Genomic DNA, 57,671 nt, shown 5'->3' with positions numbered 1-57,671 from the left:
TCCGGCACTGGCACCGATAACCGCCGGCACGATGATCAGCAGTAAAACGAGCGCCAATAACAGATAGGGAATGAACGGGTAGCGTTTCAGTAAATCCAGCAGCCAGGACGGCACATTCTTCGGTTGCGCATCTTGTGACAAATTATCCAGCGACGGCAGCGCATCGGGGATCACATGCGGCGGCGCGGCGGTGACGACACCGTCGTTGACGCGCGTGATCAAATTGTTGGGGTGAATACGCTCGTCAAAGGCCGAAAGCTTTTGCAAGCGGCCATTCGGGCGCAACATGCGCCGCAGCGGCGCGGAGGTCAGCGCGGGCGTGACCGGGCTTTGCTTGATTCGATGAGAAACCGTCACGCCTTGACTGATGACGCGCTTTTGCACCGGTGCCGTCATGAATAGCACCTTGTCATGGCTGATTTGCTGCAGCGGCAGCACTTGCTTTTGATACCAGCTATTGGCGGTGATCTTGGCGAGCTGCGCCAGGCGGATTTGGCGGTTGGCTTCGAGCACCTCGCCGACCTGATCCCACGCCGCATCCATGTACTCTTCCTGGTTGGCGATGATGACGTCGGTGCCGAAACCGGCGGCGCTGCGCCAGCGCGGGTCGAGGTTGAGCTGGTGCAGCCAATTTTGATTATTGGGTGCATCGCTGCCGTCGGCTTCTTTCAGCACGCGATTCCGGAGCGCATGCCAGCGGCCGTAAATCGGCGGCGTGATCAGCGGGTCGGGGTCGGCCTGAATTTCTGACGGCAAATCGGTATTCTGGTGAGCCGCATCAGCGGCGAGGCGGGCGTAGTCATCGGCGAGATTCAGGAATGCCGCCAATTCCTGCTGAAAAACGTGCGGATACGGCTGATCCCAATTTTCCCACTTGGCGATTTCCTGCTCGGCTTCCTTGCTCAGCGGTGCGAGCAGCGCGCCGCCGAGTTTCAGCACGCCTTCGAGATCCGGATTCTGAATGCCGCTGATGTTGGAACCGGGGTTTTGCACGTCGATATCGCGACGGCCCACGCGGCTGTCCGCCGGTTTCGGTTCGAGCAGGCGCACCAGGTATTCAAAATCGCCTTGCGAACCGGTGCGGAAAAACCAACGGTAATAAACCGGGAATTGTGTCGGCGCCGGACGGCCTTCGCCCCATGCCGAGAATGTCGCATGCGGCGCATCGTCGGGGTTCATCCCCAGCCCGGCCAACCGGCCGGTTTCAAAAGTCGGAATCAGAAACGCATGGTAGCGCTCGTTCGGGGTCAGTTTGCGCGGACAGACGATACGCGAATAGGCCTCGTCGGCATTTTGCGCCAGCACGCTCTGAAGTTGCGACAGCGCATTGTTGATGTCCGGCGCTTGCGGCGCATCCTGGCTGCCGGCGATGTTTTTGTTGACGTGCACATGCGCCCACGCCCACAGTTCCTCGGCTTTGGGGAATACCGTTTCCAGCGGATTGGCCTTGATGTCGATGAAGGGCAGCGGTTTGCCAGACATATTGCCGCCTTCGGCAAACTCGGCTTCGGTCAATACGATCAGCGTAACCCACGGCCGTAATCGTGCTCCCGCCGGTGCAGCCGGTGTGTAACGCCAGGGAAAATCTTCGTCGTAAAACTCGATGTGGCAGAGATAATTGGGTTCGAAGTTGGTGATCCAGTTGAGCGGCTCGGTTTTGATCACTGCGCGCGATTCAATGCCGATAATGTCGCCGGGACCATACAGGGCGACGTTCTTGTTGACCGGAGCGGTCACATCGCCGCCTTCGCCGCCGCTACCTTTGATATTCAGACTGACGGCGACACTGGCGCGCGTTTTGACCGAAGCATCCAGATCCGCCGATTGGATATTATTGGCGACGCCTTGCCGTAACCACGGTAGAAAAGTATACGTGCCGATCGCCATTATGCTGCCTCCTGCAAGGGTGTCGCTTCCGTACTGGGGATCACGTGCAGACTGTCTTGCAGCCCGGGCGATTGGCTCACTTGCGCGCGCAGGAAATCCTGCGCTTGCGCATGCGATGCAAAATAAGCCTCTTGGCTGTGCGGACTGTTGTTCATGGTCGAAGCGACGACGTAACCGGCTTCTTTCACGATGACTTTCTGTTCGACCGGCGCTTTTTGCGCCTTGTAACTGGCCGAGAGTGCCGATTTCGATGCGGCGTTGCGACCTAAAAAGTGATTGAAGAATTCGGCGCCGATGGCGACAAAACGGATCAGCAACGAAACAAAATTGTTGTCGATGATATTTTGCTCGTAGCGCACCACGCGCTTTACTGCTGCGGATGATTTGAGCTGCTGGTTGCTGACCGACAATTCGATGCCGGCATTTTGTTTTTCGTAGGAGGGCGCACTCAGTTTGTTGGCGTCGCTCAAATTTTTATATTGCGCCGTGGCAAACGATTCCTTGGTATCCGCGACCTTGGCCAGACCGGTATCGATGACTTCGACGGTCAGGCGTTTGGCATCCTTCGGTTTCTGATTGCCGACTTTGTCGAGATCCAGATCGAGCGGGATGGCGCGCTGGTTGACGCGCAACACGCCGACCGGATGCAGAATCAAATCGCTCGTGCTTTCAATGGCGCGCAACGACACCAGCAATTGATTGGAGGTCGGTAATTCGGCCGTCCAGTTATCCAATTTCTCGAATTCCGCTGTGATCAGCGGCATGATGTCGATGGATGGCAAGGTGGTGTTTTCGTCTTCACCCCAGGTGTGGCTGAAGGGTACGTCGATATCCCAGAATAATAGCGAGATGGAGCCTTCACCCTCGATGTGCCACGGCGATGTGCCTTCGAGTTCGCCGCGCATATGCACGCCGAACAGACCGACGCCGAACACTTTGACATCGAACGACGCGGAAATGGTGATGATGAAATAAAACGGCGAGAACTGGAATAGCGCATCGAAGCCGACCTGGCCGGAAATATTGAACGCGCTGAGACCGAAATAAACTTCCGCTTTGGCGCCAAACTGCACGGTGTTGGAAGTGACGGCGAAATAACCTTCCACGCGGATGCGTGCAAAAGATTCGTTCAGGATGTTGATCGCGATCCGGTTGGGATTGGGAAAAGGTAGCGGAGGCGGCTTAAAGGAGGGATGAAAGCCGCCCACACTGATGACAAAATTGGCGTTGTCGCCCCAGGCGATCAATAGCCCCATATCGCCGTCGATGGTGAGAAAAATGACCCGGGAATCGTACAGACTGGCATAAAACCACAGCCGTTGCTTGTCGACCTCCAACGCGCCGATGAAACTGACCTGAATGATGATCAACGCGGCATCTTCATCGGGCAGCGCGACTTTCAGCACACCCAGAATGGCGATGTTACCCGGCGGTATTTCGACGATGATGCCCAATGAAGCGCTGACCAGTGTCGGTGTGCCCCAGCCCAGCTTGGCCATCGGGCCGATCAGAAACACATCCTGTGCGGGCGGAAAGAATTGGCGCAAATCACTGATGATGCGCGGCGCGTTCTCGATGATATTGTCCGGGAACATCACGCTGTTGATCGAACCGGTGCGTACACCGGCGGCGATCACTTCCAGTTCCATGGTGCGATTCAACCCTAGCAACCCGCCGACGGCGTTCAGCGTAAAACCGAAACCCAGTTGGAATGGTGTGCCGAATTCGGCGCTGATGATGATCAACAACGAGAAACCTTCGGAACCATCTGGCATGCGTGTCGTGATCAGACCGATCGCTTTCACCGTGACGATGCCGCTGAACATCAGCTCCAATGCACCGGCGTATTCTTCCTTGTCGAAATCAAAGTAGAGATAGCCGCCGCCTTTGACGATACCGACATCCAGCGACAAGCCGACGCCATTCGGCGGTTTGAATCCTAGTTTGATATCGACCGGTCCGGCATTGCCGCTGCGGTTATCGACCAAGGCGAAATCGATGGCCAAGCCGATATTTTCGACGACAGCGGCGAGCGGACCCAGCGCAGCTTTGATATCCGTTGAAATAGCGGTTGGGAATTTGTTGTTGTCGATACCGACTGAAAAGGTCAACGCGCTGACTTCAACCGGCCCGAGATTCAGGTGCAGCGGCAATTGAATTTCCAGTGCGCTGCTGCCGACGAAAAACAGCCCGTCGCTACTGTTGTAACCGAACGCCATGCCGAAATCGGAATTGAGCTGGACGCCGCTCAGGATATCGGTAAGGAATCCATCGCCGTCGGCAAACGAAATCGCCAGTTTACCGGCACCGATTTCACCGCCGACGGTAAAATCCGCTGCCGATTGTCCGCCGCTGCCTTGAATCCGGCCGCCGAAGCTAACGCCGAATTTACCCACTTCCAACCGGCTGCCATCCGGGTCGCCGATCAATAGATACGGCGTTGCGGCTTGTGTGCGGTCGGCGCTGACGCTGAGGTTCAGCGAACCGGAAATTGTGTCGGCTGCGGAGGTATGAAAAGTGAATGTGGCCGGCGGCTGGATCACTAATTCTGCGCCGAACGGCAGCGTGGCCTGCAAATCCAGTACGACTTTTAAATCGTCGGCGGCGAATTCGATTTTTCCGGGACTGAGATTCTGCCGGATCGATAGGCTCAATCCGTTGGGATTGAGATCGGTGCGTGGCCGCAGTTGAAAGATGACGGCTTCGAGAATCGGCGTGGGCGATGTATCGTCAAAAAAAGCCGGCGCTTTAAGATGAAGCAGCAAGCGTTCGAGCCGCTGCAGCAAATTGGCGGCATCGAGACTGCTGCTGCCCCAGTTATAGTGCGACTGTAATGCCGACACCGGCGATTCCAGCCACTTGCCCAGTTCGTTGAAATGGAAAGTGGAAATGGTGAATTCGGGATTGGCGGGATCGGTAGAACCGGCATTATTGCGTTGCCGCTCGAGTATGCCCAGCAGTTCGAGCAACTCGTTGATGCCGTTGGCGGCATCCAGCGTACGCACCAGCAAGTAGTTGAACAAGCGTTCGGCGAAATGACTGGAAACGCTTGCTGGAATACCGCCAATGCTTTGCACGGCGGTTTGTAATTGATCGATTTTCTGGATGGCGGTGATGACCTGGCTGATCAGCTCCGTGCTGATGGAAACGATTTGCCCGATGTTTTCGTCTTCGATTGCCTGCGCTAGGTCTCCGGCTTTTTGCAGCACGGTTTTACTGCTGGCCACCAGCGCTTGCATCGGCGAAGCCAGCGACGACACCTGGCCGCTGTTGAGCGTGATGCCGAGTTCGGCAAACGTCTGGACGGCGCGCGTGCTATTGAGCTCGCGCTCCAGCGGCTCCAGCACATTGGAGATTTGCAGCAAAACGCGCTGTAACGTGTCCACTTCACTTGACATTGGCGGTTTCCTCAATGAGAGCGGAACGGTTGGTTAATTCACCTGTGCGAGGGTCGGTTTCAAACTGCGTAACAAATTCGTGCAGATTGTCGAAACTATTGATGAATCCCATCACTTCGTCAAAATAGTGCTGAATCGTTTGCTGCAACGCCTCACTGCCATGCTGCGTCAGCATCTCGGCCATGCGCCGGATCATTTGATCGCGCGTGATGCCTTCCACTTCAAACGGAATGACATGTGCCGGGTCGCGCGCATTGTTGACGAAGTGCGCCAGAAACGTCGGGCCTTTGCTGCGGTGCCACGCCACGGTAACCGGCCGCCGGTGATTGACGAGCGCAATCACTTCCTGGCGATGATCGAGAATCTGCTGGTAAATCTCAGCGCCTTTGCGCGTATTTAAAAAGCGTTCGCGCACTTCGGTGGTATGGTTGATGCCGATGAATATACCTTCGACATCGTTTAACGTCTGCCCGGCGGGACCGACCGGCGGGTTGGCGGTGGTGATAGGGGTGATGCTGAGAAAATCGATGACTGGGTGAATATGACAGGCTGCCGATCTGGCCGGATTGCTTGTGTCATTTCCGTACAGAAGCGCTACGATTTTGTTTTGCGCATTGACTACGGCAGACCCTGAGTCGCCTTTTGCGGAGAATTGTAATATCCCATTGCAATCGGGCTGTGTGGCTTCGATGAGTAAAAAACGCCCCCCCGCGGCTTCAATGGCAATGGGATCGATTACTTTGCCCGTGGTTTTGCTGGTGGTGCGGCCAACTTTATAAACGACATAATCGCCACCGCTCAGATCGCCTTGCGCGACACGCGCGACATCTTCCAATTTACTATTTCCACCGATATTCAGTCCGCGGATTTCGTTTTTATACGATACACCGCAATTGGTGTTGCACCAACTGGAAATGCAGATATCCAATTTGGCGATCGCGCAGTCCAGGTAATAGTCCTGCGCGCCTTCGCTGGGGTAAGTGTAAGAGTAAGGCGCTCTTTGTCCGACACTGTGTATTTTTCCAATCGGATTACGCCGTTCTTGCGTCGCATCAACGGTAATGGTTCCTGCGTTATCGATGGAACGGGGCTGATAAATCGTATCGCCATTGACTGCGTTGTTGGCAGCAAGGACATGATTATTCGATAGCAACACTACATTTTCCGGTCCGCTGACACCATTTAATGTTGCAAAGCATCCCAATGTGCCAATTTCGACATTGTTCGATGCATCGGTTTTGAAATTAGTGATCGATATGCCGCCGATCAACGGCGAATGCTGATCCAGATCTATACAATGCAACGGTTTGGTTTGAATGACCAGCACCACATCGGTTGGAATGCCCTTGTATTCTTTCGGGATGACATCGGCGGGATTCAAATCTTCCGGCTTGATTTTTTCTTTGACGTACACGCGAAACGAGACTTGATCGGTGATTTTACCGCCGATTTCTTTCAAGCCGTAGCCGACACCGACAACGCCCGGGATTTTTTTCAGTTCTGCTTCGGCTTCTGCATGTAATGCAGCCAATTCTTTTTGATCCATCACTTCACCTCCATCCGGCGGAGCAACCGTTCGTGGATTGAATGAAATATTTTCGTTGCATCGTTTTAATCCTTTTGGCTTGATTGAGGCGCGCAGAAATCAAAACACCAGGGAATGATCTGCAGGAAACTGAGCACCGGGTGAATATGGCATGCGTAAGACACATAAGGATCGAGCATGTGATTGCCCCACAACAAACCGACGGCGCGTTGATATTGATCGACAAGCAATGCGCCGGAATCGCCTTTGCGCGAAAATGGCCGCAGCACGCCCCGGTTGTCGGGCGTGGCGCGGATCACCATCGTGTTATGGCATCGCTCGCCGGTCACCGTTTCAACCGTGGCTTGGCTGTCGATGACTTTTCCCCACACAGCATATTCCCGGCCTGACAGGCGTACTTTGAGTTCTCTCCCCTCGAAAGTATCGTGCGGATGCACTCTGGCAACTTTGTTGAAGTGCTGGGTTTTGGCGTGAAGCCGTTGCGGATTTTCACTTTGCTTTAAGAGCAGCGTAGCGGTTGCGCAGTCGATGTAATAGGGTTTCTCGGCTTCTCCGGGGTAGGCATAGGAAAAATGTCCGCACAGTCCGGTATGTTCGATTCTGGCGATGGCATTCAAACGTGGCGTGTCAAACACGGCTTGATCGCCTTGTTGTTCGTGATCAGGCTGGAAAATCATGTCGCCGCGCTCGGCATCGTGGGCGAGCAGAACATGCCGGTTGGATACCAGTACCAATGACTGCCAGTCCGGTGCTCCTCGTCGGGCGGCAAAAAGACCCAGCGTTCCCAACCCGATATGGGTGTGGTGCGATCGGGTTATGCCTTTTAGGTTGCTGATAATTGCTCCGGCCCGCGGCAATGATGTTGCAGCGGAGTACTGGGCGATGCTGTCCGGATAACCGGCTAGTTTGAACGAGACATTTGCAGTCATAGTAACCACCTATTAATAAAACCCGATACATGGAGCGATGTGCTCAGTTTCGCTTGTCTTAATAATTCAGCTGAACGATTCGCATCATCAAGGATGGCTGGAAACGATCAGATGCAGTGACTCTGGTACGATATTCACCGTTACCCGGTGAATCCTGACTACTTCGTTTTAAATTTGACTGAACTTGCTTATCAGCGAAAAAGCCGCTGATTTGTTACGTGTTCCGGTGAAGGGCCTTTGGGTGGGTTCGTGTGTGACTAATAATGAGGTAACCCTTTATTATTATTTGATTCTTCTACTGATGCAGAAAAATATTAACCCTGATCTGAAATGGACTATACTGAAAAGCGAAAAAGCTGTCAAACACGATCATCCAATTTTGAACGGGCATTTACATTAAAAATAATGACACATCGTAGCTAACGAAACGGAGAAAATATGCTGAATTCCTCGATCCTGGATATCGCCTTGGGCATGGTGTTCCTGTTTGTGCTGATCAGTTTGCTGTGTTCCGCAATCAACGAGATGCTTGCGCAAGTTTTGCGCCTGCGCGCGAAAAATCTCGATGCGGGGCTGGGGAATCTGCTGCAATCGGGCGAGGGAAACCAGCTGGTGGACGACCTATACAAGCATCCGCTGATCAACGGGTTATCAAAAACAGGGCAGAGACCTTCGTATATTCCGCCGAAGAATTTTACCTTGGCGTTGATGGACATCATGACCGGCAACACCGGCAAGCTGCCGGCCGACAATAAGTTGTTGATCGAAACGATCGAGAAACAAGGCTTGTTTGCGAAAACCGAGGCCGGCAGGTCGATTATTCTGTTGCTGCATGAAGCCGGGGATGATGCCGAGAAAGCGCGCAGGAATGTGGAAGGTTGGTACAACGATGCAATGGATAGGGTGGGCGGCTGGTACAAACAAAAAACACAAGGGATTATTTTTGCCATTGCCTTTGTTGTATGCACCACCTTGAATATCGATGCCATCAAAATTTCCCAAACGTTGTGGACTGATATCGCGCTGCGGCAAGCACTGGTTGAAGCGGCTTCTTCGACGGATGTCGCAAGCCTGATGCCGCAGCAGTCATCGGAACCAGCTGCGGCGGCAGCGGGAAACGATGAATCTCCGCTACCAGCGGGTGAACAATCGCCGGCGGATAACACTCTGCAAAAGGCCGGGCAGTCTGCTAAGACTGCTGTGACATTGGCTAAACAAATCAGGGAGTTGCATTTGCCGATTGGCTGGAAGCAACCGGATGGTCAATGGGTTTTCGAGGGATTCGGTTTCATGGAGGGGTTCATTAAATTCATGGGCATTCTGATCACGACTTTCGCCGGATCTCTTGGCGCACCGTTCTGGTTTCAGTTATTGAACAAGATTGTCGATTTGCGGGCTGCCGGTAAACAACCGATGAAATCCGCCCCCACAGGGCAGGAGTGATGATTAATTGGAGAAACCCTGCCTTCCTTTGGTAAATTTAGAGTGAGCAATACATATTGACGATGTTCGCTGGGCTTGTTGCAGGACTAGGGCCTGTTAACACTACCTAAGTGCTTCGACGATGAGAGCGAAATGGATGAATGAGAGAAAAATGACATCCAGTTTGTCGAATCTGGAGAATATTCGACGGAATCCCTTGAGTCTGCGGAATAATCTTTCGATCTCATTGCGTTTTTTGTACATGGCGCGGTCATATTCCCAGAGCTCCAGCCGATTAGTTTTGGGTGGGACAACCGGGATATAACCGAGCTCCAATGCAAGCTGTCTGGTTTGATCACCCTCATAAGCGCGATCCATCAGCAGATGAGTAGGAGAAGAGACGGGGCCGAGTGCTAACAGGAGTTGTCGTCCTTCCGGTGCGTCATGTGTATGCCCCGGAGATAAGGAAAAAGTTATGGCTGTTCTGGTATCTGCGGCAACCAGATGAATTTTAGTGGTCCAGCCACCTCGGGATTTGCCGATGGATTGCGGGCCGTTTTTTAATGCACCAGTACCATCAGGGTGCACTTTGACGCTGGTGCTATCCATCGAAACGGCTTCAATCTTGATGCGAATGATTTGTTGATGCTGCAGCTGCTCAAAAACTTTTTGAAGCACGCCGCTTTTCGCCCATCGATTCATTCGAGTGTAGATGGTATGCCAATTACCGAAACGCTTGGGTAGTCCGCGCCACTTGCAACCATGCTCGGTAACATACAGAATAGCATTGAGAATTTGTAGATTGGAATGACTGACATTGCCACGCTGGCGCGGCATGCAGTGTTCGATCTGTTGATATTGAGTTTCGGTGATTTCCATCACCATATTATATCAAATAGTGTTAACAGGCCCTAGTTCGATGCTACTTCAATATGGTAAACAACAGATTGACCCAAAGTGAAATATTTCAATCGAGCTTATTAGTCATCCCTGCAAAACACTTAGAGCCTGCATGAACTGCAGGAATCATCAAATTTTAGACGGCATTGATCCCTGAGAATTTATACTATTCGCATCAAAACACTGAGAGAATCAAGAGGAACTGAAATGCCGACCGATGATTTTTTCCGAGCGCGTCTCGATCAGATAATTGATCTGCGTCATCCCCTGGCAGTGCTGTCGAATCGACTGCCGTGGGCTGATATTGAAGCAGCACTTGTCCCTGCTTTTGAGCGTAAAAACCGTCAGGGTGAAGTGTTGGAGATCAACGATCTTTTTGGCACAACATTGGCGATTGCCAGTGGGGGCGTGAGCACTGCGGGTCGCCCCGCTTGCCGATCCGGTTGATGGCATCGTTGCTGTATCTGAAGCATGCGTTCAACCTCAGTGACGAAGAGCTGGTGGTTCGCTGGTCGGAGAATGTGGTGTGGCAGTATTTCAGCGGCGAGGAATATTACACATCGAAGTTGCCGTGTGATGCCACCCAGATTGGCCGTTTCCGCACCGCCATTGGTGAAGCTGGTGTTGAGAAGCTGCTGAAGGCAACGATTGACACTGCGGTGCACACCAAGGCGGTCAAACCGGCTGAATTCAAACGAGTGATTGTTGACACGACAATTCAGGAAAAGGCAATTGCGCATCCGGTGGATAGCCGGTTACTGGAAATTGCTCGCGGCAAGATTGTGCAAGCAGCCAGACGGGCTGGCATCACCTTGAAGCAAACCTACGCCAAAAAGAAGGCAAGGCGCTGCGCCGAAGGGCAGGCGGCTATGCCCACGCCAGGCAATTGCGGCGTCTGCACAAAACCGTTAAACGCCAACGCACGATCCTTGGTATCGTGCTGCGGGAGATCCAGCGCAAACTGGCAACCGTGACGACGGTCTGTGCCGCATCGCTGCAGCAATTGACCACGCTATTGGAACGGGCAGGACGGATTCATAAGCAGCAACCCAAGGACAACAACAAACTCTATGCATTGCACGCACCGGAAGCCGAATGCATCGGCAAGGGCAAAGCACGCAAACCTTACGAGTTCGGAGTTAAAGCCGGCATTGCTGTTACGCACAAAAGCGGCCTGATAGTCGGTGCCAGAACCTTTCCTGGCAATCCCTACGATGGTCATATTCTCCACCAACAGCTCGAACAAACGCACAGGCTACTCGAAGATACCGGATCAATACCGAAGCAGGTTATTGCCGATCTCGGGTTCCGGGGAGTGGATGCTGACAATCCGGCAGTGGAAATCATCCATCGCGGCAAGTACAAGTCGCTGACGAAACCGCAGCGGCGCTGGCTCAAGCGCCGGCAGGCCGTGGAACCTGCAATCGGGCATCTGAAGTCGGATCACCGAATGGATCGCTGCTGGTTACCAGGTCAGTTGGGTGATGCACTGCACGCTGTGTTATGTGCGGCTGGCTACAATCTGCGCTGGCTGATGAGAGCTATACACCGTTTGGGCATCAAGAATTCTTTATTGCGACTTGCGCTGCTGCAACTGATCAACACCTTTTACACAAAACGTTCGTTTGTCGGCATGACTGTGTGAATTTTGCAGGGGCGACTAATTATGCAAGAATTTGTGAAATGCTCTGTGTAACCTTGTCCGGATGAAAAGGTTTGATAATGTACCCTTTTGCTCCGGTGCTTGCAGCGCGGCTGAATGTTTCACGGCTGGCTGCAGCGGTAATCATGACCGCCTTGGTTAATGGGTTTTGATCACGTATGATTTTCAGTGCTTCTAAGCCATTCATGACCGGCATTTCATAGTCCAAACAAACAATACTGGGATTATGTGCAGCTACCAGTTCGGTGGCTTGTTTGCCGTTATGCGCTTCACCGACAACCTGAACACCCATATGAGCCAATATAGCCATTAATAGCCGACGCAGAGTTTGGCTGTCATCGGCGACTACTGCTGTTGCATGGCTGGGTTTGTCTGCAAATGGATTGTGTTTTCTGACGGCGATCATCAATAGCCGTTGTGCATGCGCCACTTTTTGCAGTACCCCTAGAATCTGTTCCTGGGAGAATGGCTTGTTTATGAAACCTGCAGTGCCTGCTTCTGCTGCCGCATATTCGAGTTCTTGATTGTTGTTGCCTGTGATCATGATGACTGCCACCTGCGGATATGTCGCATGGATCTCTTTGAGCAGCAGCAGGCCATCGGTACCGGGAAGGTTGTAATCAAGGCAAACAATATGCGGCTTGAGTTTGGCAATGGTGGCTACTAATTTGCTTCCGCTGGCAAGTTCCCCGACAACTTCGGTTTCGTCATTATTGAGTAATGCTCGCAGGACGCTACGTATGGAAATGGAATCGTCGACGATTAATATGCGTAGTTTATTTTGCGGAAGTATCATAATTTCTGATCTCCATTCGGAATGTCTTTTGATGATGTATCTTTCGTGTATGGGGAAAACGGCAGCGTGATTGGAGGGAGAGTTTCAAGGGTTTTTCATGTCTTTTTCTCTTGTTGTAACGATAAGTGAAATTAGATTTCGGCATGAAATGGTATTTATTTCGTAAACTTATTCCTTTTTAATTGTAAGAATATTCCTATTATCCAATCTTTTCTTCAACCAATCTTCCCGCATACCGCGTGCTTGCGAGAAAGCTCGCTCCAGTGCTTCACCATCATGCTTCTTCAATAAATCCCGCAAACTGTTCAATTCGGTTTGGTATGCTTCGATCTGTTCCAGCAGTGCCTCGCGATTGGCCAGACAAATGTCGCGCCACATTTCCGGGGAGCTGCTGGCGATGCGGGTGAAGTCGCGGAAGCCGCTGCCGGCGAAGCGCAGCAGGTTTTCCGGAGAGTCGGTGCTGTGCTGGAGATGATTCATTAATGTGAATGCCAACAGGTGCGGCAGATGACTGGTCGCTGCAAGCACATGGTCGTGTTCATCGGCGGGCATCAGCGATACGTTGGCGCCGCAGGCTTGCCATAAATGTTGCACGCGTTCGACGGCTTCCGTGCCGGTTTCCGGCAATGGTGTCAGAATCACATGTTTGTTGGTGTACAAATCCGCTTGTGCCGCTTGCACACCGCTGTGTTCAGCACCGGCGATCGGGTGACCGGGGACGAAGTGGTGGCGGTTCTGCAGCGGCAGATAGTGACGCGCGGCGGCGACGACATCCTGCTTGGTACTGCCGGCGTCGGTGATAAGCGTGTGGGCGTGCAGGTAAGGTGCAATGCGTTCCATGGTCGCAGCGGTCTGGCCGACCGGCATCGCCAGGAATACCAGATCGGCGTTGTGTAGTGCTGATGCGGTATCGCTGGCGATTTCATCGATTACGCCCAGCTCGACGGCACGTTGCATATTGGCCTGGCTGCGGCCGATGCCGGTAATGTGTTTTGCTAAGCCGGCTTTGCGCAGCGCCAGCGCAAACGATCCGCCGATCAGACCGACGCCGACGATGACCAGTTTATTCAGAGCGATGTGAGTTGTCATGACCGTTGCCCGGTTAGTAACGGATTAATCCAGTTCGCTCAAGGCGTGCTCGAGCGATTCGAGGAAGCGTTGATTTTGTCTTTCGAGTCCGATGGTGACGCGCAAGTGATGCGGCATTTCGTAAATGCCCAACGGACGCACGATGACACCCTGGCGCAGCAGGCTTTGATAGACTTTCGGCGTGTTGGCGGCCTCGCCTTTGACACGGAAGCTGATGAAATTGCCATACGACGGAATGTACTCGATGCCCAGTTTGCGGAAGCTGTCGGTCAATTGCAGCATGCCGGCGCGGTTGAGCGCGTACGATCGTTGCACAAACTCGGCGTCGTGCAGTGCCGCCAGCGCGCCGGTCAGGCTGATGCTGCTGACGTTGAACGGTTGCCGCACGCGGTTCATCAGGTTGGCGACATCGGGGTGCGTCAGCCCAAAGCCGACGCGCACACCCGCCAGACCATACACTTTGGAGAAGGTGCGTGTGATCAGCAAATTGGGGAACTGCTGCAACCACTGGATACTGTCGGGTTTATTGGCCTCCGGCAGGTATTCGTAATACGCTTCGTCCATGACCACCAGTACATCGCGCGATACCCGCTCCATAAAGCGCAGCAAGTCTTCTTCGCCGGATAAGGTACCGGTCGGATTATTGGGGCTGGCGATAAAGACGATGCGCGTTTCCGGTGTGATAGCATCGAGCATCGCGGGCAGATCGTGACCGTAATCGCGTGCGGGAACCGGAATGCCGTTGGCGCCGATCATCTGCACCACCAGCGGATACACGGCAAAGGCATGTTGCGAGTACACCGCGGTGGCGCCCGGCTTGAGGAACACGCGTGCGGCCAAATCCAGCACATCGTTGGAGCCGTTACCCAAAATGATTTGCTCCGGATCGACGCCGTAACGTTTCGACAATGCGGCTTTCAATTCGTAACCGCTGCCGTCCGGATACAGCGCGACGTCATGCAGTGTGTTGATCATTGCATCCAATGCGAGCGGGCTGGTACCGAGCGGATTTTCGTTGGACGCCAGTTTGATGATGTAGGATTCGTCCAGACTGAATTCCCGCGCCAATTCCGAAATTGGCTTGCCGGGTTGATAAGGATGGATCGAGCGGATATATTCCGGAGCAAAATCACAAAGATTCATAGGATTAGATGTGTTATTGATGAAAAAATAATGATGAAAAACTGAGTGGGTTCAACGATATCAGAATACAGAGACCACTGATGGCTACGACGCCGGGTACGACCCGAGGATTTTCAGGAAAGCCGCTTTCTCGCGCAGCGCCATCAGAGCGGCGTCAACGTGAGGATCGTCCTGGTGTCCTTCCAGATCGATAAAAAACACATATTGCCATAGTCCGGTGCGCGACGGACGCGATTCCAGGCGGCTCATGCTGACGCCGTGCTGCGCCAGCGGTTCGAGCAATTGATAGACCGCACCGGAACGGTTACCGGTTGATACGATCAGCGAGGTTTTGTCTTTTCCCGAAGGTGCTACCATCTGATTGCTAATCACCAGAAAGCGCGTGGTATTTTTCGGATCGTCCTCAATATTTTCGGCGCAAATCGTCAATCCGAATAATTCCGCGGCTCTTTGACCCGCCACTGCTGCCGCTTGCTTATCGGCGGCTGCTTGGCGCGCGGCTTCGGCGTTGCTGGCGGCGTGGATCAGCGCCGAGCTGGGCAAGTGCGGCAAGTTGGTTGTCAGCCAATGATGGCACTGCGCCAGCGATTGCGGATGCGAATAGATTTTGCGGATGTGTGTCAGGTCGGTTTGCTGTGCCATTAAAAACTGATGTACCGGCAACTGAATTTCACCGCAAATGGAGAGCGGGGTTTGCAGCAGCAAATCCATGGTTCTGCCGACCGCGCCTTCGGTGGAATTTTCCACCGGCACCACACCGTAATGAGCGGTATCCGATTCCACGGTACGGAATACATCATCGATCGAGTCGCACGGCACCGCGGTGATGGCGCTGCCGAAACGTTTCAGCGCCGCTTCTTCGGAGAAAGTGCCGTTCGGGCCGAGGAAAGCCACGCTCATCGGTTTTTCCAGCGCGCGGCACAGCGACATGATTTCGGTGAATAATTGTTTAATATGCTCGTTGCTGACCGGCCCGGGATTCTGTGCCTGCATGCGCGCTAATATTTGCGCTTCGCGTTCCGGGCGGTAGATGATGCCGCTTTTCTTGATTTTCCCGACCTGCTGTGCCAGCGCCGCGCGTTGGCTGATCAGTTGCAGTACCTGGTCGTCGATGGCATCGATCCGGTCGCGGAGTTGTTTGAGTTCTTCGGACATGGCTAACTAATTAATCATTAGGCGATTCGGCATTACTCGGAATTTATTCGGGAAGTTGCAGATAACGCGCCATCAACACGCCGCCGATCGATGCAATCTCATGCAGAACATGCGGCGGCACCGGACTGTCGGTATCGACCAGCGTATAAGCCATGCCGCCGCGCGATTTGTTGATCATGGTGTGGATATTCAGTCCGGCCTGCGCCATGCTGGTCGAAATCTGCCCCAAAATATTCGGCACGTTGGCATTGGCGACGGCGACGCGGTAGGGCACTTCGCGTTCCATCTGCGTATCCGGAAAGTTGACGGTGTTGGTGATATTGCCGTTTTGCAGGTAATCGATCAACTGATCCACTACCATCATGGCGCAATTGTCCTCCGCCTCAGAGGTCGATGCGCCAAGGTGCGGCAAGGTGATCACGCCTTTCTGGTGCTGCAGTTTTTCGCTGGGAAAATCGCTGACGTAGGTTTTGATTTTGTTGGCGGCGATGGCTTGCAGCACTGCGTCTTCGTCGACGATCGCGCCGCGCGAGAAATTCAGCAGAATCGCGTGGTGCTTCATCAACTGTATCGTGTTGCTATTGATCAAATGCCGCGTCGAATCGAGCAACGGTACGTGTACGCTGACGAATTCGCTGTGGCGCAGCAGATCCTCCATGCTGTTGGCTTTCTTGACTTCCGCTGACAAGCTCCAGGCCGATTCGACGGTGATTTTCGGGTCGAAACCGATGACTTTCATGCCGAGCCGGATGGCCGAATTGGCAACCAAGCGGCCGATTTCGCCCAAACCGATCACGCCCAGCGTGCGTCCCGGCAATTCGATGCCGGAGAAACGTTTTTTGCCGTCTTCGGCTTGCTTGTTGAGGGCCGCGTCGTCACCCTGCAGGCTATCGGCGAATTGTAATGCCGGGACTAGATTGCGTGCCGCCAGAAATAAGCTGGCCAGCACTAATTCCTTGACGGCGTTAGCGTTGGCGCCGGGCGTATTGAAGACCGGCACGCCGCGTGCGTTCATCGCATCGACCGGGATATTGTTGGTGCCTGCACCGGCGCGGCCGATCGCTTTGACATTCGCCGGAATGATGCTATTCAGCATGTTGTGCGAGCGCACCAGAATCGCATCCGGTTCCGCGATATCATGACCGACCTGATAATGTTCTGCAGGAAAACGGTTGAGTCCGTGCGCAGAAATCGAATTGAGTGTCAGAATTTTAAAGGGTTGTTGTTCAGGCATGGCGGCTGGCAAACTCCTTCATGTATGCGACAAGTTTGGCGACACCTTCGACCGGCATGGCATTGTAGATCGATGCCCGCATACCGCCGACCGAACGATGACCTTTCAGTTGCAATAAACCGTGGTGTTGCGCTTGTTTGAGAAATTCACCGTCCAACGCGGAATCTTTCAGTGTGAACGGCACATTCATGCGCGAGCGGTCGGTTTTCGCCACCGGGCAATGGTAGAAATCGGTGCTGTCGAGATAGTCATACATCAGATTCGCCTTGGTCATATTGATTTTTTCCATCGCTGCCAGTCCGCCCTGTTTCTTCAGCCAGGCGAACACCAAGCCGGTGATGTACATGGCATAAGTGGGCGGTGTGTTGTACATCGAATCGTTTTGGGCGTGAATTTGATAATCGTACAAGGTCGGCGTGCCGGGCAGAGGTTTTCCTAATAAATCTTCGCGCACGATGACCAGTGTCAATCCGGCGGGTCCGAGGTTTTTCTGCGCGCCGGCATAAATCAAACCGAAGCGGCTGACATCCAACGGCCGCGACAGGATGTCGGAAGACATATCGGCAACCAATGGAACCTCGACTTCAGGTACCCAATGAAATTCGACACCACCGATGGTTTCGTTGCTGGTGTAATGCACATACGCTGCTTGCGTATTGAGGCGCCAGCCGTGTTGCGGCGGCACATAAGAGAAGTTCGCGTCTTTGGACGAAGCGGCGACATTGACGCTGCAATAGCGGCTGGCTTCTTCGATCGCTTTGGCTGACCATTGGCCGGTGTTGATGTAATCTGCCATGGTTTTGCCGCGCAGTAAATTCATCGGTACCATGGCAAATTGACTGGAAGCGCCGCCTTGCAGGAACAGCACCTTATAATTTTGCGGAATGCCGGCCAATTCGCGTAAATCGTTTTCTGTTTGTTCCGCGATCGACATGAATTCCTTGCCGCGATGGCTCATTTCCATCACCGACATGCCGCTGCCGTGCCAATCCAGCATTTCGTCGCGTGCTTGCTGCAATACTTCCTTTGGAAGAACCGCAGGTCCGGCACTGAAATTGTAGATCTGTTCCATTGCGTATTCCCCGGTTGATTGCCGGCGGCTAACCGTCACCTTCGCTGTCTTCGCTTTCTTCACTTTCGATGACGCGTTCCAATCCGGCCAGTTTCTCGCCCGGATCGAGATTGATCAAGGTGACGCCTTGCGTGGCACGGCTCATTTCGCGCACTTCGTTGACACGCGTGCGGATCATGACGCCGCCAGAGGTGATCAGCATGATTTCGTCATCCTGCTTGACCAGTTTTGCCGCGACCACTTTGCCGTTGCGCGCGCTGGTGATGATCGCGATCATACCTTGCGTGCCGCGATTGTGGCGGGTGTATTCGCTGATCGGCGTGCGTTTACCGAAGCCGTTTTCCGTGGCGGTGAGCACCGCCAGCTCTTCACTCTCGGCGACCAGCATTGAAATGACTTGCTGTCCGGAGCCGAGTTTCATGCCGCGTACCCCGCGAGCGGCGCGTCCCATCGGACGCACATCGTTCTCATCGAAACGCATGGCTTTGCCATTATCCGAAAACAGCATGACGTCGTGTTTGCCGTCGGTCAACTCGACACCGATCAAATAATCGCCTTCGTCCAAGCCGATGGCGATGATGCCGTTATTGCGCGGACGGGAGAATTCCGACAGCGGTGTTTTCTTGACCGTGCCGAAAGCCGTCGCCATAAAGACAAAGTGATCGTCGTCAAAGGTTTTGACCGGCAGTACGGCGTTGATTTTTTCACCTTCTTCCAGCTGTACCCAATTAATGATCGGCTTGCCGCGTGACTGCCGCCCACCTTGCGGTACTTCGTAGACCTTGATCCAATATACACGTCCCAGACTGGAGAAGCACAAAATATAGTCATGCGTGTTGGCGATGAACAGCTTGTCGATAAAGTCGTCTTCTTTGGTGCTGGTTGCCAGCTTACCGCGTCCGCCGCGTTTTTGCGCGTGGTAATCGTCGAGCAATTGCGACTTGATATAGCCGCTATGCGATAGTGTCACAACGACATCGGCCGGTGTAATCAGGTCTTCGACACTTAAATCCCGCGTGTCGAGAATGATTTCGCTGCGGCGTTTATCGCCGAATTGCTGACGAATGGCATCGAGTTCTTCCGTGATGATGCGGGTAATGCGCTCCGGATTGGCGAGAATATCCAGAAAGTCGATGATTTTATCGATGATTTCCTTGTATTCGTTGACGATCTTTTCCTGTTCCAAGCCGGTCAGACGTTGCAGACGCAAATCCAGGATCGCTTGCGCTTGCTCATCGGACAAATAGTAGCCCTGCGATTGCAGGCCGAAAGCGGCATCCAGCCCTTCGGGGCGCAGTGCATTGGCATCGGCAATGGCGCGCTCAAGCATTTCCTTGACCAATGCCGAGCGCCAAGCCTTGGCCATTAAGGCGGTTTTGGCATCGGCCGGGGTCGCTGCGGCTTTGATCAATGCGATAATTTCGTCGACATTCGATAGCGCAACCGCCAAGCCTTCCAGGATATGGCCGCGTTCGCGTGCTTTCTTCAGTTCGAAAACCGTGCGCCGGGTGACGACTTCACGGCGGTGACGCAAGAAGGCATCGAGGATTTGTTTCAAGTTCAGCAGGCGCGGCTGGCCATCGAGCAACGCCACCATGTTCATGCCGAACGTATCCTGCATCTGTGTTTCTTTGTACAGATTGTTCAGAATGACTTCGGGCATCTCGCCGCGCTTCAGTTCGATGACGACGCGCATGCCGGATTTGTCGGATTCGTCGCGCAGATCGGAAATGCCTTCGACTTTCTTGTCGCGCACCAATTCGCCGATACGTATCAATAGATTGGCTTTGTTGACCTGGTACGGCAGCTCGTCGATGACGATACATTGGCGGCTGCCTTTTTCCATGTCTTCAAAATGCGTGCGTGCGCGCATCACCACGCGCCCCCGGCCGGTGCGGTAGCCGTCTTTGACGCCTTCGACGCCGTAAATGATGCCGGCGGTCGGAAAGTCGGGTGCCGGGATGAGTTCGATCAGTTCATCGATGCTGATTTCCGGGTTTCCAAGCAGCGCCAGGCAGGCATCGATGACTTCGCCCAAATTATGCGGCGGGATATTGGTCGCCATACCGACAGCGATACCGGAAGAGCCGTTGATCAGCAGATTCGGGATTTTGGCGGGTAGAATCAGCGGTTCTTGTTCCGAGCCATCGTAGTTCGGACCAAAGTCGACTGTTTCTTTATCCAAATCGACCAGCAGCTCATGCGCGATGCGAGACATGCGGATCTCGGTATACCGCATGGCTGCGGCATTGTCGCCATCGACAGAACCGAAGTTGCCCTGCCCGTCGACCAACATGTAACGCAATGAGAAATCTTGCGCCATACGGACGATGGTGTCATAGACGGCGGTATCGCCATGCGGATGGTATTTACCGATGACGTCACCGACGATACGCGCGGATTTTTTGTAGGGTCTGTTCCAGTCGTTGGAGAGCTCGTGCATGGCAAACAGCACGCGCCGGTGCACCGGTTTCAAGCCATCGCGAACATCGGGCAGGGCGCGTCCGACAATGACGCTCATTGCATAATCAAGATAGGAACGCCGCATCTCCTCTTCAAGGCTGATGGGCAGGGTTTCCTTGGCAAACTGATTCATAGCTTATGATTTTGTGAGAAACAACAGGTTATGACGCAGAAATGTATCTTCTTGCAACTGGGTACCGGAAATTTGCATATGCGGCATTCTAACATGATGCTATCGTTTCCCGATTAACTTTGGGTTATGGTTATGGGAAATTGCCATGAATAAGTATAAAGTCAAACAAAAAAGCTTGAAAAAGCAGATTAAATAGGTAAACATAACAACTTTTTCAAATTTTCCTTAGCTTGCCGGGTGAGGCGCTGAATTGAATTTTTCATCTAAAAATGTGAGTGTGATGCTGTGTCTAATTTAATGAATACCTACGCACGGTTACCTGTTACCTTCGTCAAAGGCGAAGGAGTGTGGTTATGGGATGACCGGGGTGAGCGTTATCTGGATGCATTGTCCGGTGTTGCTGTGTGCGGATTGGGGCATTGCCATCCGAGATTGACCAAAGCGATTTGTGAGCAAGCCGGAACGTTGATTCACACATCCAATCTTTTCCATATCGAGAAGCAGGAACGTTTGGCCGACCGCTTGACGGAATTGTCAGGAATGGATAACGCATTTTTCTGCAATTCCGGCGCCGAGGCAAACGAAGCGGCCATCAAGCTGGCCCGGCTGCATGGACATAACAAAGGCATATCGCTGCCTACCATCATTGTCATGGAGCGGTCATTTCACGGCCGTACTATGGCGACGCTCACGGCTAGCGGAAACCGCAAGGTGCAAGCCGGGTTCGAGCCGTTATTATCCGGTTTTGTGCGTGTTCCCTATAACAATATGGATGCGATTACACAAGTTGCCGCCAACAATAAGGATGTTGTGGCCGTATTGGTAGAACCCTTTCAGGGCGAAGGCGGGGTCAATATACCCGAGGTGCATTATCTGCAGGAATTGCGCCATTTGTGCAATCAGAATGACTGGCTGTTGATGCTGGATGAGGTGCAATCCGGTATCGGGCGCAGCGGCAAATGGTTTGCGTTCCAGCATAGTCAGATCATGCCGGATGTCGTCACCTTGGCCAAAGGCCTGGGAGGCGGAGTGGCGATCGGTGGTTGTCTGGCCAAAGGGATAGCGGCGGAAGTCTTTAAGCCGGGCAACCATGCTTCCACGTTTGGCGGCAATCCGTTAGCCTGTGCTGCGGCGATCGAGACGCTGAGCGTGATCGTCGATGAGGGGTTGCTCGATCATGCAACCCGCTTGGGTGATTTCATGCGCAACCGGCTGCGGGATCAACTGGCCGATGTCGCGGGTGTCGTGCAAGTCAGAGGCCAGGGCTTGATTATTGGCGTCGAACTTGCAGTACCTTGCGGTGAGCTGGTGAAAAAGGCCTTGGAGAGGAAATTACTGATTAATGTGACATCGGATAAAGTGATTCGTTTGTTGCCCGCGTTTGTAATGCGGCAGGATGAAGCTGAGCAAGTGGTGAGTATTACATGCTCGTTGATAAAGGAATTCTTGAATAACTAAGCAGACATCATCGGATCATGTATGGCTGATTAGCTATTTACCCTGTTATGCAATTAAAGCATTTTCTGCAATTCAAAGATTTTAGTCGTGACGAATATGAGCATCTGTTCGCGCGCGCCCGCTGGATAAAGCAAGAGTTCAAGCAATACCGGCAATACTGGCCGTTGACGGATCGTACGCTGGCGATGATATTCGACAAGAGTTCGACACGCACGCGCTTATCGTTCGAAGCCGGTATGCATCAATTGGGCGGTGCAGCCATTTATTTGTCGACGCGCGATACTCAGCTGGGACGCGGGGAACCGGTGGAAGATGCGGCGCGTGTGATTTCCCGCATGGTCGATCTGGTGATGATCCGGACGTATCAGCATGACATTGTCAGCCGCTTTGCGGAATACTCCAGAGTGCCGGTTATCAATGGTTTAACCGATGAGTATCATCCCTGTCAGATCATGAGTGATATTTTTACTTATATTGAATACCGCGGCGCTATTGAAGGCAAAACCGTAGCATGGATCGGCGATTCCAATAATATGTGCAGCACTTGGCTGCAAGCGGCCGAAATTTTCAATTTCAAAGTGCATGTCTCGACACCACCTGGTTACGATATCGATCCAGATCGGATAGGACTGAAAAGCAGCGCACACTTTGAGAAATTTACCAGCCCCCATCAGGCAGTAACGGGAGTTGATCTGGTCACCACCGATGTGTGGACCAGTATGGGATTCGAAGCGGAAGCGGAACAAAGAAAAAATGACTTTGCCGAGTTCTGTGTCGATCAGGAAATGATGGCACTGGCAAAACCGGATGCATTGTTTATGCACTGCCTGCCGGCTCATCGGGGTGAAGAGGTCAGCGCCGAAGTGCTGGATGGACCGCAATCGGTGGTATGGGACGAAGCCGAGAACCGGCTGCATACGCAAAAAGCATTGATGGAGTATTTGCTGTTGGGCAGAGTCAATACAGGAAGTTAAGTCGGGAATTTGAAATCAACTAAGCGCGCAATATCGTATCTTTATGGCGCTGAATAAACGAATCTATTGGGAATAATGAAAAAAATTAATAAAGTGGTGTTGGCATTTTCCGGAGGATTGGATACTTCTGTGATTCTGAAATGGTTGCAGGATACCTATCAATGTGAAGTTGTTACCTTTACCGCGGATATCGGGCAAGGCGAGGAGGTCGAACCGGCGCGTGCGAAAGCAAAACAGTTCGGTGTGAAGGAAATTTATATTGATGATTTGCGCGAAGAATTTGTGCGCGATTTTGTGTTTCCTATGTTCCGGGCCAATACGATCTACGAGGGTGAGTATTTGCTGGGTACCAGTATTGCGCGTCCGCTGATTGCCAAAAGGCAAATTGAGATTGCCAAGGAGACCGGCGCGGATGCGGTTTCTCATGGTGCAACCGGTAAAGGTAACGATCAAGTGCGTTTCGAGTTGGGTTATTATGCATTGCAGCCGGATATTCATGTGATCGCGCCGTGGCGTGAATGGGATTTAACCTCCCGGGAGAAGTTGTTGCAGTACGCCGAGCGGCACGGTATCCCGGTCGAAATGAAGAAGAAAGCAGGATCACCTTACAGTATGGATGCCAACCTGTTGCATATTTCTTATGAGGGCAGAATTCTGGAAGATCCGGCGGTGGAACCGGAAGAATCCATGTGGCGCTGGAGTGTGTCGCCGGAAACAGCGCCGGACCAACCTGAATATCTGGACATAGAGTTTAAACGAGGGGATGTAGTGGCATTGAACGGCACTGCATTATCACCGGCGAGTGTGCTGGAAAAGCTTAACCAATTAGGCGGAAAACACGGCATTGGCCGACTGGATTTGGTGGAGAATCGCTACGTCGGCATGAAGTCGCGCGGGTGTTATGAAACGCCGGGTGGAACAATTTTGTTGCGAGCGCATCGCGCCATAGAGTCGATTACGCTGGACCGCGAAGTGGCGCATTTAAAAGACGACTTGATGCCACGCTATGCAGCTCTGATTTACAACGGTTATTGGTGGAGTCCGGAACGCAAAATGTTGCAAACGATGATCGATGCGAGTCAGGAAAAAGTAAATGGCTGGGTGAGATTGAAGCTATATAAAGGAAATGTCATTGTGGCCGGCCGGGATTCGCAAACCGATTCCTTGTTTGATCCAACCATTGCGACGTTCGAAGACGACGCCGGTGCTTACAATCAAGGGGATGCGGCGGGATTCATCAAATTGAATGCTTTGAGAATGCGTATTGCGGCTAATGCTGAAAAGAAAAAAATCAAAAAATAACTTCTTCAAACTCGTCAGCAGAAACAGAGTAATCGGTTTTTTTGTATGGCAGGTTTGGAAAAATAAGATCAATTGCTGCGGCGAAGAGAGAAATAATGCCTACGTTTGATATCGTTTCGGAAGTGGATAAACAAGAAGTCAGAAATGCTGTCGATCAGGTGAACAAAGAGGTAGGTACCCGGTTTGATTTTAAGGGCTCCGATGCCGGAGTCGAGCAAACGGATTTTCAGTTGACAGTGTTTGCCGATGACGAGTTTAAGCTGGAACAGATACTGGATATTCTCAGAACCAGATTAACAAAGCGTAACGTCGACGTGCGTTGTCTGGAAAAAGGTCAAGTGGAGAAAATCAGCGGAAACAAAGTAAAGCAGACAGTGACCGTTAAGACGGGATTGGAAACGGAATTAGCGAAAAAAATTATCAAGCATATAAAGGACAGCAAACTTAAAGTGCAAGCCAGCATTCAAGGGGATGTGGTACGTGTAACAGGAGCAAAGAAGGATGTGCTGCAAGAAACAATTCAGTTGATAAGAAAAATGATTGATGATTTTCCGCTGCAATTTCAAAATTTCAGGGATTAATCGGCAGTGAAAAAATATATTGTCAGGAATTTAAAGGTAGCCTATCTTTATGTTGACATACATTGATAAACACAATAGAATCCGCTCTCTTTTTTGCCGCATCTTAGAGAAAGTGAGAAGCGGGTAAATAAATGATCAATGAACTGCGTTGGAAAGTTTAAATAAACCAACAAATAAGCAGATCAAACAAATCAAATGAAGGGTGGTTATAAGCCATCACAGTTTTTTAGGATACAGAAATGCCGACAATCAGTCAGTTAGTTCGAAAACCGCGCGTTGCTAAACGAGTAAAAAGTAATGTTCCAGCGCTAGAGAACAGCCCGCAAAAAAGAGGAGTATGCACAAGGGTGTATACGACAACGCCCAAAAAGCCGAATTCGGCACTGCGTAAGGTGGCAAGGGTTAGATTGACGAATGGTTTTGAGGTAACGAGTTATATCGGTGGCGAAGGACATAACCTTCAGGAACACTCGGTTGTGCTGATACGCGGTGGTCGTGTAAAGGATTTGCCGGGTGTGCGCTATCACACCGTTAGGGGTAGTCTGGATACGGCAGGAGTTAAAGATCGCAAGCAGGGGCGGTCAAAATATGGCTCTAAGAAACCAAAAACTGCTTAAGGGTTGTTGTTAAATTTGTTAGATGCAGAATTTTAGAGAAATTGCAAAAAATTTGCGTAATGTGTGAGGTTGTGTAATGCCAAGACGTAGAGAAGTGCCAAAGCGGGAAATATTGCCGGATCCAAAATACCATAATGTCGAATTGGCAAAGTTTGTAAATGTGCTTATGACGCGTGGTAAAAAGTCCGTGGCCGAGAGAATTATTTATGGTGCGTTGGAGCATATAAGCAAAAAAACCGGAAGTGATCCATTAGAAGTTTTTACGCAAGCACTGACTAATGTTCGTCCAATTGTGGAAGTAAAAAGTCGCCGTGTGGGTGGAGCCAACTATCAAGTGCCGGTTGAGGTGCGGTCAGTGCGTCGTAATGCGTTGGCCATGCGTTGGTTAAGGGATGCAGCCAGAAAGAGAAGCGAAAAATCGATGGATGCGAGATTGGCGGGTGAATTGGCCGAAGCGGCAGAAGGGCGTGGTGGTGCGGTAAAGAAACGGGAAGAAGTTCATAGAATGGCAGAATCCAATAAGGCATTCTCGCACTTTAGATTTTAATGCAGCCGAACATCCGGCGTTTAGCGAATATAAGTTGAATTAATCGTAAGGCATTTAACTGTGGCAAGAAAAACTCCAATAGAGCGTTATAGAAACATAGGTATTATGGCGCATATCGACGCGGGAAAAACGACGACTACCGAGCGTGTGCTTTTTTATACTGGTGTGTCACATAAACTGGGTGAAGTTCATGATGGCGCGGCAACTATGGACTGGATGGAGCAGGAGCAGGAAAGAGGTATTACGATTACGTCAGCAGCGACGACTTGTTTCTGGAGAGGGATGGGCGGAAATTATCCCGAGCATCGGATTAACATCATAGACACTCCTGGGCACGTCGATTTCACTATTGAGGTAGAACGTTCGCTACGTGTGCTGGATGGGGCGTGTACGGTTTTTTGCGCGGTAGGTGGCGTGCAACCGCAGACAGAAACGGTTTGGAGGCAAGCAAATAAGTATCAAGTGCCCCGTTTAGCGTTTGTGAATAAGATGGATCGTTCGGGTGCAAATTTTATGCGTGTTTATGAGCAGATTAAAACGCGATTAAAAGCAGTGCCAGTGCCGATACAGTTGCCAATTGGTGCTGAAGATAAGTTTGAGGGTATTGTCGATCTGGTAAAGATGAAGGCTATTTACTGGGATGATGAAAGTCGTGGAATGAAATTTGAAGAACGAGACATACCTGCAAATTTAAAAGAGGATGCTAAGGTATGGCGTGAAAAAATGGTTGAATCCGCGGCGGAAGCAAATGAAGAGTTAATGAATAAGTATCTTGAAAACGGGGATTTGGAAATTCCCGAGATCAAGAGTGGTTTGCGCACGCGAACAATAAATAATGAAATAGTGCCTATGATGTGTGGCACGGCCTTTAAAAATAAAGGTGTGCAAGCGATGCTGGATGCGGTTATAGATTATATGCCATCGCCTACGGATATATTGGCAATACAGGGTGAGAGTGAAAATGGTGAGGCAGATAAACGTAGTGCAGACGATAACGAACCATTTTCGGCATTGGCATTCAAGATTGCAACAGATCCTTATGTAGGGCAGCTAATTTTCTTCCGGGTTTATTCGGGTGTCGTTGTGTCTGGTGATACGGTTTATAATCCGGTTAAGGGCAAAAAAGAAAGAATTGGTCGGATTCTGCAAATGCACGCTAATCAGCGTGAAGAAATTAAAGAAGTGCGTGCGGGTGATATAGCGGCTGCCGTCGGTTTGAAGGATGTCGTCACGGGGGATACTCTATGTGATCCGCAAAAAGTGATTACATTGGAAAGAATGGATTTTCCTGAACCAGTAATTCATGTCGCTGTTGAGCCAAAAACAAAAATAGATCAGGAAAAAATGGGAATTGCGCTTAACAGATTAGCGCAAGAGGACCCTTCATTTAGGGTGCGGACTGATGAAGAATCGGGCCAAACAATTATTTCTGGAATGGGAGAGTTACATTTAGAAATTATTGTGGATCGCATGAAACGGGAATTCGGTGTGGAAGCGAATGTTGGTGCGCCACAAGTTGCCTATCGCGAAGCAATAAGAAAATCTGTGGAAATAGAAGGGAAATTTGTTAAACAATCAGGCGGGCGTGGTCAATACGGTCATGTATGGCTAAAAATGGAACCGAATGAAGCAGGTAAGGGCTTTGAGTTTGTCGATGAGATAAAAGGTGGAGCAGTGCCTCGCGAATATATACCGGCAGTCGAAAAAGGATTGTTGGAGACACTGCCAAGTGGGGTGCTGGCGGGCTATCCGGTTGTTGATGTTAAAGTTACTCTTTTTGATGGTTCATATCACGACGTTGATTCTAATGAAAACGCATTCAAAATGGCAGCATCGATAGCATTTAAAGATGGTATGCGTAAAGCCAGTCCGGTGTTATTAGAGCCAATGATGGCGGTAGAGGTTGAATCTCCCGAAGATTTTATGGGTAATGTGGTAGGAGATTTATCATCAAGGCGCGGCATGATACAAGGAATGGAAGATGTGCCTGGATTTAAAGTAATTCGCGCTGAAGTTCCGTTGGCGGAGATGTTTGGTTATTCAACGGCGCTGAGGTCCGCTACACAAGGAAGGGCAACTTATTCAATGGAGTTTAAACATTATTCTGAAGCTCCAAAGAATGTGGCAGATGCGATAATTAACAAAAAATAATTGAATTGTTAAGAGTGTAAAAGGAACAGACATGGCAAAGAGTAAATTTGAGCGATCGAAGCCACACGTAAATGTTGGAACGATAGGACACGTGGATCATGGTAAGACGACGCTAACGGCGGCGATTACGACGATATTGACGAAGAAATTTGGCGGAGAAGCGAAGAGCTACGATCAGATTGACTCGGCGCCGGAAGAGCGTGCGCGTGGAATTACCATTAATACAGCGCATGTGGAATACGAAACAGCGAATCGTCATTACGCGCATGTGGACTGTCCTGGACACGCGGATTATGTGAAGAACATGATCACGGGCGCAGCACAAATGGATGGAGCGATTCTGGTTGTATCGGCCGCTGACGGCCCGATGCCGCAAACGCGTGAACATATACTGCTGGCGCGCCAAGTGGGTGTTCCCTACATCATTGTATATATGAACAAAGCGGACATGGTTGACGATGCTGAATTGATCGAGCTAGTCGAAATGGAAATACGCGAACTATTATCCAAATATGATTTCCCGGGCGACGATACCCCGATTATTGTCGGTTCGGCACTGAAAGCACTGGAAGGTGATCAAAGCGATATCGGCGAACCCTCCATTTTGAAATTGGCGGAAGCGTTGGATAGTTATATACCGCAACCGGAGCGCGCAATTGACGGTGCTTTCATCATGCCTGTGGAAGATGTATTCTCGATTTCAGGTCGTGGAACGGTTGTAACGGGTCGCGTGGAAAGAGGGATCATTAAAGTAGGTGACGAGATAGAGATTGTTGGTCTCAAGCCTACACTGAAAACGGTATGTACTGGTGTAGAAATGTTCCGTAAACTGCTGGATCAGGGGCAAGCGGGAGACAATGTTGGAATATTGCTGCGAGGCACGAAGCGGGAAGAAGTGGAACGTGGTCAGGTATTGGCAAAACCGGGCAGTATATCGCCGCATACCAAATTCACAGCAGAGATTTATGTGTTAAGTAAAGATGAAGGTGGAAGACATACACCTTTCTTCCCTGGCTATCGTCCGCAATTTTATTTTAGGACGACGGACGTGACGGGAGCGATCGAACTGCCGGCTGGCACGGAAATGGTGATGCCTGGGGATAACGTATCGGTAACAGTGAATTTGATAGCGCCGATTGCGATGGAAGATGGATTGAGGTTTGCGATACGTGAGGGTGGAAGAACGGTAGGTGCCGGCGTGGTCGCAAAAATCATCGAGTGATTTTAAGGATCTTGAAAAATTGAGTTTAATCAGATTGTAGTGTTTAATTTTTAAACTCAGGATTAAAAATATGCAAAATCAAAAAATTAGAATTCGCCTTAAGGCTTTTGATTATCGATTGATAGATAAATCAGCACTTGAGATTGTTGAAACGGCTAAGAGGACAGGGGCTGTAGTCAAAGGTCCCGTACCATTGCCTACTCGCATAGAACGTTTTGATGTGCTTCGATCTCCTCATGTAAATAAAACATCTCGCGATCAATTTGAGATCAGAACACATTTGAGATTGATGGATATTATTGATCCAACAGATAAAACAGTCGATGCATTGATGAAATTGGATTTGCCGGCTGGTGTTGATGTCGAAATTAAACTATAAAAAATTTTCATGGTAAGTTTGAAAGACAAGAAAATTCGATATTGTTTGAGTAAATACTTTTTATAAAGTAATGATACATGTGGATTAAAAGAGGCTAGGTATGAGTATAGGGTTGATTGGTCGTAAAATCGGGATGACGCGAATTTTTACTGACAATGGGGATAGTTTACCTGTAACGGTAATTGATGCTTCCAATAATCGTATAACTCAGATAAAAAAGACTAAAACCGACGGTTATTCTGGTATTCAATTAACTTTTGGAAGAAGAAGAGCGAGTAGAGTTAATAAATCAGCTGCAGGGCACTTTGCAAAGGCAGGTGTGGAAGCTGGAAGCATTATGAAAGAATTTCGTGTGCATACAGACGATGCGCTTAATCAAATTCAAAATGGAGAAAATGTTAAATGTGACATTTTCAAAGTAGGTCAAAAGGTAGATATATCTGGGATAACTATTGGTAAAGGGTACGCCGGTACCATAAAGTTACATAATTTTTCGTCAAATAGAGCCAGTCACGGTAATTCAAAAGCACATAACAAACCGGGATCGATCGGAATGGCTCAAGATCCAGGACGAGTATTTCCAGGAAAGAGAATGTCCGGTCATATGGGGAACGTACAAAGAACTGTGCAAAATATAGAGATTTTAAGAATTGATAATGAGAGAAATTTACTGCTAGTCAAAGGCGCGATACCCGGATCTAAGGGAGGGAACGTTATTGTGCGCCCAAGCATTAAAGTGAAGAAATAAATAAATTAGTAAAACAAAGAATAAGGTGAACAGGTAATGGAGCTAAAGCTTATTGGTGAAAAAAATCAGACATCAGGAAATATTACTGTTTCTGATGAGCTTTTTAATAGAAATTACAATGAAGCACTTGTTCATCAAATTGTAACATCTTATTTGTCGAATGCGAGAAGTGCTACTCGAGCGCAGAAAGGGCGTTCAGATGTTGCGAAATCAACCAAAAAGCCATGGCGACAGAAGGGAACAGGGCGTGCACGTGCCGGAATGGCGTCAAGTCCGATCTGGAGAGGGGGTGGAAAAATTTTTCCAAATAGCCCAGATGAAAATTTCAGAAAAAAATTAAACAAAAAGATGTATCGTGCTGGTATGAGTGTCATCTTATCGCAATTAATACGTGATGAGCGATTGCTAGTTACAGATAAATTTAACATTGACACTCATAAGACCAGAATTTTTAAAGAAAAACTAGCAGTTTTTGGATTAAATGAAGTAATGTTAATAACAAATCAGGTGGACGATAATTTATATTTATCATCAAGAAATATCCCGCGAGTTTCTGTTGTGGAAGTAAGGAATATAGATCCGATTAGTCTTTTAAAGTTTGAAAAAATTTTACTAACATTTGCAGGATTGAAGGAGCTTGAGGAGCTTTTGTCATGAAAGGATTGAATATTGATCAGGAACGCTTATTAAAAATAATATTAGCACCTCATATATCAGAAAAAGCAACATTTATTGGGGAAAAAAATAATCAAACGATATTTCGGGTTGCAATCGATGCAACCAAAAAAGAAATAAAGGATGCTATAGAATTATTATGGAAAGAGCAGAAAATAGAAGTAAAAAATGTTCAGACCATTAATGTAAAAGGGAAAAAGAAAAGAATTGGTCGTTTTATGGGGCGAAGAAGTGACTGGAAAAAAGCCATCATAAGTATTAAATCTGGACAAGAATTGAGCTTCACCAATTTTTCAAGTGCAGAGGTTAAATGATGGCACTCGTTAAACAGAAACCAACATCGCCTGGAAGAAGAACAGTTGTAAAATTAATCAATAAGGATTTATATAAGGGTAAGCCTTATAAAAATCTAATTGAGAAACAAGTAAAAACTGCAGGCAGAAATCATCATGGCCATATAACGGTTAGGCATCGCGGTGGTGGGCACAAGCATCATTATAGACTAATCGATTTCAAGCGTAATAAGGATAATATAGCTGCAATAGTAGAGCGTATTGAATATGATCCAAATAGAACTGCTAATATAGCTCTGGTTTGCTACCAAGATGGAGAAAGAAGATATATCATTGCACCGAAAGGCTTAACTGTCGGAGCAAAAATTGGCAGCGGTAAGAGTGCACAAATAAAACCTGGAGATGCATTGCCATTGCGCAATATACCGATGGGAACAATCATTCACTGCGTAGAGTTGTTGCCGGGGAAAGGAGCGCAGCTGGGAAGATCAGCGGGTGCGTCTATTCAGCTACAAGCACGAGAAGGAAATTATGCACAATTGAAACTCCGTTCTGGAGAAATGCGAAAAGTTCATATTGATTGTCGTGCGACAATCGGAGAAGTTGGTAATGCTGAGCATAGCTTGAGATCAATCGGTAAAGCTGGAGCTGTGAGATGGCGTGGAATTAGGCCTACTGTTAGAGGAGTTGCGATGAATCCTATCGATCATCCGCATGGAGGTGGTGAAGGAAGAACGTCAGCCGGTAGGCATCCTGTAAGTCCTTGGGGAGTACCGGCTAAAGGTTATAGAACTCGAAAAAACAAACGAACAGAAGTGATGATAATTCGTCATCGTTATTCGAAAAAAGGATGATTTATTAAATGGCACGATCAATAAAGAAAGGACCATTTGTCGATATTCATTTGATGCAAAAAATTTTGAAAGCACGGGAAACAAATGACAAAAGACCAATAAAAACATGGTCAAGGCGCTCAACAATATTACCAGATTTTATAGGAATGATCGTAGCCGTACATAATGGAAAGCAACATATTCCTGTTTTAGTTACGGAGAATATGATCGGTCACAAGTTTGGCGAGTTTTCGCTAACTCGTACCTTCAAAGGTCATGCTGGTGATAAAAAAGCAGTTACTAAACGATAGGAAATATGATAATGGAAACAACTGCTAAATTGCGTAGTATTAGATTATCAGCACAAAAAGGACGTTTAGTAGCTAATCAAATTAGAGGTTTGCCTGTTGATAAAGCTCTCAATATTTTAACTTTTAGCCCTAAAAAAGGAGCTGAGATAATACGCAAGATTTTGGAATCCGCCATTGCGAATGCAGAGCACAATGAAGGAGCAGATATTGATGAACTCAGAGTTTCGTCAATATTTATTGATCGCGGGACATTGATGAAGCGCACAAGCGCGCGCGCGAAAGGCCGTGGAAATAGAATTGTAAAACCAACATGTCACATATCACTGACTGTGAGTGACAGTAAAAGTTTGATCAAATAAAAGTAAAGGCGTTAGTTGATATGGGTCAAAAAATACATCCAACCGGATTCCGGCTTTCAGTTCAAAAAAATTGGCAATCTAAATGGTATGCAACTAGCAATAGTTTTGCGATTATGCTCAATGAAGACATAAAAGTACGGGCTTTTCTTAATGAAAAACTAAAAAATGCGTCGGTTGGCAGAATTTTAATAGAGAGACCGTCAAAGAATGCCAGAATTACAATATATAGCTCACGTCCTGGAGTTGTTATTGGAAAGAAAGGTGAGGATATAGAGATATTGCGTACTGAACTCCAAAAACGAATGGGAGTTCCAGTACATGTAAATATTGAAGAAATTAGAAAACCAGAATTAGATGCACAACTAATCGCTGATAATATTGCGCAACAGCTAGAAAAAAGAATTATGTTTCGGAGAGCAATGAAAAGAGCGATGCAGAATGCAATGAGACTGGGGGCACAAGGTATTAAAATAATGAGCTCTGGAAGATTGAATGGAATTGAGATAGCTCGCACTGAATGGTATCGTGAAGGCCGAGTACCACTTCACACGTTAAGAGCTGATCTTGACTATGGTACATCCGAAGCTAAAACTACGTATGGGATTATCGGTATCAAGGTTTGGATTTTTAAGGGCGAAATATTGGGAAAGAGCGATTTAAATAATCTTGGCATTTCAAGTGCAAATTTAAGTAATGAAAAGAAAAAAATTAGCAAAAAAACTGCAACTTCATTTGCAAAAGAATTTGATACAAATACTGACTAAGCATTAAATTATGATAATCGTATAAATATGTTTTTTAGAACATTTAATTATCAAATTAAATAGCACTGAGGAAAGAAATGCTTCAACCAGCCAGAACAAAATATAGAAAGCAGCAAAAAGGAAGAAATACGGGAATCGCAACGCGCGGATCGAAAGTCAGTTTTGGAGAATTTGGCTTAAAAGCGATTGATCGAGGTCGATTAACGGCGCGTCAAATTGAAGCGGCACGTAGAGCGATGACTAGGCATATTAAAAGAGGTGGACGTATCTGGATACGAATTTTTCCTGATAAGCCAATTTCACATAAACCAGCAGAAGTTAGAATGGGAAATGGAAAGGGAAGTCCCGAGTATTTCGTAGCAGAAATACAACCCGGAAAAGTATTATATGAAATGGATGGTGTTACAGAAGAATTGGCAAAAGAAGCATTTAGATTAGCTGCAGCAAAGTTACCGATTAAAACAGTATTTACAATTAGACAGATTGGTGGATAACAATGAAAGCTAGTGAGCTAAGAGAAAAATCTTTAACTGAGTTAAATAAGGAATTGATCACATTATTAAAAGTCCAATTTGGTTTAAGAATGCAATTAGCAACGCAACAGCTTTCAAACACAAGTCAGCTGAAAGCGGTTAGAAAAGATATAGCAAGAATCAAAACTGTCATAAAACAAAAAGTGAATTAATTATGAATAATGAAAAATTAAAACGCACTCTGACAGGAAAAATTACGAGTAATAAAATGGAGAGAACTGTCACAGTTTTAGTAGAACGTAGAATAAAACATCCACTTTATGGGAAATATATAACTCGATCTAAGAAGTATCATGCACATGATGCTGACAATAAGTTCTCTATTGGCGATATTGTACTAATTGAGGAATGTCGACCTATATCCAAGACTAAAAGTTGGAATGTTGTAAAGCAAATAAATAAAGTTTAGTGAATAGAAGTTACAATTATTTGCCATATTTTTTAGTAAAAGAGAATAATAAATGATACAAATGCAATCGATATTACGAGTCGCAGATAATACTGGTGCAAGGTCGCTGATGTGTATCAAAGTCCTTGGTGGTTCTAAAAGGCAATATGCTGGCATTGGGGATATAATTAAGGTTAGTGTGAAAGATGCTGCGCCCAGAAGTAGAGTAAAAAAAGGTGAAGTTTACAATGCGGTAGTGGTTCGAACTGCAAAAGGTATAAGGCGTATAGATGGCTCTTTATTAAAATTCGATGAAAATGCAGCTGTACTTTTAAATAATAAACTAGAGCCAATAGGTACGCGTATATTTGGGCCCGTTACCAGAGAATTGCGTAATGCTCGTTTTATGAAAATTGTATCGCTTGCTCCAGAAGTTTTGTAGAAGTAAAAAGGAATAGGTATGCGAAAAATTCGGAAAGGTGACGATGTCATTGTAATCGCTGGTAAAGATAAAGGAAAAAGAGGTACGGTACTTCGCGCTATCAAATCAGATTACTTAGTAATTCAAGGTGTGAATTTAGTTAAGAAACATCAAAAACCAAACCCGGCAACAGGTGTAACAGGCGGGATAATGAGCATGGAAGCTGCTATACATATATCTAATGTAGCAATTTATAATTTTACTTCTAAAAAAGCGGACAGAGTCGGTTTTAAATTATTAACAGAAAATAAAGTGCGTATTTTTAAATCCACTAATGAGCAGATTGAAAAATAAAAGGAGATAAGATTGTATGGCTCGCTTGCAAGATTATTATCGAAACACAATAACAAAAGAATTGACGGAGCAGTTTGGATATAAATCAAAAATGGAAGTCCCTTGCATTAGTAAGATAACACTCAATATCGGACTTGGTGAAGCAACGACAGATAAGAAATTAATTGAAAATGCAATTTCTGACATAAAAAAGATTTGTGGTCAACAACCTGTAGTGACAAAAGCAAAAAAATCAATTGCAACGTTCAAAGTAAGAAAAGATTATCCTATTGGATGCATGGTAACTTTGCGAAAAATTAGAATGTATGAGTTTCTCGATAGACTAATTACGATTGCAATTCCTAGAATACGTGATTTTAGAGGTATATCGGGAAAAGCTTTTGATGGTAGAGGCAATTATAATATGGGCATTAAAGAGCAGATTATTTTTCCAGAGATTGATTATGATAAGATAGATGCCTTACGTGGCATGAATATTTCTATCACTACAACAGCAAAAAATGATACAGAAGCAAGAGCTTTGTTAGCGGCATTTAACTTTCCTTTTAAGAACTGAGATCAAAAATGGCAAAGCTTGCAGTCATCAACCGAAATGATAAGCGACAGAAAATAATTAATAAATTTGCAGCTAAAAGAAAAAATTTATATGAACAAATAAATAATTTTTCTTTAAGTGATGATGATCGCTATATTGCGCGTCAAGAATTACAAAAACTTCCAAGAAATTCAAGTCCTGTTCGATACAGAAAACGTTGTGCTCTAACTGGAAGGGCAAGAGGAGTTTATTCAAAATTTGGACTTGGAAGAAACAAATTAAGAGATATGGCTATGAGTGGTAAAATTCCTGGTCTCATAAAAGCAAGTTGGTAGTAATAAAAAAATGTAGTAAAACGTTTTCAATATTTTGAATATTTAATTTATTATTAGTTGAGTATATTGACATGAGTATGAGTGATCCTGTTGCTGATATGTTAACTAGAATTCGAAATGCGCAGTTAGCTAAAAAACAGATTGTTAGCATGGGAAATTCACATTTAAAATCTGCGATAGCGAATGTATTGAAAGAAGAAGGATACGTTAATGATTTTAATGTTATTCGTGTAAATAATAAAAATATACTAGAAATAGCTCTTAAGTATCATGCTGGTGAAGCAGTGATTGAGAATATTAAAAGAGTGAGTAGGCCTGGTTTGAGAATATATAAATCCAGTAAGAGCTTGCCAAATGTAATGAATGGATTGGGAATTGCGATAGTGTCAACATCGAAGGGTGTAATGACGCAAAATAAAGCCAGAGTGATGGGTATTGGCGGCGAGCTTTTATGTACTGTTGTGTAAAGGATTTAATATAAAATGTCACGAGTTAGTAGCAATCCAATAAATATTCCCTCAAATGTGGAAGTGTATATAACAAAGGATAATATTCACGTAAAAGGACCGTTAGGTGCTTTGCAGCATTCAGTAACTGACGATCTTATATTCAATATGCAGGATGGTTTCTTGAAAATAAAAAAAATATCTGAATCGCAACAGACAAATGCAATTTCAGGAACCATTAGAGCGATAATAGCTAATATGGTGTGTGGAGTTTCGATAGGATTTGAAAAGAAACTGCAATTAGTAGGCGTAGGATACAAAGCACAAGCATCTGCTAATAAATTAAATCTTACATTGGGATTCTCACACCCTATTGATTTTGAAATTCCAGATGGAATTAGAATTGAAACACCATCACAGACAGAAATAATTGTTAAAGGAATCGATAAACAAAAAGTAGGGCAAATCGCTGCGAATATTAGAGCTTATCGAAAACCAGAGCCATATAAAGGTAAAGGTGTTCGTTATTCAGATGAAGTTATAGTACTTAAAGAAACGAAGAAAAAATAAGTGAAATAATATGTTGAACTCAAAAAATAAACGTATTAAGAGATCAAAAAAAGCTAGAGCAATAATTGCTAAATTAGGTTTAATAAGATTATCTGTTCATAGAAGTAATTCGCATATATATGCACAATTAATTGATGATAAAAATAATAAAGTGATAACCAGTGCTTCAACTTTAGAGCCTGAGGTTAGAAGTGCGCTTAATTCAGGTGGAAATATTAAAGCTGCAGTTCTTGTGGGAAAACGGATAGCTGATAAAGGTATAAAATTCGGAATAGCAAACATTGCATTTGATAGATCTGGGTATAAATATCATGGACGAGTAAAGGCTTTAGCTAATGCAGCCCGGGAAAGTGGGTTAAAATTTTAATAAGATTAAATAATGTCCGAAGGCTGGTGGATATATGAGCGTTAAAATGATAGGAACAGAAGAAAGTAGCGACGATTTACGTGAAAAGATGGTTGCTATTAATAGAGTAACTAAAGTCGTTAAAGGTGGACGCATATTGGGATTTGCTGCTCTAACAGTTGTTGGTGATGGAGATGGCGGTGTGGGTATGGGGAAGGGCAAGTCGCGCGAAGTGCCTGTTGCGGTTCAAAAAGCAATGGATGAAGCTCGCCGAAAAATGATAAAAATTAAATTAAAAAACGGGACAATTTACCATCCGATTACCGCGTCGCATGGCGCAGCTAAAATATATATGCAGCCTGCACCGGAAGGTACTGGCATAATAGCAGGTGGTCCAATGCGGGCTATATTTGAAGTGATGGGTATGACTAATATATTAGCAAAATGTATTGGCTCAACAAATCCGTATAATGTTGTAAGAGCAACACTCAAAGGCCTTACTAAAATGAATACACCAGCCAATATTGCTGCAAAGCGCAATAAATCTATAAAAGAAATAATGGGGCATGGTAATGATTGATTCTAATAAAAAAGAAGCAATAAAAATTACTCTTATAAAAAGTGTAATAGGAACAAAAAAATCGCATAAGGCCACTATTATTGGCTTAGGATTAAAAAGACTAAATAGTTCGCGTATACTTGCAAATACACCTGAAACTCGAGGAATGATTAATAAGATAAATTATTTAATTAAGTGTGATTGATTATGTATCTTAATTCAATTAAACCAGCTAATGGTTCAAAGAAAAGTAAATTGAGATTAGGGCGCGGAATAGGTTCTGGATTAGGAAAAACCTGTGGAAGGGGACATAAAGGGCAGAAATCTAGAGCAGGCGGGTTTCATAAAGTTGGATTTGAAGGTGGACAAATGCCAATTCAAAGACGCTTACCAAAAAGAGGATTTTCAAGTTTAAAGAGTCGACAATCTTATAGCTTAAGATTAAGTGATTTGAGTATCATTCCTGAAACAGAAATTAACTTAGATACATTGATAAAGTATAATATTGTTTCAAAGAAAATTAACAAAATAAAAATATTTAAAGCAGGGCAGAGTAATCAAAAATATCATTTTAAAGATATTACAGTTAGTAAAGGTGTGCATAATATAATGCAAGCATTAGATCGATCTACTTCATAAATTTTAATTAAAGTAAATATAAAGTATGTCGAATTTTCCGATCGATAAATTTGCTGATCTTAAAAGACGTTTATGGTTTTTATTATTTGCACTAATAGTATATAGGATTGGTGCACATGTTCCGGTGCCAGGTATTGATCCAATTGTTTTAAAAGATTTATTTGAATCTCAAGAAAATAGTGTACTGGGAATGTTTAATATGTTCTCCGGAGGCGCTCTTTCTAGATTTTCGATATTTGCACTTGGTATTATGCCTTATATATCAGCTTCAATTATAATGCAGCTAGGTACGGTTGCAATCCCATTCCTTGAGGCTTTAAAAAAAGAAGGAGAAAGTGGAAGAAGAAGGATTGCGCAGTATACGAGATATGGAACAGTTATCTTAGCTCTTGTTCAAAGTTATGGAATTTCTATCGCTCTGCAATCACAAGAAAGCTTGGTAATAAATCCTGGCTATTCCTTTATGTTTACCACGGTGATTACACTAGTAACTGGTACTATTTTCTTGATGTGGTTAGGCGAACAAATCACAGAACGTGGTATCGGAAATGGAATTTCCCTAATTATTTTTGCAGGGATTGCGGCAGGTCTTCCAAGTGCTATTGGTGGTACTTTAGATTTGGTAAGTACTGGATCTATGCATTTTTTGATAGCTTTTGGAATATTTGTAGCTGCGGCTTTTGTTACGGGGATTGTTGTTTTTGTTGAGAAAGGTCAAAGAAGAATTTTAGTCAATTACGCCAAACGTCAGGTTGGGCAAAAAGTTTATGGAGGACAAAGTTCGCATTTACCTTTAAAGCTAAATATGCCGGGAGTTATACCGCCAATATTTGCTTCAAGTATTATTTTATTTCCTGCTACTTTAGCTAGTTGGTTTGCAAATAACGAATCTGTTACATGGTTAAAAGATATTAGTTCTGCCTTATCACCTGGGCAACCGCTATATGTAATTTTATATGCCATAATGATAATCTTCTTTTGTTTCTTCTATACTGCGCTTGTATTTAATCCTAAGGAGACTGCAGATAATCTTAAAAAGAGTGGGGCTTTTATACCAGGTATAAGACCAGGAGAGCAAACAACGCGCTATATCGAAAAAATAATGTTACGTTTAACATTATCGGGATCAATCTATGTTACCCTAGTCTGTTTGTTGCCTGAATTTCTAATTCTTAAATGGAATGTTCCGTTTTATTTTGGAGGAACATCTCTTCTAATTATTGTAATTGTGACTATGGATTTCATGTCGCAAGTTCAATCGCACATTATGTCATCTCAATACGATAGCTTGTTAAAGAAAACAAATTTTAAAAATAGCAGTAGTAATATGAAATTACCAGCAAGATAACTTATTGGTGATAAGAGATGGCGAAAGAAGATACAATTCAAATGCAAGGTGAAATTCTAGAAACATTGCCTAACGCAATGTTCAGAGTAAAATTAGAAAATGGGCACATTGTATTAGGACATATTTCAGGAAAAATGCGCATGCATTACATAAGAATATTGCCTGGAGATAAGGTTACAGTAGATTTAACTCCGTATGATCTTACGAGAGCAAGAATAACTTTCCGGGCTAAGTAATTGAATTTAAGTTTGATAATTAGAAATTGTCCGTAATTATTTATTTATAGCATATATATTATGAAAGTAAATGCATCTGTTAAAATACTTTGTAGGAATTGCAAAATTATACGACGTAATCGAATTGTCCGAGTGATATGTACAGACCCGAGACATAAACAACGACAGGGATAACTATTAAAAATACGCGAAGATTAAAATAGGAAAATATAAATGGCACGTATTGCTGGCATTAATATACCAAATCATAAACATGTTGGTATTGCACTAACTGCGATTTACGGTATTGGGAGATCGAATTCAAAAAATATTTGTCAAGCCGTCGGAATTGCAACAGACAAAAAATTGAAAGATCTTTCCGAAGAGCAAATAGATCATTTGCGAGATTATATTGCTAAGATCACAATTGAAGGTGATTTGCGACGAGAAATCTCGATGAATATAAAAAGACTCATTGATTTAGGCTGCTATAGAGGATTAAGACATCGCCGAGGACTTCCTGTACGTGGTCAACGAACTAGAACAAATGCAAGAACTAGAAAAGGCCCAAGAAAAGCAATACGCGCTCGATAGCGACTTTATTGAAGTAAACGTAAAAGTAAACAAGGATTTTTATAATGATTAAGGCAGTTTCTCGAGCACGGAAGAAAATCAAAAAAAATATTTCTGAAGGTATAGCTCATATTCATGCTTCTTTTAATAATACAATTATTACTATAACAGATAGGCAAGGAAATGCATTATCATGGGCCACTTCAGGTGGTGCCGGTTTCAAAGGATCACGTAAGAGTACTCCTTTTGCTGCACAAGTTGCTGCTGAAAATGCCAGTAAAATAGCTATTGATTGTGGTGTGAAGAATCTTGAAGTTAGAGTGAAAGGACCGGGACCTGGGAGAGATTCAGCTGTAAGAGCCTTAAATGCAGCAGGTTTTAAAATTACAAGCATTTCAGATGTAACACCAGTGCCGCATAATGGCTGCCGACCACCAAAAAAACGTCGTATCTGAGGAGAGAAAATTGGCTAGAAATCTTGCACCAAAATGTAAACAATGTCGACGAGAGGGTGAGAAATTATTCTTGAAGGGCGAAAAGTGTTTTACTGATAAGTGCGCGATAGAACGGAGAAATTATCCTCCTGGTCAACATGGTCAGAAAAAAGGTAGATTGTCTGATTATGGAGTTCAACTTCGCGAAAAACAAAAAATAAAAAGAATATATGGTGTATTAGAGAGACAGTTTCGTAACATATATAAATTAGCGGATAAGCATCGTGGTGTAACTGGTGATAATTTACTTCAGCTCTTAGAAAGTCGCCTTGATAATGTTGCATATCATATGGGCTTCGGATCGTCTAGATCTGAAGCAAAACAGATAGTTAGACATAATATGATTTTAGTAAATGGCCATCGCGTTAATATTCCTTCCTACATAGTAAAAGCTGGTGATATTGTAGAAGTTGATAAAAATTCAAAAAATCATTTGCGTATTAAGACGGCAATTGAGATGGCTAGCAACCGGAATTTTCCTTCATGGATAGAAGTCAATGTTAAGGAAATAAAAGGTACTTATAAAACAAGACCTGATCGAGCAGAACTGCCGTCATCAATCAATGAATCATTAGTTATAGAATTGTATTCTAAATAATTATTTCACATTACAATTGCTTTGCAGCAAAGGAATTATATATGCTCGGTACGGAGCTGCTTACACCGCGGATTATTGATGTTCAGAATATATCTCCCCTGCACGCCAGAGTTGTTATGGAGCCCTTTGAAAGGGGCTATGGTCATACGTTAGGTAATGCATTAAGAAGAATTCTTTTATCCTCAATGTTTGGTTTCGCTCCAACTGAAGTTAAAATAGCTGGTATTGTGCATGAGTATTCAGCTTTGGATGGAGTGCAAGAGGATATTGTTGATATATTACTGAATATCAAAGGCATAGTTTTAAAATTACATAACAATGATCAAGCTACTTTATATTTAAGAAAAGCTGGTAAGGGAGTTGTTACTGCCGGTGATATAGAAACAGGGCATGATGTTGAAATCATTAATCCCGAACATATCATCGCTCATCTAACTTCTGATTGCAAAATAGATATTGAATTAAGAGTTGAAAAAGGAAGAGGATTTGTACCTGCTGCAATCAGAAAAAATGTAAATATTGAAAGAGATATAGGAACGATTTTTCTTGATGCTTCTTTTAGTCCTATTAGACGTGTAAGTTATGCAGTCGAAAGTGCGCGAGTGGAACAAAGAACAGATTTAGATAAATTGGTAATTGATCTAGAAACAAATGGAATAGTTGAGCCTGAAGAAGCGATTCGCTATGCTGCACGAGTATTAGTTCAACAATTGTCAGTATTTGCAGATCTGGAAAGTACACCAATACTGAAAGAGAAACCTCAAGCACCTCAGATAGACCCTATTCTGTTACGACCAGTTGATGATCTTGAGCTTACTGTTAGATCTGCAAATTGCTTGAAAGTCGAGAATATTTATTATATTGGTGATTTAATTCAACGTACCGAAGCTGAATTACTGAGAACACCAAACTTGGGAAGAAAATCACTTAACGAAATAAAAGAAGTATTAGCTGCACGTGAGCTAACTCTTGGAATGAAGCTGGATAATTGGCCACCAGCAAATTTAGAGAATATATCTAAGGATCAAAACCATGCGTCATAGTATTGCATTTAGAAAATTAAACCGTACTAGCAGTCATAGATCAGCAATGTTTCGCAATATGAGTAATTCACTTTTGCGGCATGAAGTTATAACTACAACCCTACCGAAGGCCAAAGAACTTAGAAGATATGTAGAACCTGTCATTACTTTGGGAAAAGTATCATCTTTATCTAATCGACGTATTGCTTTTAATAAATTGCGTGACCGTGAAAACGTAACTAAATTATTTGCTGAATTAGGACCAAGATATCTTGCACGCCCCGGTGGATATATTAGAATCCTAAAATGTGGTTATCGAAAAGGTGATAACGCTCCTATGGCACTAGTGGAGCTTATTGATCGCCCTGCTGATAAAGCTGAAGTTAATGATAAATTAACCGCTGCATAAGATTATCTCTGTTTGTTTGTATTTGTTGATATATTTTTATCAGTCATTTTTAGATTTCAAATCTCTACGGATATAATTCCCTGTGTTCAGAGTTACAAGATGACTTGTATTTAACAGGCTGATTAGTAGCGCAACTAAAGTAATCCTTCGCTTGCAATGGATCAGTTTGCTCGAGCCAAGTACAAGCAGAAAGCGCAAGAAGATTAAAATATGATAATCAGCAATTATTGCATTTTCAGAGAATAGCAAGATCATAATTTATTTTATAAAACCTTATTTTTATACTCTTTCAGGATGTTGTAAGATTATTAGCGGATTTTTAATTCCTGGGAATATTGGAAATAAGAATAAAAAAATTCAAAGTTTGCTGTGCATGAGAATTTTTCAAAGAAGCTTATAGGCTTATTGAACAAAGATAAAGCCCTAAAATTCACATCTCATTTAACCCCGATAATAGATCTCAATGTTTTCAATATAATTGATTCTACAAGCAATTATTTATTGAGTAATATCAAGCAATATCAACTAAATGATAATCGAATAGTTGTTGCTGCTGCTGAAGTTCAAACTAAAGGACGCGGGAGAATAGGTCGTTCATGGCATAGTGATTTAGGTAGTGGACTTACTTTTTCTATGTTGCGCCGCTTTGAAAACGGCGCGTCTGTTTTAACTGGTCTCAGCCTTGTGATTGGTGTTGCAATTGTTCGGGTTTTAAGATCCTTCTCAGTAAATCAAATCAACCTTAAGTGGCCTAATGACATCCTTTATGACAACAGTAAATTGGGTGGAGTATTGGTTGAGCTACGTGGAAAAATGATTGGCCCTGCAGATGCAGTAATTGGTATTGGCATTAATTTTAATCTTCCAAGTTCTATCAGATCTATTATTCAACAAAATGCTATTGATTTATTCCAAATCACGGGACAGCATTTAGATCGCAATGAAATTTTTGGTGCATTGCTACTGGAGCTATGTAGCATCCTATCTGATTTCGAAGTGCACGGATTTTCTTATTTTAAAGATGAATGGATTAGCTACCATGCTTATCATGGTAAGAACGTGAGACTATTTCTTCCACATAATTCGTTTGTTTCCGGTGTGGTAGATGGCATAAACGACGATGGATCAATTTGTTTACTAACCTCAGCTGGTAGAAATTCATACATTGTCGGCGATATTTCTATGCGTTTGACTGATTAGTTTTAAACTAATGACTACCATATTAGCAATTGATTCTGGCAACTCTTTTATAAAATGGGGATTATTTCACGATGATCAGTGGATAATACAAAGTAAGATAGACTATGAACATGTTTCTCATTTAAAAAGCGAATTTGATAAACTGCCAGAACCTGACATCATTTTAATTTCCCATGTTGCACGTCAAGAGACCAGAAATGAAATCTGTGAATTGATTTCCCGCTGGATTGCTCAAACGATATGGCTTCAGTCCGGCTTGTTTCAATGTGGTGTTTTGAATGGCTACTCTGACCCCAAGCAGCTAGGAAGTGATCGTTGGGCAGCTTTAATTGCTGCCTGGAAGATTGAACATAAGGCTTGCTTAGTAATTAATGCCGGTACCGCTGTGACCATTGATGCACTATCCGATTCTGGTCAATTTCTAGGTGGTGTCATATTACCCGGTGTGCATTTGATGCAGAACAGTCTGTGCTTTAGTACCCAATTAGATCAGGCTAAGACGGGTGCTTATGAAGATTTTCCCGTTAATACGAATAACGCAATTCATAGTGGAATCATTCATTGTCTGGTAGGCGCTATTGAACATATGCACAGTCTTTTATCGGAAAGATTGCATCAAACTGACATAAGCTGCATCATAAGTGGCGGAGGTGCGACTCTATTAGTTCCATTGATTAAATTTCCGATTAATAATACTGTTGATAACTTAGTGTTGGAAGGATTGATTTTAATTGCTAAAGATGAAATGTGTAGGCAAAAGTTAGCTATCTCGAAAGACATAATATGATCCCATTTCAGAACGCAACTTTCTATACTACTGTAAATGATATTCGTGACTTGCCACAGCATTCAGGGATTGAAGTAGCATTTGCAGGAAGATCTAATGCTGGTAAATCCAGCGCTATAAATACACTTGCTAATAAAAATCGTCTGGCTTTTGTAAGTAAAACACCTGGGCGTACGCAACATATCAATTTCTTCCAATTAAACGAAAATCAATTTCTCGTTGATTTGCCCGGATATGGTTACGCCAAAGTTCCTGATAGTGTACGACAGCATTGGCAGAAATTATTGGAACAATATTTGCAAACTCGGGAATCGCTTAAAGGCATGGTGTTGATAATGGATATCCGTCACCCGTTAAAAGTACTGGATATCCAAATGTTGGACTGGTTTGCGCCAACAGGAAAAGCCATTCATATTTTATTGACTAAGGCTGATAAGTTGAGTAAGCAGAAAGCACATATGACGTTGCAAAGCGTGACTCAATATTTGAATAAATCTTATCCGGGATGCACTGTACAATTGTTTTCTAGCTTGGCAGGAAGCGGTGTTGAAAATGCTGCAGCCGTTATTAATGCATGGCTAAATCCCGATCAATGCCTTGCATAAGGCACGAGAAGGAAGATGAATAAAAAAAGCCCCCGGTTAAAGGGGAGTAAAACCGGGGGGAATCGCCTTAATATCACTTAAGGCCCTGTCTCAGGGAGGAAAGACAGGGGGACGATCAAGAATGTCCTCTCCTAAGAGAGGCTGTTGCCTGTGTTAGTTCCGCTAAGCAATAGATTTTTTTTATCTTATTTGTATTTTTACTCTTTTTATGTTTTCAATCAGCCAATTTCCGCAAAAAAGAATGCGACGTATGCGTCGCGACCAGTTTTCTCGTCGTCTTATGCAGGAATCTTATCTTCATGTGGATGATTTGATTTATCCTGTTTTTGTATTGGATGGAAAGAATCGCAGCGAGAATGTTAAATCAATGCCGGGTGTTGTCAGACAAAGCCTTGATCTTTTAATGGTGCAAGCTGAAGAATGTTTGCAGCTTGGTATCCCAGCACTTGCAATTTTCCCGGTTATCGATACTGAACTGAAAAACCTGACGGCAAGCGAAGCCTATAATCCGGAAGGATTAGTACCCAGAGTTGTCCGGCAATTAAAGAAAAATTTCCCTGAGCTGGGCGTCATCACAGACATCGCATTGGATCCCTATACCAGTCATGGTCAGGATGGCCTGATTGATCAAAACGGTTACGTAATGAACGATGAGACTGTGAATGTTTTGTGTCAGCAAGCGCTGGTGCACGCACAAGCGGGAGCGGATGTTGTGGCGCCTTCGGACATGATGGACGGACGCATTGCAGCGATCCGGAGTAGCTTAGACAGTCAGCAATTTATTCATACCCGCATATTGGCGTATTCGGCAAAGTATGCTTCCAGTTTTTACGGACCATTTCGCGATGCGGTCGGATCTGCGGCAAACCTTGGTGCAGGGAACAAATATACCTATCAGATGGATCCGGCAAATTCCGATGAAGCCTTGTGGGAAGTTGGCCTGGATTTGGATGAGGGGGCGGACATGGTCATGATCAAACCTGGCATGCCTTATCTGGATATTGTGCGGCGCGTGAAGGATCAGTATGGCGCACCGACATTTGTTTATCAAGTGAGCGGAGAATATGCCATGCTCAAAGCTGCTGCGATTAACGGCTGGCTAAATGAAGAAGCCTGCGTGTTGGAAGCGCTGCTTTCATTCAAACGCGCAGGTGCTGATGGAATCTTAACTTATTTTGCATTGGATGCTGCCAACTGGTTAAAAAGGAGACTGTAAAACTAAATAGTCGCCCCTGCAAAATTCACACAGTCATGCCGACAAACGAACGTTTTGTGTAAAAGGTGTTGATCAGTTGCAGCAGCGCAAGTCGCAATAAAGAATTCTTGATGCCCAAACGGTGTATAGCTCTCATCAGCCAGCGCAGATTGTAGCCAGCCGCACATAACACAGCGTGCAGTGCATCACCCAACTGACCTGGTAACCAGCAGCGATCCATTCGGTGATCCGACTTCAGATGCCCGATTGCAGGTTCCACGGCCTGCCGGCGCTTGAGCCAGCGCCGCTGCGGTTTCGTCAGCGACTTGTACTTGCCGCGATGGATGATTTCCACTGCCGGATTGTCAGCATCCACTCCCCGGAACCCGAGATCGGCAATAACCTGCTTCGGTATTGATCCGGTATCTTCGAGTAGCCTGTGCGTTTGTTCGAGCTGTTGGTGGAGAATATGACCATCGTAGGGATTGCCAGGAAAGGTTCTGGCACCGACTATCAGGCCGCTTTTGTGCGTAACAGCAATGCCGGCTTTAACTCCGAACTCGTAAGGTTTGCGTGCTTTGCCCTTGCCGATGCATTCGGCTTCCGGTGCGTGCAATGCATAGAGTTTGTTGTTGTCCTTGGGTTGCTGCTTATGAATCCGTCCTGCCCGTTCCAATAGCGTGGTCAATTGCTGCAGCGATGCGGCACAGACCGTCGTCACGGTTGCCAGTTTGCGCTGGATCTCCCGCAGCACGATACCAAGGATCGTGCGTTGGCGTTTAACGGTTTTGTGCAGACGCCGCAATTGCCTGGCGTGGGCATAGCCGCCTGCCCTTCGGCGCAGCGCCTTGCCTTCTTTGGCGTAGGTTTGCTTCAAGGTGATGCCAGCCCGTCTGGCTGCTTGCACAATCTTGCCGCGAGCAATTTCCAGTAACCGGCTATCCACCGGATGCGCAATTGCCTTTTCCTGAATTGTCGTGTCAACAATCACTCGTTTGAATTCAGCCGGTTTGACCGCCTTGGTGTGCACCGCAGTGTCAATCGTTGCCTTCAGCAGCTTCTCAACACCAGCTTCACCAATGGCGGTGCGGAAACGGCCAATCTGGGTGGCATCACACGGCAACTTCGATGTGTAATATTCCTCGCCGCTGAAATACTGCCACACCACATTCTCCGACCAGCGAACCACCAGCTCTTCGTCACTGAGGTTGAACGCATGCTTCAGATACAGCAACGATGCCATCAACCGGATCGGCAAGCGGGGGCGACCCGCAGTGCTCACGCCCCCACTGGCAATCGCCAATGTTGTGCCAAAAAGATCGTTGATCTCCAACACTTCACCCTGACGGTTTTTACGCTCAAAAGCAGGGACAAGTGCTGCTTCAATATCAGCCCACGGCAGTCGATTCGACAGCACTGCCAGGGGATGACGCAGATCAATTATCTGATCGAGACGCGCTCGGAAAAAATCATCGGTCGGCATTTCAGTTCCTCTTGATTCTCTCAGTGTTTTGATGCGAATAGTATAAATTCTCAGGGATCAATGCCGTCTAAAATTTGATGATTCCTGCAGTTCATGCAGGCTCTAAGTGTTTTGCAGGGATGACTAAATAAGGTAGCGACTTTAAAACAATTGATCCTGCACTTCTCTTGTAACTCTGGGTGCATGATCAATCGGATTTTCATTCAGCGGCGGTAATTGTTCACTAAAGAAAAATTCGGTCATATCGCCGTTTGATTCCCTGAACCCTGTAGCCGAGTCAATTTTAGCGGTAACGACACCACTTGGTGGTCTGTACTCTGCCATTGGAACACCTTTTAGAACTGGTCCCATGTAATCCATCCATATCGGCAAAGCTACTCGTCCGCCCGTCTCATTATTTCCTAACGACTTCGGTTCATCATATCCGGTCCAGGCGATGGTTACCAAGTCTTTCTGGAAGCCGCAGAACCAGGCGTCGACAAAATTACTGGTGGTGCCGGTTTTTCCTGCCAAATCGGTTCGTCCCAATTGTCGTGCCTTGACGGCGGTGCCATGACTGATGACATCTTGCATCATGCTGGTCATGATAAATGCATTACGCGGATCAATGACACGTTTTGCTCCATTGGTGACCGATACGGGCTGAAATTGTTCGACGATATTGCCTTTCTCATCTTCAATCCGCTTGATGAAATACGGCGCGACTCGGAAGCCGCCATTGGCAAAAACTGCATATCCCGCAGCCATTTGCATCGGTGTTACTGAACCTGAGCCGAGTGCCATTGGTAAATAAGGGGGATGGCGGCTGGCATCGAAACCGAATCGCGTGATGTAATCTTGCGCATACTGAATGCCGATCGCCTGCAATATCCGGATCGAGACGAGGTTCTTGGATTTTGTTAATGCAGTGCGCATGCGCATCGGCCCCTCAAATTTTCCATCGAAATTTTTCGGTTCCCATAATTGGCTGCCGGTTTGCGCGGCACTGAACGAGAGTGGGGCGTCGTTAATGATGGTGGCCGGTGTGAAACCCTTTTCCAGTGCAGCGGAATAAATGAAAGGCTTAAAACTGGAGCCCGGTTGCCGCCACGCTTGTGTGACATGATTGAATTGATTTTTGTAAAAATCAAAACCGCCGATTAAAGCGTGAATGGCGCCATCATTAGGATCAATGGATACAAGTCCGGCTTCTATTTCCGGCAGTTGAACAATATGCCAGATATGTTTCTGATTTTTCTGGATACGAATCAGCGAACCCGGGATGATGTATTTTTTACTGGGTTCTTTTTTATCGGTCAGAAATTTCTGTGCGAATTTAAGGCCATCGCCCGTGATTTCAATGATCTCTCCGCCTTTTTTGTACGCTTGTACGGCATTGGACTTGGCAGTCAATACGATAGCTGCGTAAATATCATCGCTATCATTAACCTCATCCAACGCATCGTCCAGCGTTTTTTCCTGATTGGCGCCGTGCTTGGCCAGATCGATATACCCTTCGGGGCCGCGGTAACCGCGGCGTCTGTCGTATTCGATCACATTTTTGCGTAATGCCTGATAAGCCGCTTCCTGATCTAACTGACGCAATGTGGTATAGACTTTGATGCCTTTATCGTAGGTTTCTTCCTGGTAGCGGTCGTAGATTACCTGGCGTACCATTTCAGCAACGTACTCAGCCCGCATGGCAAAGGCTGTCGATTGTTTCTTCACGGCAACGGGCTGTTTTTCCAATTCGCTCAACTCATCACTGGAAATATAATTCAATTTATGTAACCGCCCCAGTACATACAACTGTCGGTTTTTGGCTCGCTTAGGATTGCTGATCGGATTATAGCTCGAGGGTGCCTTGGGCAATCCGGCCAGCATGGCGGCTTCGGCAATGTTTATTTCCTGCAATGACTTGCCGAAATAGGTTTGCGCTGCTGCGGCAAAACCGTAACTGCGGTGTCCCAAATAAATTTGATTGACATACAGTTCCAAGATTTTGTCTTTACTGAGGCTATGTTCAATTTTGAACGCCAATAGCGCTTCGCTCAGTTTTCTGGTGATTGTTTTTTCCCTTGTCAGAAAAAAATTGCGCGCAACTTGCATGGTGATGGTGCTCGCGCCTTGGCGTACACTGCCTGCTGAGAAATTGGAATAGGCGGCGCGCAATACGCCGAGATAATCGACACCGCCATGCTCGTAGAAACGATCATCTTCTGCTGCAAGAATTGCTTGCTTGAGACGCTCCGGTACTTCGGAAATACTGACCACATTTCTGCGCTCCGCGCCAAATTCACCGATGAGCAGGCCTTCGTTGCTATATATGCGCAATGGTATTTTGGGGCGGTAATCGGTCAGTGTGTCCAGTGACGGTAAATTGGAATATATAACCAACCCGGCAAAGCCTGCCAGCAACACACCAATCAAGCCTAAAGCGGATAATGTGACAAAAAAGTAGTACAACCAGCGAGCAAACATGGATAATTACGCAATGAAACGGTTAAAATACAGAGTTATAAAGGGTATATTTATTGTTTTTCTTTGAATAGAATTTCCCGGATTCTGTCAGAATCAGCAACAGCTTTCTCAATCCGCTGAATAAACTTGGATTTTTTTCAGACGATGAGCAGTTTATATATTAAACTCATAGAGTGTATTTATAATGCCAAGCGCGAGTATCGCTTCTAACTGAACAATGTTCAAGGGAAATTTTGATATCAATTTAGACTTCCTGAAGTTGAAGTCGCCGTCATTGATCGGTGTGGATATTAGCTCCTCATCGGTCAAAATGGTTGAATTATCGATGGCCGGCAAAAGCAATCAGGCCTATCGTATCGAACGCTATGTCATAGAATCCTTACCGGCGGATGCCATGCAGGATGGCGGAATTGCCAATATGGAAGCCGTGACTGAAAGTTTGCAGCGCAGTTGGAAGCGTATGGGAACGCGCCAGAAGAATGTGGCATTGGCGTTGCCTGCAACGGATGTAATTACCAAGAAAATTGTAGTGCCGGCCGGACAGCGTGAGGAAGATCTGGTTTTTCAAGTGGAGAATGAGGCCAGCCAATACATTCCTTTCCCATTGGATGAAGTTGATCTGGATTTTCAAGTTACCCGATCCGTTCCGGATAATCCGGATGAAGTGGAAGTTCTCATTGCGGCTTCGCGCAAGGAAAAAGTGGAAGACCGGGTGGCAGCAGCGCTTGCGGCGGGTCTTAAAACGGTCGTCGTGGATGTTGAGCCCTACGCGGCGCAGACAGCATTTGAGCTGACGCTGAATCAACTGCCAGACGGCGGGAAAGACCGGGTGATAGCGCTCGTTGATATTGGCGCGACGGTCATGAAGGTGAACGTGCTGCTGAACGGCGAGTCGCTGTACACGCGCGATCAGCATTTCGGCGGTGATCAGCTGACACAGGAGATTCATAATCAATTCAATCTTTCCCTGGAAGAATCGGAAACCGCCAAACGCGGAGGGAATCTGCCGGGAAATTATCAGGCGGAAGTATTGCAACCCTTTTGTGAGACGCTGGCGATCGAAGTGATGCGCGCCATTCAGTTTTTTTATACTTCAACGCAATATACCGAAGTCAATTATATTTTTATCGCTGGCGGTTGTGCCGTCATTCCGGGATTGGATGCAATCATTGCGGCACGCACCCAGGTCAGCACACTGGTGGTGAATCCCTTCGCCGGCATGGAATTATCGAGCCGCATCATTTCGCGCCAATTGAATCAGGACGCTCCCGCGCTTTTAATCGCTTGCGGTTTGGCCCTGCGAAGTTTCGATCCATCATGATTCGTATCAATCTACTCCCGCATCGCGAACTGAAGCGGAAAGCCAGACAGCAGCAGATTGCGATTCTGGCCGGTGCAGTGAGTTTTCTTGGAGTTCTCGTTGTCTGGGGGATTTATTCCATCATCGCGGGCAATATCGAGTATCAGAATGCCCGCAACCAATTTTTGCAGAACCGTATTGCCGTTCTGGATAGCGAGATTGCCGAGATTCGCAATATCAAGACACAAACGCAGGAATTGCTCGCACGCAAACATGTTGTCGAAACATTACAGAACAGCCGTTCCGAAGTCGTGCACTTGTTGGATCAACTGGTGAGATTGCTGCCCGAGGGTGTGTATTTGCAAAGCGTTAAGCAGAATGATCAGAACATTACGCTGCTGGGGTATGCGCAATCCAATGCCTGGATATCCACGCTGATGCGGAATCTGGAATCTTCGCCGTGGCTCGAGTCGCCGCTGTTAGTGGAAATCAAGGCGATGACGGTTAACAACATTCGCCAGAATGAGTTCAATATGAGAATAAAACTCAGACGGACATCGATTGATGATGTGCAAAAACCGCTTACCAATCCTCCCGGAAAATCATAAGGCTATTCAGCATGAACGACTTGCTCATCGAATTGCGTCAGCTCGATATCAATCAAGCGGGAAATTGGCCGGCGCCCATTAAAATTGGCGCCCTGGTTATTTTATTTATTGCCATCATTATTGCAGGTCATTTTTTAGTGTGGCAAGACCAGACCGCGATGCTGGAGAAAATCCAGGCGGAGGAGGAAACATTAAAAAATAGTTACTTGATTAAAAAAAGGAGTGCGGTCAATTTACCGGCGCTACGCACCCAACTGGGAGAAATAGAACAATCGCTGAGTGCCATGCTGAAGCAGCTTCCCGATAAATCCGAAATGGAAGCGTTACTGGTCGATATCAATCAGGCAGGTTTGGGGCGAGGATTACAGTTCGAATTGTTCAAACCGGCGGAAAAGGAAACGATCAACGCATTTTATGCCGAGCTTCCGGTTGCTATCCGGGTAACGGGTGGTTATCACGATATTGGCGCTTTTGCCAGCGATATTGCGCGATTGTCGCGTATTGTCACGCTCAATGACATCACTATTGCTCCTGGGACAGATGGAAAATTGGTCTTGGATGCGGTCGCGAAGACGTTCCGCTATTTGGATGAGGAAGAAATGGCGAAGCAAGTAAACAAAGCAAGTAAAAAGTAAATGATAAAAGGTAAATGATCGATGATGAGAAGCATATACCTGCTGGTGTTATTCGCGGCGTTTTTGCCGCTGCTGACGGCCTGCAGCCAGAATGACTTTAGCGATTTGGAAGCCTTTGTTCAGAGCGCCGGCGAAGGGATGCAAGGCCAGATTGATCCGCTCCCTGAAATTAAGCCGTATCAATATTTTACTTATCAGGCTTTTGACATTCCCAGCCCCTTTGTGCCCCGCAAAAATGATCATGTGCAAACCATCGGTAATGGAATTCAGCCGGACTTGGCGCGGCGTAAGGAAGTGCTGGAAGCCTATCCGCTGGAAAGCTTGTCGATGGTCGGAACATTGCAGCAACACGATAAGATTTTTGCTTTGATCAAATCTCCGGACGGTACTTTGTATCGTGTGCAAACGGGGAACTATCTGGGTCAGAATTTCGGAAAAATTAACCACATATCGGAATCAGAAGTTAAACTATCGGAGATCGTGCAAGATGGCGTAAATGAATGGATTGAAAAAACAAGTGCACTCATGCTGAAGAATTAAAATAAACAACCCTAAAGCTACCGATAATGATGAAAAGATATGGTCTCAACATCGTATTAGCAGCACTGTTGATTTGTTTTGCGGCGGCGGTTTTTGCGCAACAAACGATCACTGCGGAAGCACCGCCGAATAGTAGTAATAGTATCCGTTCAATCGATATTTCCACCTTCCAGAATGGTGAAGTTATTGCCAAACTTACTTTGGATCGGCCATTGCCGACACTGCCGACGGGTGTCGCATTGGATAATCCGCACCGGATATATTTTGATTTCCATCAGGTTGCCAACGGCTTGGGCAAAAATGTGCAAGAAGCTGCCGAAGGCGATTTGCGCAGCATCAACATCGTGCAGGTTGGGGATCGCACCCGGCTGGTGTTGAATTTGGCCAGGCTCATGCGGCACGATATGCAAGCGCAGGGCAATAGCCTGTTAATCAAGCTGGTCAGTGTGCGGGAAAGTCCGGTAACGGCTTCGGAGGTACGGTTTGCGGAGGAAACTCCGAATCAGCAAGTGAACAGCCTTCAGGATATTGATTTCCGCCGTGGTGCCAATGGGGAAGGGCGGATTGAGGTTGATATGACAAAACCCGGTACCAGCGTCGATGTGCAATTGCAAAATAACGATATTTTCGTCGAATTCGTCGATACTGTGCTTCCCGGCAGCTTGAGAAGGCGATTCGATGTCGTCGATTTCGCAACACCCGTACATACCATTGAAACCTCTAAGAAAGGCAATAATGTCCGGATGCATGTCAAAGCGGGCGGACGCTGGGAACATTCCGCGCGGCAATCCGGCACCCGATTTGTTCTGGAAGTCCGGGCGCTGAGCGAAGATGAGGAAGAGCAAGCGAAAAAGAAACGCGCCAACGGCGGATACACCGGCGACCGGTTATCGCTTAATTTTCAGGATGTCGAAGTGCGCGCAGTGTTACAAGTCATCGCCGATTTTACCAATCTGAATATCATCGCCAGCGATTCCGTTGCAGGGAATCTTACGCTGCGGTTAAAGGATGTGCCGTGGGATCACGCGCTCGATATCGTGTTGCAAGCGCAAGGATTGGATAAACGGCAGACGGGTAATGTCATTTTTGTCGCGCCGCGTAAGGAAATGGCGGACCGGGAATTGCTCGACGTGGAAGCGAAGATGCAGATTGCCGACATGGAACCGTTGCGTTCCGAAATTTTTCGTTTGAATCATCGCAGGGTCAATTCGATGTCGTTCGAAAGCATGCTTAGCAAACGCGGCACGATCAATATGGATGACATCAGTAATACGGTTACTGTCACCGATATCCCATCCCGATTGGAAGAAATCAGAAAGCGCATCCAAAAACTGGATATTTTTGAACGGCAAGTCATGATCGAAGCGCGTATTGTTGTGGCGACTGATCAATTCAGCCGGAATCTGGGAGCCCGTTTCGGGATTCAGAATGCAAACAATGTGGGAAGTTATGGGCTTGGAATTTCGGGTAATCTGGCTAGTTCGAGCTCTCTGGCCAGCGGAGGCTCGGCATCAGGTTCGGACAATCTGAATGTGAATCTACCTGCAGCGGCTGCGACCGGTCTATTGGGCGGACCTGCAGCACTGGGTTTGAGTTTATTGAAGATTAATAATAACCGGCTCATTAATCTCGAATTATCGGCGCTGGAGACTGATCAGAGAGGACGGGTTATTGCGAGCCCGCGCGTGGTTACTGCGCATGGCGTAGAAGCGATCATCGAGCAAGGTGACCGGGTGCCTTATCAGCAAGCGACCAGCAGTGGCGCCACCAGTATCCGCTTCATCGATGCTACGTTGCGGCTGAAAGTTAAACCGTTGATCACCTACAATGGTCAGGTTGATATGGAATTAAATGTCAATCAAGACCAAATCGGCACGGCGATCAATCAATTCCTGCCGCCACCGATCAACACCAAGTCGGTAACGACCAAGGTTCTCGTTGAAAATGGCGGAACTGTCGTCATTGGCGGTATTTTTGATCGTACTGAAAATGAGGTGGTCAACAAGGTGCCGATGCTGGGCGATATCCCGGTGCTAGGGTACGTTTTCCGTAATACCACCAAAGTCGATAACAAACGTGAATTGCTGATTTTTGTAACACCGCGCATCTTGAGCGAGAGCCTCAATTTGCAGTGATCGTTCGTTATTGTCCGGAGGGAAATCCGATTTGCCGCCATGCTTCATAAGTGACAACGGCAACGGTATTGGATAGATTCAAGCTGCGGCTGGTAGCCACCATCGGCACGCGCAGACGATGCGCTTCCGGAAAAGTCTCCATGATGTGAGCGGGCAGACCGCAGCTCTCGGCACCGAATAGAAAAACATCACCCGCGGCATATGCCACTTGGTCGTAGCGCTGTTTTCCCTTTGTGGTGATCGCGAACACGCGATGTCCTTGCAAGCTCCGGTTGCACTCCGCCCAATTCTCATGCACTTTGATTGAAGCGAATTCGTGGTAATCCAAACCGGCGCGTATCAGTTGCTTATCCTGCAGCGGGAAACCGAGCGGCTTGACCAAATGAAGCTGTGCACCGGTATTGGCGCACAAGCGGATGATGTTGCCGGTGTTGGGCGGAATTTCAGGTTGATGCAGAACGATGTGAAACATGCGGTAATTTAAAAAGTATAAGGACCCAATCGACTAATTTCCGGCAGAGTTCTGGCGATAACCCAGTTGCTGATTTCGGTAGCGCCTTGGCGGCGTAATACCTTTGCCAATTCATTGAGTGTCGCGCCGGTAGTCATGACATCATCGACGATCACAACATGTCTGCCGGACAAGTCTATTTTACAACTAAAAGCCCGGCGGATATTTCTCTGCCGCTCTTTCCACGGCAATCCGGTTTGCGGCGCTGTATGTTTGATGCGGCTGCAGCCATCCGGCAGCAAAGTAATTGCCAGTTGTTTCGCAATATAACGGCTGATTTCCATCGCTTGATTGAATCCGCGTTCCCGCAGCCGGATCGGGTGGAGCGGCATCGGCATGATGATATCAGGCAGCGCACTGACCGTTTCCAGCCGGGCAATAAG

63 protein-coding genes and 1 pseudogene (2 of these 64 running past the window's edge) are annotated in these 57,671 nt (G+C 46.4%); 48 read left to right on the top strand and 16 right to left on the bottom strand.

Translation table 11 applies throughout. The annotated features are described in order from the left end of the window. The 4 genes from HRU78_11900 to HRU78_11885 all read right to left on the bottom strand — a co-directional run. On the bottom strand, positions 1-1,887 hold the 5' portion of the coding sequence (locus tag HRU78_11900) for a hypothetical protein (GenBank protein ID QOJ24262.1). The gene continues 1,434 nt to the left of window position 1, outside the view; only the first 1,887 of its 3,321 coding nucleotides appear in the window; the start codon lies at positions 1,885-1,887; its stop codon lies beyond the left edge, outside the window. Beyond that, a complete protein-coding gene (locus HRU78_11895) occupies positions 1,887-5,285 on the bottom strand; it encodes a hypothetical protein (protein QOJ24261.1) in 3,399 nt (1,132 codons plus the stop codon). Before HRU78_11895 ends, HRU78_11900 begins: the two co-directional genes overlap by 1 nt. Further along, complete coding sequence (locus tag HRU78_11890) at positions 5,275-6,831, bottom strand: hypothetical protein (protein ID QOJ24260.1); 1,557 nt, start codon at positions 6,829-6,831, stop codon at positions 5,275-5,277. The genes HRU78_11895 and HRU78_11890 overlap by 11 nt, the downstream gene beginning before the upstream one ends. A 65-nt stretch (positions 6,832-6,896) precedes the next feature. Beyond that, a complete protein-coding gene (locus HRU78_11885) occupies positions 6,897-7,760 on the bottom strand; it encodes a hypothetical protein (protein QOJ24259.1) in 864 nt (287 codons plus the stop codon). 438 nt (positions 7,761-8,198) lie between these two features. Between HRU78_11885 and HRU78_11880 the strand changes: the two genes are divergently transcribed. After that, positions 8,199-9,203, top strand: a complete 1,005-nt coding sequence (locus tag HRU78_11880) for a hypothetical protein (protein ID QOJ24258.1) — start codon at positions 8,199-8,201, stop codon at positions 9,201-9,203. A gap of 102 nt (positions 9,204-9,305) precedes the next feature. On the opposite strand, the gene HRU78_11875 is transcribed toward HRU78_11880, so the two are convergent. After that, entirely contained in the window at positions 9,306-10,061 is a 756-nt protein-coding gene (locus tag HRU78_11875; GenBank protein QOJ25041.1) for an IS5 family transposase, read from the bottom strand. A gap of 228 nt (positions 10,062-10,289) precedes the next feature. Between HRU78_11875 and HRU78_11870 the strand changes: the two are divergent. Next, positions 10,290-11,727, top strand: a pseudogene (locus tag HRU78_11870) (IS5 family transposase). A 19-nt stretch (positions 11,728-11,746) separates the two neighbouring features. Here the strand turns inward: HRU78_11870 and HRU78_11865 are convergent. The 7 genes from HRU78_11865 to gyrA form a co-directional block, all read right to left on the bottom strand. Then, entirely contained in the window at positions 11,747-12,541 is a 795-nt protein-coding gene (locus tag HRU78_11865; GenBank protein ID QOJ24257.1) for a response regulator, read from the bottom strand. A gap of 168 nt (positions 12,542-12,709) precedes the next feature. Beyond that, positions 12,710-13,630 carry a prephenate dehydrogenase/arogenate dehydrogenase family protein gene (locus HRU78_11860; GenBank protein QOJ24256.1) on the bottom strand — a complete coding sequence of 307 codons (921 nt, stop codon included), beginning with the start codon at positions 13,628-13,630 and terminating at the stop codon, positions 12,710-12,712. A 24-nt stretch (positions 13,631-13,654) separates the two neighbouring features. Next, positions 13,655-14,773: a histidinol-phosphate transaminase gene (locus HRU78_11855; protein ID QOJ24255.1), complete on the bottom strand. Its 1,119-nt coding sequence runs from the start codon at positions 14,771-14,773 to the stop codon at positions 13,655-13,657. 84 nt (positions 14,774-14,857) lie between these two features. After that, positions 14,858-15,928, bottom strand: coding sequence for a prephenate dehydratase (gene pheA / locus HRU78_11850; protein QOJ24254.1), 1,071 nt, complete (start codon positions 15,926-15,928; stop codon positions 14,858-14,860). A 43-nt stretch (positions 15,929-15,971) separates the two neighbouring features. Continuing rightward, positions 15,972-17,162 (bottom strand): 3-phosphoglycerate dehydrogenase, encoded by a 1,191-nt coding sequence (locus HRU78_11845; protein QOJ24253.1) that lies wholly within the window; start codon positions 17,160-17,162, stop codon positions 15,972-15,974. Continuing rightward, positions 17,155-18,234 carry a 3-phosphoserine/phosphohydroxythreonine transaminase gene (gene serC / locus HRU78_11840; protein QOJ24252.1) on the bottom strand — a complete coding sequence of 360 codons (1,080 nt, stop codon included), beginning with the start codon at positions 18,232-18,234 and terminating at the stop codon, positions 17,155-17,157. The genes HRU78_11845 and serC overlap by 8 nt, the downstream gene beginning before the upstream one ends. A gap of 28 nt (positions 18,235-18,262) precedes the next feature. Continuing rightward, positions 18,263-20,830 carry a DNA gyrase subunit A gene (gene gyrA, locus HRU78_11835; protein ID QOJ24251.1) on the bottom strand — a complete coding sequence of 856 codons (2,568 nt, stop codon included), beginning with the start codon at positions 20,828-20,830 and terminating at the stop codon, positions 18,263-18,265. Between the two features lie 297 nt (positions 20,831-21,127). On the opposite strand from gyrA, the gene HRU78_11830 reads away from it, so the two are divergent. The 41 genes from HRU78_11830 (at position 21,128) to hemB (ending at position 47,637) form a co-directional block, all read left to right on the top strand. Then, positions 21,128-22,288 (top strand): aspartate aminotransferase family protein, encoded by a 1,161-nt coding sequence (locus HRU78_11830; GenBank protein QOJ24250.1) that lies wholly within the window; start codon positions 21,128-21,130, stop codon positions 22,286-22,288. A 47-nt stretch (positions 22,289-22,335) separates the two neighbouring features. Next, on the top strand, positions 22,336-23,262 hold the full coding sequence (gene argF, locus HRU78_11825) for an ornithine carbamoyltransferase (protein ID QOJ24249.1): 927 nt from the start codon (positions 22,336-22,338) through the stop codon (positions 23,260-23,262). A gap of 75 nt (positions 23,263-23,337) precedes the next feature. Continuing rightward, positions 23,338-24,564, top strand: coding sequence for an argininosuccinate synthase (locus HRU78_11820; GenBank protein ID QOJ24248.1), 1,227 nt, complete (start codon positions 23,338-23,340; stop codon positions 24,562-24,564). A gap of 95 nt (positions 24,565-24,659) precedes the next feature. Beyond that, the gene (locus tag HRU78_11815) at positions 24,660-25,145 is read left to right on the top strand and encodes a YajQ family cyclic di-GMP-binding protein (protein QOJ24247.1); all 486 of its coding nucleotides are present in this window, start codon (positions 24,660-24,662) and stop codon (positions 25,143-25,145) included. A 239-nt stretch (positions 25,146-25,384) separates the two neighbouring features. Continuing rightward, entirely contained in the window at positions 25,385-25,762 is a 378-nt protein-coding gene (gene rpsL, locus HRU78_11810; protein ID QOJ24246.1) for a 30S ribosomal protein S12, read from the top strand. Positions 25,763-25,838: 76 nt separating this feature from the next. Continuing rightward, positions 25,839-26,309, top strand: a complete 471-nt coding sequence (gene rpsG / locus HRU78_11805) for a 30S ribosomal protein S7 (GenBank protein ID QOJ24245.1) — start codon at positions 25,839-25,841, stop codon at positions 26,307-26,309. A gap of 60 nt (positions 26,310-26,369) precedes the next feature. Continuing rightward, a complete protein-coding gene (gene fusA / locus HRU78_11800) occupies positions 26,370-28,460 on the top strand; it encodes an elongation factor G (GenBank protein ID QOJ24244.1) in 2,091 nt (696 codons plus the stop codon). Positions 28,461-28,491: 31 nt separating this feature from the next. Then, positions 28,492-29,682, top strand: coding sequence for an elongation factor Tu (gene tuf / locus HRU78_11795; protein QOJ24243.1), 1,191 nt, complete (start codon positions 28,492-28,494; stop codon positions 29,680-29,682). 70 nt (positions 29,683-29,752) lie between these two features. Further along, positions 29,753-30,061 carry a 30S ribosomal protein S10 gene (gene rpsJ, locus HRU78_11790; GenBank protein QOJ24242.1) on the top strand — a complete coding sequence of 103 codons (309 nt, stop codon included), beginning with the start codon at positions 29,753-29,755 and terminating at the stop codon, positions 30,059-30,061. 100 nt (positions 30,062-30,161) lie between these two features. After that, the gene (gene rplC / locus HRU78_11785) at positions 30,162-30,809 is read left to right on the top strand and encodes a 50S ribosomal protein L3 (protein ID QOJ24241.1); all 648 of its coding nucleotides are present in this window, start codon (positions 30,162-30,164) and stop codon (positions 30,807-30,809) included. 36 nt (positions 30,810-30,845) lie between these two features. Beyond that, entirely contained in the window at positions 30,846-31,466 is a 621-nt protein-coding gene (rplD, locus tag HRU78_11780) for a 50S ribosomal protein L4 (GenBank protein ID QOJ24240.1), read from the top strand. Next, positions 31,463-31,798, top strand: a complete 336-nt coding sequence (gene rplW, locus HRU78_11775; GenBank protein ID QOJ24239.1) for a 50S ribosomal protein L23 — start codon at positions 31,463-31,465, stop codon at positions 31,796-31,798. Before rplD ends, rplW begins: the two co-directional genes overlap by 4 nt. Then, positions 31,798-32,631, top strand: coding sequence for a 50S ribosomal protein L2 (rplB, locus tag HRU78_11770; GenBank protein QOJ25040.1), 834 nt, complete (start codon positions 31,798-31,800; stop codon positions 32,629-32,631). The genes rplW and rplB overlap by 1 nt, the downstream gene beginning before the upstream one ends. 8 nt (positions 32,632-32,639) lie before the next feature. Next, positions 32,640-32,921 (top strand): 30S ribosomal protein S19, encoded by a 282-nt coding sequence (rpsS, locus tag HRU78_11765; protein ID QOJ24238.1) that lies wholly within the window; start codon positions 32,640-32,642, stop codon positions 32,919-32,921. Between the two features lie 11 nt (positions 32,922-32,932). Further along, positions 32,933-33,280, top strand: a complete 348-nt coding sequence (gene rplV, locus HRU78_11760; GenBank protein ID QOJ24237.1) for a 50S ribosomal protein L22 — start codon at positions 32,933-32,935, stop codon at positions 33,278-33,280. A 20-nt stretch (positions 33,281-33,300) separates the two neighbouring features. After that, positions 33,301-34,044 (top strand): 30S ribosomal protein S3, encoded by a 744-nt coding sequence (gene rpsC, locus HRU78_11755; GenBank protein QOJ24236.1) that lies wholly within the window; start codon positions 33,301-33,303, stop codon positions 34,042-34,044. Between the two features lie 77 nt (positions 34,045-34,121). Further along, positions 34,122-34,538: a 50S ribosomal protein L16 gene (gene rplP / locus HRU78_11750; GenBank protein ID QOJ24235.1), complete on the top strand. Its 417-nt coding sequence runs from the start codon at positions 34,122-34,124 to the stop codon at positions 34,536-34,538. Positions 34,539-34,540: 2 nt separating this feature from the next. Continuing rightward, positions 34,541-34,729 (top strand): 50S ribosomal protein L29, encoded by a 189-nt coding sequence (rpmC, locus tag HRU78_11745; GenBank protein ID QOJ24234.1) that lies wholly within the window; start codon positions 34,541-34,543, stop codon positions 34,727-34,729. A gap of 2 nt (positions 34,730-34,731) precedes the next feature. Next, on the top strand, positions 34,732-34,986 hold the full coding sequence (gene rpsQ, locus HRU78_11740; protein QOJ24233.1) for a 30S ribosomal protein S17: 255 nt from the start codon (positions 34,732-34,734) through the stop codon (positions 34,984-34,986). A 52-nt stretch (positions 34,987-35,038) separates the two neighbouring features. Further along, complete coding sequence (gene rplN, locus HRU78_11735; GenBank protein ID QOJ24232.1) at positions 35,039-35,407, top strand: 50S ribosomal protein L14; 369 nt, start codon at positions 35,039-35,041, stop codon at positions 35,405-35,407. An 18-nt stretch (positions 35,408-35,425) separates the two neighbouring features. Beyond that, the gene (gene rplX, locus HRU78_11730) at positions 35,426-35,740 is read left to right on the top strand and encodes a 50S ribosomal protein L24 (GenBank protein ID QOJ24231.1); all 315 of its coding nucleotides are present in this window, start codon (positions 35,426-35,428) and stop codon (positions 35,738-35,740) included. Positions 35,741-35,756: 16 nt separating this feature from the next. Next, a complete protein-coding gene (gene rplE, locus HRU78_11725) occupies positions 35,757-36,296 on the top strand; it encodes a 50S ribosomal protein L5 (GenBank protein ID QOJ24230.1) in 540 nt (179 codons plus the stop codon). An 8-nt stretch (positions 36,297-36,304) separates the two neighbouring features. Then, positions 36,305-36,610 carry a 30S ribosomal protein S14 gene (gene rpsN, locus HRU78_11720; GenBank protein ID QOJ24229.1) on the top strand — a complete coding sequence of 102 codons (306 nt, stop codon included), beginning with the start codon at positions 36,305-36,307 and terminating at the stop codon, positions 36,608-36,610. 71 nt (positions 36,611-36,681) lie between these two features. Next, complete coding sequence (gene rpsH, locus HRU78_11715; protein QOJ24228.1) at positions 36,682-37,077, top strand: 30S ribosomal protein S8; 396 nt, start codon at positions 36,682-36,684, stop codon at positions 37,075-37,077. A 15-nt stretch (positions 37,078-37,092) separates the two neighbouring features. Then, entirely contained in the window at positions 37,093-37,626 is a 534-nt protein-coding gene (rplF, locus tag HRU78_11710; protein QOJ24227.1) for a 50S ribosomal protein L6, read from the top strand. Between the two features lie 13 nt (positions 37,627-37,639). Continuing rightward, complete coding sequence (gene rplR / locus HRU78_11705) at positions 37,640-37,993, top strand: 50S ribosomal protein L18 (protein QOJ25039.1); 354 nt, start codon at positions 37,640-37,642, stop codon at positions 37,991-37,993. A 34-nt stretch (positions 37,994-38,027) separates the two neighbouring features. Further along, positions 38,028-38,552: a 30S ribosomal protein S5 gene (rpsE, locus tag HRU78_11700; GenBank protein ID QOJ24226.1), complete on the top strand. Its 525-nt coding sequence runs from the start codon at positions 38,028-38,030 to the stop codon at positions 38,550-38,552. Further along, on the top strand, positions 38,545-38,736 hold the full coding sequence (gene rpmD, locus HRU78_11695; protein QOJ25038.1) for a 50S ribosomal protein L30: 192 nt from the start codon (positions 38,545-38,547) through the stop codon (positions 38,734-38,736). Before rpsE ends, rpmD begins: the two co-directional genes overlap by 8 nt. Positions 38,737-38,738: 2 nt before the next feature. After that, a complete protein-coding gene (gene rplO, locus HRU78_11690) occupies positions 38,739-39,170 on the top strand; it encodes a 50S ribosomal protein L15 (protein ID QOJ24225.1) in 432 nt (143 codons plus the stop codon). Between the two features lie 25 nt (positions 39,171-39,195). Continuing rightward, positions 39,196-40,518 (top strand): preprotein translocase subunit SecY, encoded by a 1,323-nt coding sequence (secY, locus tag HRU78_11685; protein ID QOJ24224.1) that lies wholly within the window; start codon positions 39,196-39,198, stop codon positions 40,516-40,518. Positions 40,519-40,535: 17 nt separating this feature from the next. Further along, positions 40,536-40,754: a translation initiation factor IF-1 gene (infA, locus tag HRU78_11680; protein ID QOJ24223.1), complete on the top strand. Its 219-nt coding sequence runs from the start codon at positions 40,536-40,538 to the stop codon at positions 40,752-40,754. 60 nt (positions 40,755-40,814) lie between these two features. Next, positions 40,815-40,928, top strand: coding sequence for a 50S ribosomal protein L36 (gene rpmJ, locus HRU78_11675; GenBank protein ID QOJ24222.1), 114 nt, complete (start codon positions 40,815-40,817; stop codon positions 40,926-40,928). 39 nt (positions 40,929-40,967) lie between these two features. After that, complete coding sequence (gene rpsM, locus HRU78_11670; protein QOJ24221.1) at positions 40,968-41,327, top strand: 30S ribosomal protein S13; 360 nt, start codon at positions 40,968-40,970, stop codon at positions 41,325-41,327. Between the two features lie 44 nt (positions 41,328-41,371). Then, positions 41,372-41,761, top strand: coding sequence for a 30S ribosomal protein S11 (gene rpsK, locus HRU78_11665; GenBank protein QOJ24220.1), 390 nt, complete (start codon positions 41,372-41,374; stop codon positions 41,759-41,761). Positions 41,762-41,771: 10 nt separating this feature from the next. Beyond that, positions 41,772-42,398, top strand: a complete 627-nt coding sequence (rpsD, locus tag HRU78_11660; protein QOJ24219.1) for a 30S ribosomal protein S4 — start codon at positions 41,772-41,774, stop codon at positions 42,396-42,398. A 41-nt stretch (positions 42,399-42,439) separates the two neighbouring features. Next, on the top strand, positions 42,440-43,441 hold the full coding sequence (rpoA, locus tag HRU78_11655; protein ID QOJ24218.1) for a DNA-directed RNA polymerase subunit alpha: 1,002 nt from the start codon (positions 42,440-42,442) through the stop codon (positions 43,439-43,441). Next, positions 43,431-43,829, top strand: a complete 399-nt coding sequence (gene rplQ, locus HRU78_11650) for a 50S ribosomal protein L17 (GenBank protein QOJ24217.1) — start codon at positions 43,431-43,433, stop codon at positions 43,827-43,829. The genes rpoA and rplQ overlap by 11 nt, the downstream gene beginning before the upstream one ends. 405 nt (positions 43,830-44,234) lie before the next feature. Next, positions 44,235-45,029 carry a biotin--[acetyl-CoA-carboxylase] ligase gene (locus HRU78_11645; GenBank protein ID QOJ24216.1) on the top strand — a complete coding sequence of 265 codons (795 nt, stop codon included), beginning with the start codon at positions 44,235-44,237 and terminating at the stop codon, positions 45,027-45,029. Positions 45,030-45,039: 10 nt separating this feature from the next. Further along, a complete protein-coding gene (locus HRU78_11640; GenBank protein QOJ24215.1) occupies positions 45,040-45,816 on the top strand; it encodes a type III pantothenate kinase in 777 nt (258 codons plus the stop codon). Continuing rightward, positions 45,813-46,421: a YihA family ribosome biogenesis GTP-binding protein gene (locus HRU78_11635; protein QOJ24214.1), complete on the top strand. Its 609-nt coding sequence runs from the start codon at positions 45,813-45,815 to the stop codon at positions 46,419-46,421. The genes HRU78_11640 and HRU78_11635 overlap by 4 nt, the downstream gene beginning before the upstream one ends. Positions 46,422-46,629: 208 nt before the next feature. Further along, on the top strand, positions 46,630-47,637 hold the full coding sequence (gene hemB, locus HRU78_11630; GenBank protein QOJ24213.1) for a porphobilinogen synthase: 1,008 nt from the start codon (positions 46,630-46,632) through the stop codon (positions 47,635-47,637). Positions 47,638-47,662: 25 nt separating this feature from the next. On the opposite strand, the gene HRU78_11625 is transcribed toward hemB, so the two are convergent. Both HRU78_11625 and HRU78_11620 read right to left on the bottom strand, forming a co-directional pair. After that, entirely contained in the window at positions 47,663-49,099 is a 1,437-nt protein-coding gene (locus HRU78_11625; GenBank protein QOJ24212.1) for an IS5 family transposase, read from the bottom strand. 141 nt (positions 49,100-49,240) lie between these two features. Continuing rightward, the gene (locus tag HRU78_11620) at positions 49,241-51,559 is read right to left on the bottom strand and encodes a penicillin-binding protein 1A (GenBank protein ID QOJ24211.1); all 2,319 of its coding nucleotides are present in this window, start codon (positions 51,557-51,559) and stop codon (positions 49,241-49,243) included. Positions 51,560-51,776: 217 nt separating this feature from the next. Here HRU78_11620 and HRU78_11615 point away from each other — a divergent pair, with 217 nt between their 5' ends. The 5 genes from HRU78_11615 to pilQ are packed head-to-tail and all read left to right on the top strand — an operon-like array spanning position 51,777 to position 56,777. Further along, entirely contained in the window at positions 51,777-52,880 is a 1,104-nt protein-coding gene (locus HRU78_11615; protein QOJ24210.1) for a pilus assembly protein PilM, read from the top strand. Then, positions 52,877-53,467, top strand: coding sequence for a PilN domain-containing protein (locus HRU78_11610; protein QOJ24209.1), 591 nt, complete (start codon positions 52,877-52,879; stop codon positions 53,465-53,467). Before HRU78_11615 ends, HRU78_11610 begins: the two co-directional genes overlap by 4 nt. A gap of 11 nt (positions 53,468-53,478) precedes the next feature. After that, positions 53,479-54,102 carry a type 4a pilus biogenesis protein PilO gene (locus HRU78_11605; protein ID QOJ24208.1) on the top strand — a complete coding sequence of 208 codons (624 nt, stop codon included), beginning with the start codon at positions 53,479-53,481 and terminating at the stop codon, positions 54,100-54,102. Between the two features lie 21 nt (positions 54,103-54,123). Continuing rightward, positions 54,124-54,642, top strand: coding sequence for a pilus assembly protein PilP (locus tag HRU78_11600; protein QOJ24207.1), 519 nt, complete (start codon positions 54,124-54,126; stop codon positions 54,640-54,642). Between the two features lie 29 nt (positions 54,643-54,671). Beyond that, positions 54,672-56,777: a type IV pilus secretin PilQ gene (gene pilQ / locus HRU78_11595; protein ID QOJ25037.1), complete on the top strand. Its 2,106-nt coding sequence runs from the start codon at positions 54,672-54,674 to the stop codon at positions 56,775-56,777. A gap of 7 nt (positions 56,778-56,784) precedes the next feature. Here pilQ and HRU78_11590 read toward each other — a convergent pair whose 3' ends face one another. Both HRU78_11590 and HRU78_11585 read right to left on the bottom strand, forming a co-directional pair. Beyond that, positions 56,785-57,249, bottom strand: coding sequence for a tRNA (cytidine(34)-2'-O)-methyltransferase (locus tag HRU78_11590; GenBank protein QOJ24206.1), 465 nt, complete (start codon positions 57,247-57,249; stop codon positions 56,785-56,787). Positions 57,250-57,257: 8 nt separating this feature from the next. Next, positions 57,258-57,671, bottom strand: the 3' portion of a protein-coding gene (locus tag HRU78_11585; GenBank protein QOJ24205.1) for a ComF family protein. It continues 282 nt past the right edge of the window; the window shows 414 of its 696 coding nt (coding positions 283-696); the start codon falls outside the window, past its right edge; it ends in the stop codon at positions 57,258-57,260.

The sequence above is a fragment of the Gammaproteobacteria bacterium genome (assembly GCA_015709635.1).
Taxonomy (GTDB): domain Bacteria; phylum Pseudomonadota; class Gammaproteobacteria; order Burkholderiales; family Nitrosomonadaceae; genus Nitrosomonas.
The sequence above is the reverse complement of the archived record's forward strand: the minus strand, read 5'-3'. Positions and strand labels throughout refer to the sequence as shown.

Coding starts and splice junctions, on each gene's coding strand:
- HRU78_11895 (QOJ24261.1), bottom strand. CDS start 5,285: ATGTCAAGTGAAGTGGACACGTTACAGCGCGTTTTGCTGCAAATCTCC.
- HRU78_11890 (QOJ24260.1), bottom strand. CDS start 6,831: ATGGATCAAAAAGAATTGGCTGCATTACATGCAGAAGCCGAAGCAGAA.
- HRU78_11885 (QOJ24259.1), bottom strand. CDS start 7,760: ATGACTGCAAATGTCTCGTTCAAACTAGCCGGTTATCCGGACAGCATC.
- HRU78_11880 (QOJ24258.1), top strand. CDS start 8,199: ATGCTGAATTCCTCGATCCTGGATATCGCCTTGGGCATGGTGTTCCTG.
- HRU78_11875 (QOJ25041.1), bottom strand. CDS start 10,061: ATGGAAATCACCGAAACTCAATATCAACAGATCGAACACTGCATGCCG.
- HRU78_11865 (QOJ24257.1), bottom strand. CDS start 12,541: ATGATACTTCCGCAAAATAAACTACGCATATTAATCGTCGACGATTCC.
- HRU78_11860 (QOJ24256.1), bottom strand. CDS start 13,630: ATGACAACTCACATCGCTCTGAATAAACTGGTCATCGTCGGCGTCGGT.
- HRU78_11855 (QOJ24255.1), bottom strand. CDS start 14,773: ATGAATCTTTGTGATTTTGCTCCGGAATATATCCGCTCGATCCATCCT.
- pheA (QOJ24254.1), bottom strand. CDS start 15,928: ATGTCCGAAGAACTCAAACAACTCCGCGACCGGATCGATGCCATCGAC.
- HRU78_11845 (QOJ24253.1), bottom strand. CDS start 17,162: ATGCCTGAACAACAACCCTTTAAAATTCTGACACTCAATTCGATTTCT.
- serC (QOJ24252.1), bottom strand. CDS start 18,234: ATGGAACAGATCTACAATTTCAGTGCCGGACCTGCGGTTCTTCCAAAG.
- gyrA (QOJ24251.1), bottom strand. CDS start 20,830: ATGAATCAGTTTGCCAAGGAAACCCTGCCCATCAGCCTTGAAGAGGAG.
- HRU78_11830 (QOJ24250.1), top strand. CDS start 21,128: ATGAATACCTACGCACGGTTACCTGTTACCTTCGTCAAAGGCGAAGGA.
- argF (QOJ24249.1), top strand. CDS start 22,336: ATGCAATTAAAGCATTTTCTGCAATTCAAAGATTTTAGTCGTGACGAA.
- HRU78_11820 (QOJ24248.1), top strand. CDS start 23,338: ATGAAAAAAATTAATAAAGTGGTGTTGGCATTTTCCGGAGGATTGGAT.
- HRU78_11815 (QOJ24247.1), top strand. CDS start 24,660: ATGCCTACGTTTGATATCGTTTCGGAAGTGGATAAACAAGAAGTCAGA.
- rpsL (QOJ24246.1), top strand. CDS start 25,385: ATGCCGACAATCAGTCAGTTAGTTCGAAAACCGCGCGTTGCTAAACGA.
- rpsG (QOJ24245.1), top strand. CDS start 25,839: ATGCCAAGACGTAGAGAAGTGCCAAAGCGGGAAATATTGCCGGATCCA.
- tuf (QOJ24243.1), top strand. CDS start 28,492: ATGGCAAAGAGTAAATTTGAGCGATCGAAGCCACACGTAAATGTTGGA.
- rpsJ (QOJ24242.1), top strand. CDS start 29,753: ATGCAAAATCAAAAAATTAGAATTCGCCTTAAGGCTTTTGATTATCGA.
- rplC (QOJ24241.1), top strand. CDS start 30,162: ATGAGTATAGGGTTGATTGGTCGTAAAATCGGGATGACGCGAATTTTT.
- rplD (QOJ24240.1), top strand. CDS start 30,846: ATGGAGCTAAAGCTTATTGGTGAAAAAAATCAGACATCAGGAAATATT.
- rplW (QOJ24239.1), top strand. CDS start 31,463: ATGAAAGGATTGAATATTGATCAGGAACGCTTATTAAAAATAATATTA.
- rplB (QOJ25040.1), top strand. CDS start 31,798: ATGGCACTCGTTAAACAGAAACCAACATCGCCTGGAAGAAGAACAGTT.
- rpsS (QOJ24238.1), top strand. CDS start 32,640: ATGGCACGATCAATAAAGAAAGGACCATTTGTCGATATTCATTTGATG.
- rplV (QOJ24237.1), top strand. CDS start 32,933: ATGGAAACAACTGCTAAATTGCGTAGTATTAGATTATCAGCACAAAAA.
- rpsC (QOJ24236.1), top strand. CDS start 33,301: ATGGGTCAAAAAATACATCCAACCGGATTCCGGCTTTCAGTTCAAAAA.
- rplP (QOJ24235.1), top strand. CDS start 34,122: ATGCTTCAACCAGCCAGAACAAAATATAGAAAGCAGCAAAAAGGAAGA.
- rpmC (QOJ24234.1), top strand. CDS start 34,541: ATGAAAGCTAGTGAGCTAAGAGAAAAATCTTTAACTGAGTTAAATAAG.
- rpsQ (QOJ24233.1), top strand. CDS start 34,732: ATGAATAATGAAAAATTAAAACGCACTCTGACAGGAAAAATTACGAGT.
- rplN (QOJ24232.1), top strand. CDS start 35,039: ATGATACAAATGCAATCGATATTACGAGTCGCAGATAATACTGGTGCA.
- rplX (QOJ24231.1), top strand. CDS start 35,426: ATGCGAAAAATTCGGAAAGGTGACGATGTCATTGTAATCGCTGGTAAA.
- rplE (QOJ24230.1), top strand. CDS start 35,757: ATGGCTCGCTTGCAAGATTATTATCGAAACACAATAACAAAAGAATTG.
- rpsN (QOJ24229.1), top strand. CDS start 36,305: ATGGCAAAGCTTGCAGTCATCAACCGAAATGATAAGCGACAGAAAATA.
- rpsH (QOJ24228.1), top strand. CDS start 36,682: ATGAGTATGAGTGATCCTGTTGCTGATATGTTAACTAGAATTCGAAAT.
- rplF (QOJ24227.1), top strand. CDS start 37,093: ATGTCACGAGTTAGTAGCAATCCAATAAATATTCCCTCAAATGTGGAA.
- rpsE (QOJ24226.1), top strand. CDS start 38,028: ATGAGCGTTAAAATGATAGGAACAGAAGAAAGTAGCGACGATTTACGT.
- rpmD (QOJ25038.1), top strand. CDS start 38,545: ATGATTGATTCTAATAAAAAAGAAGCAATAAAAATTACTCTTATAAAA.
- rplO (QOJ24225.1), top strand. CDS start 38,739: ATGTATCTTAATTCAATTAAACCAGCTAATGGTTCAAAGAAAAGTAAA.
- secY (QOJ24224.1), top strand. CDS start 39,196: ATGTCGAATTTTCCGATCGATAAATTTGCTGATCTTAAAAGACGTTTA.
- infA (QOJ24223.1), top strand. CDS start 40,536: ATGGCGAAAGAAGATACAATTCAAATGCAAGGTGAAATTCTAGAAACA.
- rpmJ (QOJ24222.1), top strand. CDS start 40,815: ATGAAAGTAAATGCATCTGTTAAAATACTTTGTAGGAATTGCAAAATT.
- rpsM (QOJ24221.1), top strand. CDS start 40,968: ATGGCACGTATTGCTGGCATTAATATACCAAATCATAAACATGTTGGT.
- rpsK (QOJ24220.1), top strand. CDS start 41,372: ATGATTAAGGCAGTTTCTCGAGCACGGAAGAAAATCAAAAAAAATATT.
- rpoA (QOJ24218.1), top strand. CDS start 42,440: ATGCTCGGTACGGAGCTGCTTACACCGCGGATTATTGATGTTCAGAAT.
- rplQ (QOJ24217.1), top strand. CDS start 43,431: ATGCGTCATAGTATTGCATTTAGAAAATTAAACCGTACTAGCAGTCAT.
- HRU78_11640 (QOJ24215.1), top strand. CDS start 45,040: ATGACTACCATATTAGCAATTGATTCTGGCAACTCTTTTATAAAATGG.
- HRU78_11635 (QOJ24214.1), top strand. CDS start 45,813: ATGATCCCATTTCAGAACGCAACTTTCTATACTACTGTAAATGATATT.
- hemB (QOJ24213.1), top strand. CDS start 46,630: ATGTTTTCAATCAGCCAATTTCCGCAAAAAAGAATGCGACGTATGCGT.
- HRU78_11625 (QOJ24212.1), bottom strand. CDS start 49,099: ATGCCGACCGATGATTTTTTCCGAGCGCGTCTCGATCAGATAATTGAT.
- HRU78_11620 (QOJ24211.1), bottom strand. CDS start 51,559: ATGTTTGCTCGCTGGTTGTACTACTTTTTTGTCACATTATCCGCTTTA.
- HRU78_11615 (QOJ24210.1), top strand. CDS start 51,777: ATGTTCAAGGGAAATTTTGATATCAATTTAGACTTCCTGAAGTTGAAG.
- HRU78_11610 (QOJ24209.1), top strand. CDS start 52,877: ATGATTCGTATCAATCTACTCCCGCATCGCGAACTGAAGCGGAAAGCC.
- HRU78_11605 (QOJ24208.1), top strand. CDS start 53,479: ATGAACGACTTGCTCATCGAATTGCGTCAGCTCGATATCAATCAAGCG.
- HRU78_11600 (QOJ24207.1), top strand. CDS start 54,124: ATGATGAGAAGCATATACCTGCTGGTGTTATTCGCGGCGTTTTTGCCG.
- pilQ (QOJ25037.1), top strand. CDS start 54,672: ATGAAAAGATATGGTCTCAACATCGTATTAGCAGCACTGTTGATTTGT.
- HRU78_11590 (QOJ24206.1), bottom strand. CDS start 57,249: ATGTTTCACATCGTTCTGCATCAACCTGAAATTCCGCCCAACACCGGC.